The sequence below is a fragment of the Chryseobacterium viscerum genome, assembly GCF_025949665.1.
In the GTDB taxonomy this organism is placed as follows: domain Bacteria; phylum Bacteroidota; class Bacteroidia; order Flavobacteriales; family Weeksellaceae; genus Chryseobacterium; species Chryseobacterium viscerum_A.
The window spans coordinates 172,756-230,426 of sequence record NZ_JAPDFT010000002.1; the positions used below are offsets into that span (position 1 = coordinate 172,756).

Annotated in this window: 48 protein-coding genes and 1 riboswitch (2 of these 49 only partly in view); of the genes, 28 read left to right on the top strand and 20 right to left on the bottom strand. The window is 35.4% G+C overall.

All coding sequences use genetic code 11. The annotated features are described in order from the left end of the window. Positions 1–523: the 3' portion of a hypothetical protein gene (locus tag OL225_RS14960; protein WP_156118384.1), read on the top strand. The gene continues 38 nt to the left of window position 1, outside the view; 523 of the gene's 561 nt are visible here — the last part of the coding sequence; its start codon lies beyond the left edge, outside the window; it ends in the stop codon at positions 521–523. Positions 524–756: 233 nt separating this feature from the next. On the opposite strand, the gene OL225_RS14965 is transcribed toward OL225_RS14960, so the two are convergent. Beyond that, positions 757–2,250: a RagB/SusD family nutrient uptake outer membrane protein gene (locus tag OL225_RS14965; RefSeq protein WP_264518784.1), complete on the bottom strand. Its 1,494-nt coding sequence runs from the start codon at positions 2,248–2,250 to the stop codon at positions 757–759. A gap of 17 nt (positions 2,251–2,267) precedes the next feature. Next, positions 2,268–5,183 (bottom strand): SusC/RagA family TonB-linked outer membrane protein, encoded by a 2,916-nt coding sequence (locus tag OL225_RS14970; protein ID WP_047376519.1) that lies wholly within the window; start codon positions 5,181–5,183, stop codon positions 2,268–2,270. A gap of 83 nt (positions 5,184–5,266) precedes the next feature. After that, positions 5,267–5,365, bottom strand: a riboswitch (SAM riboswitch). 245 nt (positions 5,366–5,610) lie between these two features. Here OL225_RS14970 and OL225_RS14975 point away from each other — a divergent pair. Beyond that, positions 5,611–6,018: a type II 3-dehydroquinate dehydratase gene (locus tag OL225_RS14975; RefSeq protein WP_047376518.1), complete on the top strand. Its 408-nt coding sequence runs from the start codon at positions 5,611–5,613 to the stop codon at positions 6,016–6,018. A gap of 174 nt (positions 6,019–6,192) precedes the next feature. Here the strand turns inward: OL225_RS14975 and pckA are convergent, their stop codons facing one another. The 9 genes from pckA to OL225_RS15020 form a co-directional block, all read right to left on the bottom strand. After that, positions 6,193–7,809: a phosphoenolpyruvate carboxykinase (ATP) gene (pckA, locus tag OL225_RS14980; RefSeq protein WP_047376517.1), complete on the bottom strand. Its 1,617-nt coding sequence runs from the start codon at positions 7,807–7,809 to the stop codon at positions 6,193–6,195. 127 nt (positions 7,810–7,936) lie between these two features. Further along, complete coding sequence (locus OL225_RS14985) at positions 7,937–8,842, bottom strand: GYDIA family GHMP kinase (RefSeq protein WP_264518785.1); 906 nt, start codon at positions 8,840–8,842, stop codon at positions 7,937–7,939. A gap of 10 nt (positions 8,843–8,852) precedes the next feature. Next, on the bottom strand, positions 8,853–9,728 hold the full coding sequence (gene fabD / locus OL225_RS14990; protein ID WP_047376515.1) for an ACP S-malonyltransferase: 876 nt from the start codon (positions 9,726–9,728) through the stop codon (positions 8,853–8,855). A 72-nt stretch (positions 9,729–9,800) separates the two neighbouring features. Next, positions 9,801–11,768 carry a LysM peptidoglycan-binding domain-containing protein gene (locus tag OL225_RS14995; protein ID WP_052184646.1) on the bottom strand — a complete coding sequence of 656 codons (1,968 nt, stop codon included), beginning with the start codon at positions 11,766–11,768 and terminating at the stop codon, positions 9,801–9,803. A 38-nt stretch (positions 11,769–11,806) separates the two neighbouring features. Beyond that, positions 11,807–13,393 (bottom strand): bacillithiol biosynthesis cysteine-adding enzyme BshC, encoded by a 1,587-nt coding sequence (bshC, locus tag OL225_RS15000; protein WP_264518786.1) that lies wholly within the window; start codon positions 13,391–13,393, stop codon positions 11,807–11,809. A 12-nt stretch (positions 13,394–13,405) separates the two neighbouring features. Further along, positions 13,406–15,343 carry a putative porin gene (locus tag OL225_RS15005; RefSeq protein WP_264518787.1) on the bottom strand — a complete coding sequence of 646 codons (1,938 nt, stop codon included), beginning with the start codon at positions 15,341–15,343 and terminating at the stop codon, positions 13,406–13,408. A 92-nt stretch (positions 15,344–15,435) separates the two neighbouring features. Beyond that, positions 15,436–16,239: a DUF4843 domain-containing protein gene (locus tag OL225_RS15010; protein ID WP_264518788.1), complete on the bottom strand. Its 804-nt coding sequence runs from the start codon at positions 16,237–16,239 to the stop codon at positions 15,436–15,438. 22 nt (positions 16,240–16,261) lie between these two features. Next, complete coding sequence (locus OL225_RS15015; protein WP_264518789.1) at positions 16,262–17,746, bottom strand: RagB/SusD family nutrient uptake outer membrane protein; 1,485 nt, start codon at positions 17,744–17,746, stop codon at positions 16,262–16,264. An 11-nt stretch (positions 17,747–17,757) separates the two neighbouring features. Further along, positions 17,758–20,631, bottom strand: coding sequence for a SusC/RagA family TonB-linked outer membrane protein (locus OL225_RS15020; protein WP_264518790.1), 2,874 nt, complete (start codon positions 20,629–20,631; stop codon positions 17,758–17,760). A gap of 851 nt (positions 20,632–21,482) precedes the next feature. Here OL225_RS15020 and OL225_RS15025 point away from each other — a divergent pair. After that, positions 21,483–22,154, top strand: coding sequence for a hypothetical protein (locus OL225_RS15025; RefSeq protein WP_264518791.1), 672 nt, complete (start codon positions 21,483–21,485; stop codon positions 22,152–22,154). A 319-nt stretch (positions 22,155–22,473) separates the two neighbouring features. On the opposite strand, the gene infB is transcribed toward OL225_RS15025, so the two are convergent. The 3 genes from infB to rimP all read right to left on the bottom strand — a co-directional run bounded on the left by infB (position 22,474) and on the right by rimP (position 27,260). Continuing rightward, entirely contained in the window at positions 22,474–25,464 is a 2,991-nt protein-coding gene (gene infB / locus OL225_RS15030; RefSeq protein ID WP_264518792.1) for a translation initiation factor IF-2, read from the bottom strand. Between the two features lie 76 nt (positions 25,465–25,540). Further along, positions 25,541–26,776 carry a transcription termination factor NusA gene (nusA, locus tag OL225_RS15035; RefSeq protein ID WP_047097519.1) on the bottom strand — a complete coding sequence of 412 codons (1,236 nt, stop codon included), beginning with the start codon at positions 26,774–26,776 and terminating at the stop codon, positions 25,541–25,543. A 16-nt stretch (positions 26,777–26,792) separates the two neighbouring features. After that, positions 26,793–27,260 carry a ribosome assembly cofactor RimP gene (gene rimP / locus OL225_RS15040; RefSeq protein ID WP_047376508.1) on the bottom strand — a complete coding sequence of 156 codons (468 nt, stop codon included), beginning with the start codon at positions 27,258–27,260 and terminating at the stop codon, positions 26,793–26,795. A 215-nt stretch (positions 27,261–27,475) separates the two neighbouring features. Here rimP and OL225_RS15045 point away from each other — a divergent pair, with 215 nt between their 5' ends. The 17 genes from OL225_RS15045 to OL225_RS15125 all read left to right on the top strand — a co-directional run bounded on the left by OL225_RS15045 (position 27,476) and on the right by OL225_RS15125 (position 45,007). Continuing rightward, positions 27,476–28,789, top strand: coding sequence for a UDP-glucose dehydrogenase family protein (locus OL225_RS15045; RefSeq protein WP_047376507.1), 1,314 nt, complete (start codon positions 27,476–27,478; stop codon positions 28,787–28,789). 4 nt (positions 28,790–28,793) lie between these two features. Further along, on the top strand, positions 28,794–29,873 hold the full coding sequence (gene rfbB / locus OL225_RS15050) for a dTDP-glucose 4,6-dehydratase (protein ID WP_264518793.1): 1,080 nt from the start codon (positions 28,794–28,796) through the stop codon (positions 29,871–29,873). A 123-nt stretch (positions 29,874–29,996) separates the two neighbouring features. Beyond that, positions 29,997–30,860, top strand: a complete 864-nt coding sequence (rfbA, locus tag OL225_RS15055) for a glucose-1-phosphate thymidylyltransferase RfbA (protein ID WP_264518794.1) — start codon at positions 29,997–29,999, stop codon at positions 30,858–30,860. 174 nt (positions 30,861–31,034) lie between these two features. Continuing rightward, positions 31,035–31,883, top strand: coding sequence for an ABC transporter permease (locus OL225_RS15060; RefSeq protein WP_264518795.1), 849 nt, complete (start codon positions 31,035–31,037; stop codon positions 31,881–31,883). A 33-nt stretch (positions 31,884–31,916) separates the two neighbouring features. Next, positions 31,917–33,176 carry an ABC transporter ATP-binding protein gene (locus OL225_RS15065; RefSeq protein ID WP_047376503.1) on the top strand — a complete coding sequence of 420 codons (1,260 nt, stop codon included), beginning with the start codon at positions 31,917–31,919 and terminating at the stop codon, positions 33,174–33,176. A gap of 67 nt (positions 33,177–33,243) precedes the next feature. Then, a complete protein-coding gene (locus OL225_RS15070) occupies positions 33,244–33,627 on the top strand; it encodes a sugar 3,4-ketoisomerase (protein ID WP_264518796.1) in 384 nt (127 codons plus the stop codon). Continuing rightward, positions 33,617–34,396: an acyltransferase gene (locus OL225_RS15075; RefSeq protein ID WP_264518797.1), complete on the top strand. Its 780-nt coding sequence runs from the start codon at positions 33,617–33,619 to the stop codon at positions 34,394–34,396. The genes OL225_RS15070 and OL225_RS15075 overlap by 11 nt, the downstream gene beginning before the upstream one ends. A 9-nt stretch (positions 34,397–34,405) precedes the next feature. Further along, positions 34,406–36,280, top strand: a complete 1,875-nt coding sequence (locus tag OL225_RS15080; protein ID WP_264518798.1) for an acyltransferase family protein — start codon at positions 34,406–34,408, stop codon at positions 36,278–36,280. 4 nt (positions 36,281–36,284) lie between these two features. Then, entirely contained in the window at positions 36,285–37,385 is a 1,101-nt protein-coding gene (locus OL225_RS15085) for a DegT/DnrJ/EryC1/StrS family aminotransferase (RefSeq protein WP_264518799.1), read from the top strand. A 46-nt stretch (positions 37,386–37,431) separates the two neighbouring features. Further along, positions 37,432–38,352, top strand: coding sequence for a glycosyltransferase (locus tag OL225_RS15090; protein ID WP_047376499.1), 921 nt, complete (start codon positions 37,432–37,434; stop codon positions 38,350–38,352). 18 nt (positions 38,353–38,370) lie between these two features. Beyond that, positions 38,371–39,495, top strand: a complete 1,125-nt coding sequence (locus OL225_RS15095; RefSeq protein WP_264518800.1) for a glycoside hydrolase family 99-like domain-containing protein — start codon at positions 38,371–38,373, stop codon at positions 39,493–39,495. Next, positions 39,488–40,333, top strand: a complete 846-nt coding sequence (locus OL225_RS15100) for a glycosyltransferase family 2 protein (protein ID WP_264518801.1) — start codon at positions 39,488–39,490, stop codon at positions 40,331–40,333. The genes OL225_RS15095 and OL225_RS15100 overlap by 8 nt, the downstream gene beginning before the upstream one ends. Positions 40,334–40,390: 57 nt before the next feature. Beyond that, a complete protein-coding gene (locus OL225_RS15105; protein ID WP_047376497.1) occupies positions 40,391–41,059 on the top strand; it encodes an NAD-dependent epimerase/dehydratase family protein in 669 nt (222 codons plus the stop codon). Positions 41,060–41,224: 165 nt separating this feature from the next. Further along, a complete protein-coding gene (locus tag OL225_RS15110; protein WP_081995466.1) occupies positions 41,225–42,091 on the top strand; it encodes a glycosyltransferase family 2 protein in 867 nt (288 codons plus the stop codon). Between the two features lie 127 nt (positions 42,092–42,218). Next, positions 42,219–43,046, top strand: a complete 828-nt coding sequence (locus OL225_RS15115) for a glycosyltransferase (RefSeq protein ID WP_081995458.1) — start codon at positions 42,219–42,221, stop codon at positions 43,044–43,046. 13 nt (positions 43,047–43,059) lie between these two features. Further along, the gene (locus OL225_RS15120) at positions 43,060–44,058 is read left to right on the top strand and encodes an acyltransferase family protein (protein WP_264518802.1); all 999 of its coding nucleotides are present in this window, start codon (positions 43,060–43,062) and stop codon (positions 44,056–44,058) included. 10 nt (positions 44,059–44,068) lie between these two features. Continuing rightward, the gene (locus OL225_RS15125; protein WP_264518803.1) at positions 44,069–45,007 is read left to right on the top strand and encodes a glycosyltransferase family 2 protein; all 939 of its coding nucleotides are present in this window, start codon (positions 44,069–44,071) and stop codon (positions 45,005–45,007) included. A gap of 46 nt (positions 45,008–45,053) precedes the next feature. On the opposite strand, the gene OL225_RS15130 is transcribed toward OL225_RS15125, so the two are convergent. Next, complete coding sequence (locus OL225_RS15130) at positions 45,054–46,088, bottom strand: acyltransferase family protein (protein WP_264518804.1); 1,035 nt, start codon at positions 46,086–46,088, stop codon at positions 45,054–45,056. Between the two features lie 167 nt (positions 46,089–46,255). Here OL225_RS15130 and OL225_RS15135 point away from each other — a divergent pair, with 167 nt between their 5' ends. From OL225_RS15135 to OL225_RS15145, 3 genes are read left to right on the top strand one after another with little or no spacing between them, the layout of a single operon-like run. After that, a complete protein-coding gene (locus tag OL225_RS15135; protein WP_264518805.1) occupies positions 46,256–46,798 on the top strand; it encodes an acyltransferase in 543 nt (180 codons plus the stop codon). Next, positions 46,798–47,637 carry a glycosyltransferase family 2 protein gene (locus OL225_RS15140; RefSeq protein ID WP_264518806.1) on the top strand — a complete coding sequence of 280 codons (840 nt, stop codon included), beginning with the start codon at positions 46,798–46,800 and terminating at the stop codon, positions 47,635–47,637. The genes OL225_RS15135 and OL225_RS15140 overlap by 1 nt, the downstream gene beginning before the upstream one ends. Then, entirely contained in the window at positions 47,637–48,791 is a 1,155-nt protein-coding gene (locus tag OL225_RS15145) for a glycosyltransferase (RefSeq protein ID WP_264518807.1), read from the top strand. The genes OL225_RS15140 and OL225_RS15145 overlap by 1 nt, the downstream gene beginning before the upstream one ends. Before the next feature lies 1 nt (position 48,792). On the opposite strand, the gene OL225_RS15150 is transcribed toward OL225_RS15145, so the two are convergent. From OL225_RS15150 to OL225_RS15160, 3 genes are read right to left on the bottom strand one after another with little or no spacing between them, the layout of a single operon-like run. Then, on the bottom strand, positions 48,793–49,551 hold the full coding sequence (locus OL225_RS15150) for an SDR family NAD(P)-dependent oxidoreductase (RefSeq protein WP_264518808.1): 759 nt from the start codon (positions 49,549–49,551) through the stop codon (positions 48,793–48,795). Further along, on the bottom strand, positions 49,551–49,784 hold the full coding sequence (locus tag OL225_RS15155; RefSeq protein WP_047380387.1) for a phosphopantetheine-binding protein: 234 nt from the start codon (positions 49,782–49,784) through the stop codon (positions 49,551–49,553). The genes OL225_RS15150 and OL225_RS15155 overlap by 1 nt, the downstream gene beginning before the upstream one ends. A gap of 27 nt (positions 49,785–49,811) precedes the next feature. After that, positions 49,812–50,783, bottom strand: coding sequence for a 3-oxoacyl-ACP synthase III family protein (locus OL225_RS15160; RefSeq protein WP_264518809.1), 972 nt, complete (start codon positions 50,781–50,783; stop codon positions 49,812–49,814). A gap of 146 nt (positions 50,784–50,929) precedes the next feature. On the opposite strand from OL225_RS15160, the gene OL225_RS15165 reads away from it, so the two are divergent. From OL225_RS15165 to OL225_RS15180, 4 genes are all read left to right on the top strand, one after another. Beyond that, complete coding sequence (locus OL225_RS15165; RefSeq protein ID WP_227941083.1) at positions 50,930–51,406, top strand: acyltransferase; 477 nt, start codon at positions 50,930–50,932, stop codon at positions 51,404–51,406. A gap of 32 nt (positions 51,407–51,438) precedes the next feature. Further along, positions 51,439–52,587, top strand: coding sequence for a glycosyltransferase (locus OL225_RS15170; RefSeq protein WP_264518810.1), 1,149 nt, complete (start codon positions 51,439–51,441; stop codon positions 52,585–52,587). Positions 52,588–52,598: 11 nt separating this feature from the next. Beyond that, the gene (locus OL225_RS15175; protein ID WP_264518811.1) at positions 52,599–53,156 is read left to right on the top strand and encodes a serine O-acetyltransferase; all 558 of its coding nucleotides are present in this window, start codon (positions 52,599–52,601) and stop codon (positions 53,154–53,156) included. Between the two features lie 626 nt (positions 53,157–53,782). Beyond that, on the top strand, positions 53,783–55,174 hold the full coding sequence (locus OL225_RS15180) for a phosphoethanolamine transferase (RefSeq protein ID WP_264518812.1): 1,392 nt from the start codon (positions 53,783–53,785) through the stop codon (positions 55,172–55,174). Between the two features lie 24 nt (positions 55,175–55,198). On the opposite strand, the gene OL225_RS15185 is transcribed toward OL225_RS15180, so the two are convergent. Next, complete coding sequence (locus tag OL225_RS15185; protein ID WP_264518813.1) at positions 55,199–55,804, bottom strand: DUF2306 domain-containing protein; 606 nt, start codon at positions 55,802–55,804, stop codon at positions 55,199–55,201. A gap of 136 nt (positions 55,805–55,940) precedes the next feature. Next, positions 55,941–57,068 (bottom strand): helix-turn-helix domain-containing protein, encoded by a 1,128-nt coding sequence (locus tag OL225_RS15190; protein WP_264518814.1) that lies wholly within the window; start codon positions 57,066–57,068, stop codon positions 55,941–55,943. 385 nt (positions 57,069–57,453) lie between these two features. Here OL225_RS15190 and OL225_RS15195 point away from each other — a divergent pair, with 385 nt between their 5' ends. Then, positions 57,454–57,671 carry the 5' portion of a carbonic anhydrase gene (locus tag OL225_RS15195; protein WP_047376472.1) on the top strand. It continues 451 nt past the right edge of the window, so only the first 218 of its 669 coding nucleotides appear in the window; the start codon lies at positions 57,454–57,456; its stop codon lies beyond the right edge, outside the window.

Below are 57,671 nucleotides of genomic sequence, written 5' to 3' on the forward strand. Positions count from 1 at the left end.
TCAGTTTATCGTTATTTTTTCTCAGAAAAACTGTATACAGATGACTCTTCATCAGGATAAAAATGATAGTCTTAACGTAAGATTTACAAGTAAGTGCAAAGAAAAAGTTGTATTGTACCAATACAGTAAAATGATGAATACAACGCTTAATAACGGTTATGATCTTGAAGATATTACCCTATTAAAACAGGATCGATATAAAATAGAAAATATTAAATCAGATCAAAATCATAATTACCCGGTAGATTATGAAAAAGTAAAAAATAATTTTTTCATCCTCAACCCGAATGAATCCTATGACTTTGCTTTCCCTTTGCTCATATTTTTAGAAAAAAATAAATCTGTTTATGAGAAATATCAAAACTATTATTTGATTAACAATAAACATAAAGGGAAAACTGTACAGTTTAAATTAACGTATAATGCTCAATTTATCAATGAAGGTATTATAAATTTAAAAGATAATGTTTCATTGTATCCTATCTCGGTTGAATCCAATTACCTTAAAATAATTTTAAAATAATTGTTAACTTAATTTAGAAAAGCCGGCTCAAGCATTAGTTTTGAGCCGGCTTTTCAATGTTATAAATTACCCCGGGACATTTATCCTTCCCTTTTCCTGACAAGAAATCTGAATTTCGGTACAACGAAAATAGTATACACACTATATTGTTTCAAAACTAATAATGAAGCCAATCAAAAAAGCCACCGCAAAAGCAGTGGCTAAAAATCAAATCTAATTATAAGTATGTCCCCTTATAAGTTCGGGTTGTTTTCAGATTCTCTTTGTGGAATACTGAATAAATAATAATTGCTGTTGGGTGTGAAGGCTGTTTTATCCGGGAAATCAAGAACAGAGTGCCCTTTACCGTCTACTGTTTTCACGGTACCTTCCGGTGTAGTGATCTGAACTTTTATTGGTTTTCCATCTGCATCTACAAAAGGTTTTCTTACCACAGTCCCCTGCGTCCTGATAATATCTGAAAGGGAGAAACCTTCTCCGAACAATTCTTTTCTTCTTTCAATCAGAACTGCTGCTACTACTTCATTCTGTGATAGTGATCCAGTATAAATATTAGCATTTCTGGCAGATTTTAATTGGTTCAAAACCGCAACTGCCTTAGAAATATTTCCGTTTCTGGCTTCAGCTTCAGCTTCAATCAGATACATTTCTGCAGCTCTCATGTAGACAATATCTGCAATAAGGGCTGGCTTAAACTTAAACTTTGCATACCTCAGCAAACCTTCTCTTCCTTTCTGCCCATCCCATGAAAATAACTGAGATCTGATATCATTGGCATCAAAAAGGTCTTTAAAATAAGGATCTGCCATAAAGTTGTAATAATAGCTTCCTGATGAAGATACATCCAAAAAATGGAATGCATAACTCGCACCCGACTGTTCCTGTGTCTGCCCATGTCCCCAGATCCATTCTGCATTATTGATATCATTAAAGCCCTCTTTATATTTTTCCGGAGCCATCAAAGGGAAGCCTTCTCTTGCAATTTTCGCAGCTGCAGCTGCTTTGCTCCAATCACCAATATTCAGATAGGTTCTTGCTAAAAGTCCGTTCACTACAGAACGGTCGATTTTATCTTTATTATTTCTGGTATAACTTTTCAGCAGATTGTCCGCATCGATAAGATCACTTTTAATCAAAGTATAAATTTCTTCAAGGCTTGCTCTTTTCTTCCCTACCGTACTTGTTGTGGTAGGTTCAGTATAAACAGGAGCCGTTAAAGCTGATTTATCTTTAAAATAACTGAACTGATAAAAGCTAGCCAGGTTCAGATAACAGAAAGCACGTAAAGCTTTTGCCTGTCCTTTCACCTGATTCTTTTTCTCCTGACTTCCTCCTGTTCCATCAATTCTTGCAATAACATTATTCATATTATTGATAGTGGAATACAACATATTCCATATAAACGACGGTCGCCCCGCTGTACTGTTTACCATTTCTGTGAAGGCATAGGTGGGACCGAAACCATATTTATTAGTCAATACGGCAACATCACTTCCCATTGCATCACTGGTTCTCAATACTGTTGAATATCCGATGTTGGCATAATTTGTCCCCTCGTCATTAAAGTTAGCCCAGGTTCCGTTAATTACTGTTTCCGCGCTTTCTGCCGTTTTAAAAACTTCTTCCTCATTTGCCTGATTGGTAGGAGCCGTTTCCAAATCACTTTCACAGCTTATTAAAGACAACACTGTGATTAAGGCAAAAGACAAATATTTTAATTTTTTCATTATTTTCATTTTAAATGTTAAAGAGTTGCCTGTAAACCGAAAGTAATCGTTCTCATCGCAGGATATCTGTAATATGTTGTTCCGTCTAATGTCTGTTCCGGATCCATTCCTTTATGTTTGTAGAACGTTAAAAGATTTTCTGCCTGAACATAGACTCTGAACTTCTTTAATCCTATTTTTTCAAAGTAATCCGTCGGCAGTGTGTATCCCAAGCTTACATTTTTTACTCTCGCATACGTCCCTGAGTATAAAAACCTTGATGAAGTTGAAGTCCAGTTATTAGTTGTGGTACTCAATGCAGGAACATCCGTGTAAGGGTTTTCAGGAGTCCATCGGTTTAGCATTTCTGAGCTCCAGGAACGGCCTGCAGAGCTTCCGTTATGCATAATCATCGTATAATCATTATCCAGAATTTTCCCTCCGATACTGAATGTTATCAATGTTGAAAAATCAAAGTTTTTATACGTCAAACTTGTCGTTAATCCTCCCATTACTTTCGGAAGCGATGAACCCTGCAATGTTTTTGTTGCTTTTGCATATTCTGAAGTTGTTCCTTCTAGCGTATTTCCGTTTGCATCTGTTGTTATTGTTTTCCAAAGTGGTTTTCCGTTAGTTGGATCTACTCCGGCCCATTCCGGGATGAAGAAATCATAAATGGATCCACCTACCTGCAATAATTTTGTTCCACTTACAATGGAACCTTTCGGAAGCTTTGTAATTTCATTTTTCAACGTGCTTACATTAAGATCAACATTCCATTCAAAATCTTTCGTTTTAACCGGCGTAGTGAATAATGAAAACTCAAAACCTGTATTTTTCAATTCCCCAATATTGGCCTGAAATCCAGTAAAACCAAGTGAAGGAGCCAAAGGCATATTAAATAAAAGATCTTTGCTCTGACGCTGGAAATATTCTACATTCCCTCTAATTCTGTTTTTGAGAATCGCAAATTCTAATCCAACATTTAAGTTTAAATTCGTTTCCCATTTCAAATCCGGGGTTGGTAATTTACTGGCAACCGTTCCGCCTTCTCCTAAATTATTGTAAAAAGCATACAAACTCTGGTAAGCATAATAATTACTTAGCTTGTCATTTCCCTGACCTCCATAACTTGCACGAAGTGTCAACTGGTTAAAGAAATTTAACTCTTTAATAAAATCTTCATTGGATGCTTTCCATGAACCACCTACTGACCAGAAAGTTCCCCACCTGTTTTCAGGAGAGAATCTGGAAGAACCATCTGCTCTCACCGATCCGGAAACAAAATATTTATTCTGATAATCATATTCCGCTTTTCCTAAAAAGCTCAACAAACCTAATTTGTCACTGTTTCCGCTAAAACCGCCTAACAAAGCTGCAGCATCCGGTTCATAATAATAAGGCAATGAAAACTGACTTCTGTTTCCTGAAATTGTCTGATATTCATAATGATAAAATTCCTGCCCTCCCAAAAGATTGATATGGTGCTGGCCAAATTTTTTATCGTAGGTTAAAATATTACTCGTCGTATAGGAAAGTGTTCTGGAATTTGTTTTCGTCACAGAACCACCAATTTCTGTACCTTGCCCTAACAAAGGATTGGTATAATAATGACCGTTATAATTCACCAGATCAACAGAGAAGCTTGTTTTGAATTTCAGCTCAGGCAAAAATGTAAATTCAGCAAAACCTTTCCCCGAAAAGTTATCTTCCCGGTTTTCATTTTTATCTAAAGGTAAGGTTGCAGCGGCATTTTCATTTTGCAAAGCATTTGTTGGTCTGTATTTTCCAAAATCATAGATGTAATTTCCACTTGCATCCAGCTTGTAACTTCCGTCAGCATTTCTTTCATAATAAGGATAAAAAGACGGGATCACTCTCGCTGCATTAATGATATTATCCGTTCTGGAATCTGATGAAGGAGGTGCTTCCTGAAGACTGTTTGTATACGCTAGGTTTGCTCCTACATTTAACCATTTTTTAACTTCAGAATTGATTTTTAATCTTGTACTGTACTTCTTAAAACCAGATCCGATGGCAATTCCTTTATCATCCAGATAGCCCAAAGAGAAAAAGTAATTGCTTTTTTCACTTCCTCCGCTGAAATCCAGATCTATCTGATTTCTCGAAGCTACTCTTTGCAGAATATCTTTCCAGTTGTCATTCCATAAAGCAGTTGCCCCCGGCAAAAGCTTCCCATCTGTTCCTACTGGTTTTGCATAATTTGATCCATAAGGATTAATTCCCAATGAATTTATCAAATTGTCAGTTGCCATTTGTGCAGCCTGCTGAGACGAAATCTGGCTGGATTTATATCCGTTTCTCAATGCTTCCCAATATAACTGAAAATATTGATCTGTATTTACCTGTTCATAATCTTTTACCGCTCTGCTTGAGAAACCCTGGCTTATATTAAAGTTTACTCTTGCATCACCTTTTTTACCAGATTTTGTGGTAACAATGATCACACCGTTTGCTCCTCTGGAACCGTATAATGAACTTGCCGTAGCATCTTTCAGAACACTGATCGATTCAATATCGTTTGGACTTATAGAATTGATGTTTCCATCAAAAGGCATTCCGTCAACTACAAATAATGGACTACTCGAAGCACTTACAGAACCAATTCCACGAATTCTGATTGATGCTGTATCCCCCGGCTGTCCTGAAGAGCTTACCGCCTGAAGTCCGGGAACCTGTCCTTCCAGTGCTTTTGTTATATTTGTAACAGGTCTGTTATTAATCTTATCACTTGAAATTGTAGCTACAGAACCGGTATAGCTATTTCTTTTAGCTTTTCCGTACGCTACCACTACTACTTCATCAATCTCTTTTTCATGAAGACTATCTTTTTCCGGTCTGGAATTTTGTGCACTTATACTGGTCACTCCCAGAAAAAATGCAGCAACCGGAGGTATCCAGGCTTTAGAAGTGAATAAATTATTACTAATCATAATCAATTTTATTTATCATATATTAAAATTTTGCCCTTTGCAGAAAAGTCAGCAAAGGGCATCGATAAATACGATAAACCAAATGCTTATTTTTCCTAAAAAGGCTGAACGTAACACCTTGCCCATTGGGTAGGTTGTCAAGATATCATTGGGTCAGTTCCCTCCATCTTTCTTTATAAGCCGATCGAAATATGGTTGCAAATCTAAAAACTTTTAGTCTACAAAACAAGTAGACTTATATTTTTTTCATGATAAATTTTCAAAATTTAACATAAGATTATAATAAAACCCATTACTATAAGGAGTTGCAGCCGTTATCATTTTATCAAACATGACAAATATCATTATTAATAATATAATTAAACGAACGTTAATCTATACTGAAATTTTTGATCATTTAATTCAAAAAAGTTTTTAATTTTATAGTATGAAAATTTTAATTATAAACGGACCTAACCTCAACCTGTTAGGCACCAGAGAACCTGAAATCTATGGAACTGTTTCTATGGAAAGCTATATGGAAATTTTAAAATCCGAGTTTCAGTCTCATGAATTAAAATATTACCAGTCGAATATTGAAGGAGAGCTTATCAACAGACTTCAGGAAGATGATTTTGATGCTGTAGTGATTAATCCGGGAGCTTTTACCCATTATTCTTATGCCATTGCTGACTGTTTGAAAAACATCAGAAAACCAAAAGTAGAAGTTCACATCAGCAATATTTATAAAAGAGAGGAATTCAGACAGAAGTCTGTGACGGCAGCTAATACGGATGCAGTTTTATCCGGCTTTGGAATGGATGGATATAGGCTGGCCATACTGAGTTTGAAGTAATTATAGTTTATCCTTTTCCCACAGATCGCACAGATTTTCATAGATAATTATAGATACAAGAAAATAATTCACTCAATTCTTATCCATTTAACGCGTTAATATTTGAGAAATAAAAAACCAAAATAAAAAAGCCTCATCAATGATGAGGCTTTTCTGTATGGTATTGATAAACTATTAGATAGTTTGTTCCTGTAACTGAGGTCCTGAAGCCACTAACTTCTTACCTTCTTCAGTATCACAGTACTGCTCAAAGTTTTTGATATATCTTGCAGCAAGATCTTTTGCTTTTTCTTCCCATTCTGAAGCACTTTCGTAAGTCTCTCTAGGATCTAAAATACCTGTAGAAACGTTTGGTAATTCAGTAGGAATCTCAAGGTTCATGATTGGAACCTGAGTTTTAGGAGCATTATCGATAGAACCATCAATGATGGCATCAATGATTGCTCTTGTATCTTTCAGAGAAATTCTCTTTCCTGTACCATTCCAACCTGTATTCACCAAATAAGCTTTAGCTCCGTGCTCCTGCATTTTACCGATCAATGTTTTAGAATACATTGTTGGGTGTAATGTAAGGAATGCTTCACCAAATGCTGGTGAGAAAGATGGCTGAGGTTCTGTAATTCCTCTTTCTGTTCCGGCTAATTTAGATGTATAACCGCAAAGGAAGTGATACTGAGCCTGGTCTTCATTCAAGATGGAAACCGGAGGAAGTACCCCGAACGCATCTGCTGAAAGATAAACAATCTTCTTAGCATGACCTGCTTTAGAAGGCAAAACAATTTTGTTGATATGATAGATTGGATAAGAAACCCTTGTATTTTCTGTAATAGATCCGTCTGTATAATCTGCTACTCCATTGTTCACAACAACGTTTTCAAGAAGAGCATCTCTCTTGATTGCAGCGAAGATATCCGGTTCTTTTTCTTCAGATAAGTCGATAACTTTAGCATAGCATCCACCTTCATAGTTGAATACTCCGTTGTTATCCCAACCATGTTCATCATCACCGATAAGGTATCTTTTCGGATCTGCAGACAAAGTAGTTTTTCCTGTTCCTGAAAGACCAAAGAATAAAGCAACGTCGCCTTTTTCTCCTACGTTAGCGGAACAGTGCATTGAAGCCATACCTTTTAATGGAAGGTAATAATTCATCATGGCAAACATTCCTTTTTTCATTTCACCTCCGTACCATGTACCTCCGATGATCTGTAGTTTTTCAGTAAGGTTGAACATGATAAAGTTTTCAGAATTCAGTCCTTGAGCTTCCCAGTTCGGGTTTATTGTTTTAGAACCGTTGATTACTGTGAAATCAGGCTCTCCAAAGTTTTCAAGCTCATAGTGAGAAGGACGAATGAACATATTAGTAACAAAATGCGCCTGCCATGCTACTTCAACAATAAATCTTACTTTAAGTCTCGTATCTGCATTCGTTCCGCAGAATGTATCTACTACATAAATCTTTTTAGATTCAGCAAGCTGGTTCAGCACTAGTTCTTTACAAGAACCGAAAATTTCTGCGGTAGTAGGTAAGTTTACTTTACCATCCCAGAAAATTGTATCTCTTGTAACATCATCCTGAACAATATATCTGTCTTTAGGTGAACGACCTGTGAAAATTCCTGTTTTTACTGATACCGCGCCAGATTCTGTAAGTTCAGCTTTCTCAAATCCCTGATTTTCAGAAGAAACTTCAGCCTGGTATAATTCTTCATAAGAAGGATTATACACTACTTCATAGTTTCCTTTAATCCCCAATTTCTCTAAATCCTGGATGATTTTAGTGTTTTTCATTTTACTTATATTTTCTATTTCTTTATTGACTTCAACAAAAATAATATTAATTATTTGTTAAAGGTGGTTTAAATATACTGATATAAGTCAGAATGACAAATAAAAAAACGGAATCGTAAGGCTTTGATTATAAATTGATTATATTTTCCCACTCAAAAACAGTAGGAAAACCTTTCTCCCAAAAATAGTTCTTATAGTCCCCAAATTTGGCACTCATTACAAAATCTCCTCCCCATGCACCTAAACTTTTGACAAAGGAAGGGCAATCTGAGAATATTTTTTCTTTAACTGTGGAAATTTCAAGGAAATCAGCAATTTTATGCTCATGAATCATCATTAATTCAGAAAAACATTCCAATTCATTGCATAACATTATTTTCTTTGTGATATCTGAAAATTCATCAACCAATTCCGGAGACTTCTTTTTTGATTTATAAAAGTTGATTCCTTCTCTGCTATCCTGCTTCTGATTTAAGTGAATAAAAATCAGTTCATTTTTAAACGAAGGATTGAAATCTACCTTCTCATATTTAATCTCAGGTTTACTCTGGAAAAGAACTGCGGATTTTTCTTTTGCTACCGCTATATCATATCCACTTCCTCCTAAACTAATCGTATTCAGATGAAAAGGATCAATCTCGGCCCATTCTGCAAGATTATTCATCAAAGTAGAACTGCTCCCAAGACCATAGTCTGCAGGAAACTGAAGGTTAGTCTTTAACTGATAGGTAAGGTTGGTCTTGAATTTAGTAATAGAAAGCTGCTGAACATTCTTTAATGTTTTGACAATAAACTCAGCGTTTGATGGAATGTTGGTTTCTAAGATCTGCCAATTTTTATAATCAATAACAGCTTTCAACCATAATTTGTTTTGATGATAAGCTTCCCAATAAATAAGTGACTTTCCATCTTCTTTTTCTTCAAAGAAAAACTCTTGTCCCAGCTTGGTAGGTACCGCTAAGACAAGAGCTCCATCGATTGCGAAATATTCTGAAGTAAGCATAAGCTTGCCCGGTGAAAATATCGCGTTCATATATTTTTAATTAGATTGCAGAAGCAGCATCTACTGATCCGTCAATTTTTTTGATCAATCCCTGAAGGGTTTTTCCTGGTCCTACTTCTACGAAGTTGGATGCACCATCTTTAATCATATTCTGAACAGACTGTGTCCATTTTACAGGACCGGTAAGCTGAGCGATCAGGTTTTGTTTGATCTCGTCAGGATTCGTTACTGCTGTTGTAGTGATATTCTGGTATACTGGAATAGTTGCTTTTCTGAATTTTGTTTTTTCGATTGCTGCTGCCAGTCTTTCTTGTGCAGGCTGCATCAATGGTGAATGGAAGGCTCCGTTTACCGGTAATAACAATGCTCTTTTAGCACCCGCTTCTTTCAGTTTTGCACAAGCTTCTTCTACTGCAGGTGTTTCTCCTGAGATCACCAATTGTCCTGGACAGTTATAATTTGCAGGAACAACAATTCCGCTGATCTGTGCACAGATTTCTTCAACCTTAGCATCATCTAATCCTAAGATAGCTGCCATAGAGCTTGGATTGGCATCACAAGCGTCCTGCATAGCTTTTGCTCTTTCGGAAACTAATTTCAAACCGTCATCAAAGGACAGAACTCCATTGGCAACCAAAGCTGAAAACTCTCCTAAAGAGTGTCCTGCAACCATTTCAGCACCAAGACCGTTTACGGCTTTTAATGCTGCTACTGAATGTATAAATATTGAAGGCTGGGTAACCTCTGTTTTTTTAAGATCCGCGTCCGTTCCGTTAAACATAATGGAAAGAATGTCGAAACCTAAAATTTCATTGGCAGATTCCATCAGATCTTTAATATCTTTTCTAGAATCATACAATTCTTTTCCCATTCCTACGAACTGAGAACCCTGCCCTGGAAATACAAGTGCTTTCATGTATTGAATTAAATATTATGCAAATATAACTATAATGTTAACAATATTCTTTTTAAAGAGCTATAAATCATGTTAAGGTACCAGCCTGATTACTCTGTAACCAGTGTTTACATAAGCACCGTTAGCTTTAGATTTTACAAACTCAAATTTTGTAGCAAGCTGAGTCTGAACTTTATTCATCTGCTTGAAGATCTCGCCTTTTTTATTTTCTCTGGTTAACATGTCGTTTACTACATCAAAACCTACGATAGCATATTTTGGAGGAGTTTTACAGTATTTGCTTTTGTAAGCAGCCAGAATTTCTTTTTCAAAGCTGCCATCTGTATTGATCTTTCTATCCATCAGATATACCAGGCTGGCCTGGCTCAGCTCGTCAACTTTTTTCTCAAAAGTTGGAGAATAAAACATACTGAATGCTTTTACTCCCTGTACTTCTTTAGAAATAGCTATGATTCTGTTGGCAAAAGCATCTCCTGCTGCATTATCATCATTCGCCAAAATGGCAATAACCGGTGCAGACTGACCTGTCATCATATTCTGATCTGGCTGAATATCTGCTGGTGAGTTGACAATAATAATATTAGGGTTTTTCACAGCTTTTTCAAGCCCTGCTTTAATGTAATTGGCATTTTCTTTCTTAGCATCTGCCACTACATATATTTTTTGGTCAGAATAAATTCCTTTTACTTCTTCTACAATCTTATCCGCATATGTCTGATTATTCGTTTCAACGATAATCAGATTACTGTAGTTATATAGTTCCGGAGTGTTGGCAAATGGTGCTACAATCGGGATTTTCTGATTTTTGGTAAAATCAAGAACATCAATTACATTAGATTTAAAGAATGGACCAATAATAAGATCTGTATTATCAGGATTAATCTGTGTCAAAGAGTTTTTGAATGATGCTTCGTTTCCTGAATCTACTATTTTGATATCCAGTTTCTGTCCACCTCTGGCATTCCTTTCAATAGCAAGTTTAGCCCCTGTTAAAAAGTCAAGTGCCATTGCTCTGTACTGGGTTTCGTTTGTACTGTACCCAAATGGAAGCATTAGGATCACACTAAGGGCGTCACCGTTTTTCTTAATGTATGCTGCATCCTGTTTTTTGATCTTTAAAACCATTCCGGTTTTCAACCCATGAGAAAGGTCCGGGTTAAGAGCAATAAGTTCATCTATCGAAACACCGAATTTATTAACGATGGAAAATACAGTATCTCCCTGCTGAACGGTATAGGTTACATAATCGTCTCCTGCAGCAACATTGGAAGAGATCGTCGATTTCTCGTTCCCTGAATCCATTTTTGCTTTTGGATTTGTGGTCTCAGCAGCGTTATCCGTATTTGTATTAGTATTGGATGTTTTTATTTTAATGGTTTCACCAGGTTTAAGTCCTTTTTCTTCCAGTCCTGGATTTAAAGCAAAAAGGTCCTGCTGGCTGATTCCAAACTGTTTTGTAATTCTGTAATAATTATCTTTAGCCTGGATCACATAAGATTCTCCTTCTACAGCAGTGGTAACTGTTGTAGGTGTAATTGTCGTTATGTTTTTTTCTACAGCGGGTTCAGCATGTTTTTCTGCTGTTACAGTCTGTTGAGTGCCTCCATATTTTTTGATGCTGGCAAGAGGCAAAGTAATTTCATCTCCGATTTTCATATGAGAATCCAGTTCAGGATTCAGTTTTCTCAAATCGGTTTCAGAAATTCTGTATTGTTTTGTGATGCCATAAATCGTTTGCTTTGGCTGCAAAACAATTTTACCTGTTGAAGAAGTACTTGTACTTGAAGTTACTTTTTCTACCGGAGCTGTTTTTGTGACAACCGGAGTGGCTGTTTTATCAGATTTTATGGTTAAAACATCTCCGATAGCCAGTTTGCCATCTTTATGTTTTGGGTTTAGCTTCAGCAATTCATCTACAGTCATTCCATACTTTCTTGCAATGTTGTAAGGATTATCACCTTGCACAACCGTATGTGATTTTTGGGCTGAAACTCCCAAAACCATACATAAACTGGATAGAATAAAAAACCTCTTTATCATATTCGATAATTATAATTTACAAAAATACTTCTTTAAAATTAAATGGCAACAATTATTAATTTGGAATCTTGAACCACCATTTCTTCCAAACAATTTTCAAGCCACGAATAGCCATAATCTGAAAAGAATACACTAAAATTATAAACTCTCTCCTGCCATGTTTTGGCGGGATGAACATCTAAAAACAGATTTTCAAGTCTTTCCAGCAATTCATTTTGTTTTATTTTTTCAGCATGGAGCAGACGTTTTTTCATTCTTTTGAAAGACTTCAATTGTCTTACTTCTTCTGCCTTCACCATATTTCCAAAAGATTTCTCAGTGGTTTCTGCTGAAGTCCTCAACGCTGAAAAACTGTTGATCAGCAACTCTTCTTTCTCGTCGAGCAATTGTAAAATCGGATTATCTTTTAAAATCTTCTGATTGGTAAGTACTGTGAAGTTCTGGAAAAAATCTTCTATTTTAAGATTCAGTTTCTCAATTTTCCCTAATGTTTTCTCTTTCAGGAAAAGCATTGAGTTTCTTGGAATAAGAATAGGAAAAGGAGTAGCAATTTTTGAGAAATAATCTTTCAGCTCCAGCCAGTACATGATTTCGGCATTTCCTCCGATATAAGCCAGATTCGGAAGTACATTTTCCTGATACACGGGACGCATTAAAGCATTGGGACTGAATTTTTCCGGATGATTTTCCAATTCAGCCAGTATTTCTTCTTCTGTAAACTGAATGGGTTTATCTACGATGATATATTTCTGTCCGTTAAATTCTATTCTATCTCTGGTTTCAGAAAGGTAGAAAAGGTTAATTTCACGAGGATTTACCTGCACTTTTCCATATTTTCCCGTCAGAAAATCTACTTTCTTCTTAGAAGTTTTCTGTAAACTGAAATGAAGAAGTTCATCTTTAAATACCTCCTTCATCTGATTTTTAAGCTCTTTAGAATCTCCATCCAGAATCAAAAGTCCGAATTCTGAAAAAAGACGATTAACTAGAATCTTAATAGCCTCCGTTAAAGTGTTTCCTGTTTTATAAGCTTCCTTCATCATTAAGATCAGCTCGGTTCCAAAAATGGAATCTTTGAATTCTTTTTCAAATTCAGAAATAAAATAGGTATCACTGATCTCAATTCTTCCTACCGGACCGCCGGACTTCTCATTAGTCTCGTAATAATTATTTTCGGTTTTAAAATGATTGATCTCGGCAAAATCATGATCTTCTGAAGCCATCCAATATACCGGAACAAAATTAAAATCCGGGAAATTTTCTTTCAGATAGGTACATGTCTTTATGGTCTGAAGAATTTTATAGACAAAGAAAACAGGTCCCGAAAACAGGTTCAGCTGATGTCCTGTTGTAATGGTAAATGTATTTGGCTGTTTAAGATTCTCAAGATTTTCTTTCTGTTTTGAAGAAAGTGAGAGGCTCGAAAGCTGGCCTTCTAATACTTCAGATAAAATTTCTCTCTTCCCTGATGAGAAAGAGTCTTTTTTCAAATGAATCTGTTGTTTAAAATGATCTAAAGAAAATGTATTATTTTCAAAACCCTCAATTTTCTGATTTAAAAAATCTTTTACCAATTGAGGAATGCTTTCTATATCGTTGAATGATATTTTATTTATTGTTTTCAACCTGTACAGTTTTTAGTTGAACAAATACCACACGATCCCGATGTTCAGTCTGAAATCATATACCGGATAATGTGGAAATGCATATGCTTTGTTATTGGAAATAACAGTTCCTATCTGCTGACCTTCTATGAAAAAGAACATCTTTTTCACCTTCATATTGATATAGATATCGGCAATAGGCTGCCCTCCAATTGAAAATGAATCTGCTCTTGGAAGGATATATTCATTAAGAACAGGAAAATAATCTCTTGACGCAAATTTAGAGAAGTAATATACTTTAATACCTGCCTGAATTTCTGCTGCTTTTTTGAATGCCTGTGTCTGATAGAAGAAATTGGCTCTCCCAATAAAGCCTGGCATAGGAAGCAATTCTTTATTCGTTAAAGTATTTTGGAAATGCACCCTCGTATTCAGATGGAATTTATTGAAGCTGAATGTAGCATCGCCCCCTATTTGAGAGATATTCACAGAATTATCACTTTGCTTCGGGCTTCCGTTACTGTCAAAATAAGTATAGTTATCTATTCTGAAATAGTTGGCGAAAATCTCTGTTTTAAACCATTTCAGATTGATGCTTCCTCCCACTTCCATTACAGACTGATTCTTTGCATTTTCAAGATAATAATTGAAATTGTTGTAAACAGAAGTGTTCAATAAGTAATTAAATGAAGGATAAGCACTTTGGAAATTCACTTTAGCATTAACGAAATAATCTTTAATAGGCTCGAACTTCAGATTGTTGGTTGTTTTCAGGTAGCTTTTAAACTGGCTTCCGTTTGAAAATTCCAGGAATGAGTTCAATTGAATTTTGTCCCAAAGTTTTACCTGCAGATTTCCTACAGCTCCGATTCTGTTTTCTTTAAGCTCACCAGGAAAAGGAACGCCATTAAGGGCAACAACATCTCTTATTCCCAATTTGATCATCTGATAACGTACACCAGCATCCAATTTGAATTTTTCATTATTAAAAATCAAGCTTACCGTATTGCTGAAGTTTTCAGAATATTTTTTTGTGGTCAATGGGAAACCATCAACCAGTTCAGTAGGAGCATCATACCAATAAGATTCCAGCGCTGTCTGATTATAGTAATATTTATTCCCTTGATGAGAAATAATATGTTTTATACTGAATGGAAATTTCCCGGAATTGAATGGCGTAAACTGGTGGCTCAGGTAGTATCTTCTGTAAGAAAACTGTGAGCTGCTGGATGCCAGGTTTACCTGAGCATTTTGCCTGTTACTATAATTACTGTCACCATTCATGAACAGATTATCCTCGGTAATACCTCCACTTTCCTGATTGTTTACATTCTGGTGAAGATAGTGTGCGAAGATTTCATAGTTTCCGCTTTTTGAAATATAGTGCCCTGAAAATAGAGTATTATTATTCGCAGCTAATGAATTTCTGTAAAGTCCCTGAGAACGAAGTCCCATATATTCAAGAGCAAAATTGAATCTTTTCCCAATATTTTGAGTGTAAGTAGAGGTTAAAGCCGCACCGTTTCGCATTGCATTATGATATACAAATGAAGCGGTAGGAGTTTTTACGTCATAGTATTTCACATCATTTGCCCCAATGATCATATAAGATTTATTGGATGGCAGTAAGGAAAGATTCTGTTCGTCATTTACCTCAAATACCAACGGATTGAATCCAGATCCTATATTGGCAGTCTGTACTCTTCCAAAGTTATCCTTATTATTTTGTTGTGAAAAGATATAGGTTTTATCAAAAGTCATTACGGTATCAAAAACTTTCTTTTCAGAAAACTGGGTCTGATACTGATAATCATTAATAGTAGGCTTGAAAATTTTCAGGGAATCTTTTTTCCCGGAATCTATCACAAGAGTATCTTCTTTTTTAGGTTGAGGCTTTGTATCAGCTTTATTAACGACCTGCGCTTTGGCTACAAAACTTAAAGAGAAGAGTATGAAAAGGATGTACTTCATTATTCATTATTGTACAGCAAAAATAAGAAATAAAAGGACATAAAAAACCCCACAATAAATGTGGGGTTTGAGATATTTTTATTAGAAAAATTTTAGTTTTTCACTAAGACAAATTTATTACCACTAGAAGTACCTGCATTACCTGAGAAAGTAAGAGCAGAAATATTTATACCACTAGTACAAAAGTTAACTGTCCCTGTACCAGATATATTCATATTACCCGTAGATCCTCCATAACTAAAAGCTTGATTGGAAGCTACTGTGATACTACCATTATTCTGAACAGTAACAAGCATGTAAGATGTAGTCGGGTTGCTAATATAAGGATTGTTGGTTGACAATATCTTAAATTGGTTAGCGGCAGGACCTGGCTGTATAGTAATTAGATCTCCTGGTGAATAATCTTCCCAAGTATCTGTTACAACCTTATACGTTCCAGTGAAACCTGACATATTAAATGGACATTCTAATGAATATTTCAATGTGTGAGTTTGATTGAACGTAGCATTAGGCACTGACGAAGAAATCTTAAAAGTAATCACTTTTTGTGTTTCCAAAGCACCACTTTCTAATAATTGTACTTTAAAGCTTCCAACCTTTTGTCCAGCAGGAAGATTATCCGTTTTATTTAGAATCTTAAAATCAACACCTTCTACTGCTGTAGAATTAGCGGCATCAACAGCAATTTTTACTTCTGTATTTTGCCTTGCTTCACTTAAAGTGGTATATACTACTGCAACCTCTCTAGATGTTGTTCCTTTTACTACTGTTGCCTCAGAGCTTTCAGCACCAAAACTCACAAAATTATCACCGTCATATACTGCATCGTCTCTCTCTGAACAAGCAGAGATCATTAATGCAAAAAGGGGAATACTTAAATATTTTAAAATTTTCATAGCTAAAATTCGCTTTTAATTATTAATAACCAGGGTTTTGTTGCACTTGAGGATTTAAATTAATCTCCTGAACCGGGATAGGCAATGTATACTTATGGCTATTGTTCGGAAGGTTGGTAACCGTAACAACATCATCTGTTTGGTTTCTATCCATAGTAACACCTGCTGCAGTAGCCAATCTTTTTAAATCTATATATCTGTGTCCTTCTAACGCAAGATCTACTCTTCTCTCCTTTAAAATATCAGCATATGCAGCTGTAGATGACGCATATACAGGAAGAGGAGCTATTCCACTGCTGTATCTTTTCGCTCTTACTTGTTGAATTAATGTTGCTGCACCTGTAAAATTATTAGCAGCTGTTTCACATTCCGCTAAGATGAAATACATTTCTGATAATCTAAATACCTTTAAATCATTTCTTGTAGCAGCACTTGTTTTACCTGGGTATTTATCTACTACCAGTTGATCAGTATCTCTAGGAGAAGTACTTGTTAAATAATTAGGATCAATTATAGATGAAGGATCAACATATACTGATCTTCTAACATCACCTGGAGTTGTATCAATGATATTATATAGATTTCTTCCTAAAGCCCACATTGGATTTCCTGTAATACTAGAACTGTTGGTATTCCATCTTGTTCCAATTGAACTTCCGTTTCCTGTAGCTAATCTGTTTAATGCAAAAATAATTTCTCCTCTTGCTGTGTCATTCCACATTGTTGGATATGCTGAAGCAGCAGTTAATGACAATCCAGCATTAGATATTACATCCTGTGCATATTGCTTAGCTAGAGTTGTATTACCTCTGTAAAGGTTAAACCTTGCAGAGACCGCATTTACAAATCCCTTATCTACATAAAATCTACCTGCTGGAGCATTATAAGCTAATATACCTCTTGCATAGTCTAAATCTGCATTAATAAAATCATAAACATCTTGATTTTTGCTTCTTGGAAGCTTTACATCAATTACTGGAACATCTTTTAGAAGCAAAACACCTAAACCGTTTGCATCTTTCATATCCGGAGCGAAAAAAGTCTCTAATTGAAGATAGCAGAAAGCTCTTATCGCTCTCGCTTGCGCAATTATTGAGTTATATTGAGCTACTTCAGTAGGAGCTGGAGTAACTTTTGCTGCACCAGCAAGCAATCTGTTCACACGGTTAATTACCAAATAATGCTGAGCCCAGATTCCGGTAGTTAATCCCGTAGTAGGATCTATAAAATAACGGTGAATTTCATATTCCTGACCACCACTACCTGCTCCTGGCTTTACCTCGTCAGTAAATACTGCAGAGAAATAAATATCATTATTAGTATCCATGTTGGCATACACAGATCCAACTAAATAATCATTCAGATTTGATACACTTGTAAATAAAGTGGCGTCATCCAGTAATCCCGGCTGCTCTATATCAATAGCATCCTTACAACTGTTTAAAGTAAAACCAACTGACGATAGACATACTGCTATCACTAATGCTTTTTTATATATTTTATTCATTGTTTCTTTTTTTAAAAATCTACATTAACCCCTACAGAATATGTTTTGGGATTTGGATATACGTTAAGTGAATACGTTGTAATCGGCTCCACATCAAAACCTTTCCATCCTGTGAAAGTATAAATGTTTTCAGCTTGTGCAAAAACCTTAATAGAATTAATTGGTAAATTACCTAATGCTTTTTTGTCGAAAGTATATCCAACGCTTACATTCTTCAATCTAACAAAATCAGACTTGAAAAGGAATCTGTCAGAAGAACCTTCTAATGTTGAATTTACAGCTGATAAACTTGGTACTGTAGCATTCGTATTATTTGGAGTCCAAGCATTCAATAGATCAGCTGAAACGTTAAGTCCAGATGCAGCATAAGAAGGATTCATTACCCAAGAATATAGGTTATCATAGATATATCCTCCTTTCTGATAAGAAAATAAAGCGTCTACGAAGAAACCATCATGTTGGAAATTAAATCCAAATCCACCTGTATACTTAGGCATAGGGCTTTTTCCTGTAAGTCTTCTATCACCTGCAGTTGGCGTTTGAGTTACATTTCCGTTGATATCTAAAAATAGCTGTTCTCCGTTAGCTGGGTTAACACCTAAATAAGGATAAAGCTGCCATTGATCTGCTGGTCCTCCAACACCATCAACAAAATCACCTGTAAGATCAGGAGCTTCCATGCTGATAATCTTGTTAGAGTTATACCCCACATTTCCAAATACAGATAGTTTTGTATTCGCTTTTCTTAGTAGGTGAATTCTTAGTGATCCTTCAACCCCTTTATTATCCATAACACCATTATTTCCTCTTAATGAACCTTGACCTGTAACATAAGTTACCGGAATAGAGTTAAATAGTCTTGATGTTCTTTTTTGATAATAGTCAAAAGTACCTTCTACCAACCCTTTATAGTTGAAATCTACTCCTAAATCGAGTTGTTTTACCTCTTCCCATTTTAGATTCTGGTTTCCAAGGTTTGCCAAATAATATCCAGGTAAGCTTTGGTAAGCCGGAGCTGTAGTAGGGTTCGGTCCATTATAATCTAAATATGAAGAAGGACCTACTGTTAATACATTGGTATTGTTAGCAACTGTAAATAAGTTTTGGTTACCTGTTGTTCCTAGTGAAGCTCTTAGTTTCAATAAATTGAACCCAGATCCTTCCATAAAGCTTTCTTTATCAATATTCCATCTTCCTGCTACTGACCAGAAAGTTTCCCATCTGTTATCTTTAGGGAATCTATATGATCCATCTCTTCTTATCACCCCAGACACACCATATTTTCCTTGGTAGTCATAATCTACAGTTCCAAAATAAGCCAGCGTTCCTGCAGTAACTTTCAATGCACTTGCAGAAGGACGGTAGATATTTGGTGTAGCAGGGTTAAAAGGAACATATCCGGTTCCTGCACCGAATTCCCAAACTAAAGGATCAAGACCGTTCTGCTGTTGAGTATAACTTTGCCAGTTTACTTTAATATAATCTAGATAAGCAGCAGCAGTAATAGTATGATCACCAAATGAATGGTTATACGTAATATTTGTAGTGGTATTGAAAGTTAAATCGTTTACTGTATTAAATTGCTCAAATCCACCATATTTTGCCCCTTGTCCTGCAGCTACTACTAAAGATAAGTAACCGTTTGCTGCTCTTGCAAATTGTCTTTGATAATTTTTATAGTCAACACCTGTTCTATTTCCAATACTTAAATCTGACGTAAGTTTGTAATTACCACTTACGTTAGCTGTTAAGCTGGTTTCCGTAAACTGGTTTCTAATACCCCCCATGATATTATCATAAAGAATATATGCTCCGTTTCCGTTACCACTAGCCTGTCCAATCTGATTGAATAATCCCAATCCATTGCTAAATGTTGGCGCTGCTAAGTAAGGTGCAGAAAGCACTGTTCCAAATAATGGATTCTGTACAGTGTTTGCATTAATAGCAGTATTGGTTTCGTCGTCCAACTGATTTCTTTTAGAAAATCCTAAACCAATGATTGCACCGAAGGTTAATTTTCCATCGCTGCTTTTTCCATTAAGGTTATTTCTCAGAGTAAATCTTTTGAAATCTGTCCCACGAATGTTACCTTCGCTATCAACATAACCTAATGAAACAAAGTTACTTATATTTTCTCCACCTGCACTTACCGATAATGTATGTTGCTGGCTCATACCAACTCTGGAAAACAGATCTCTCCAGTCTGTATTGGTAGTGAAATTATTTATATCATTTTGAGACATTGTAGCTCCTTTTCCACCTCCCGCATTCTTCTGAACCTGTAATAATTCTCTTCCGGAAGACATGTTATAATCCGTTTTTGGCAAAACAGAAAAAGAAGTTAATGCATCATAGGAAATTCTAAGCTTTGAGTTAAACTTACCACCTTTAGTAGTGATCACAACAACCCCGTTAGCAGCTCTGTTTCCATAAATTGCAGTAGCCTGTGCATCTTTTAGAATACTAAACGTATCAATATCATTAGGGTTTAAGTTTCTAAACTGTGATCCAGATGTAATGATCCCGTCTATAACATATAAAGGATCCGTAGAACCATTTAGGGAACTAAGTCCTCTGATGATAATATTAAACTTACCAGAACCCGGAGATCCAGATGCTGAGTTCGCTACTATACCAGGTGCTGTACCCTGTATAGAGTTAAGAACAGAAATATTTGGTCTGTTCTCTAATGTTTCAGAACCAATGGTTACTGAAGAAGCACTAGATTTAGCCTTAGTAGATGTCTTGCTATAACCTAACACAACAATTTCATCAATTTTCTGTTCTTTGTCCTTTTTAGAACCTGTTGTGTCTTTTTGAGCAAATACTACCTGCCCTGTGAAAAATAACACACCGGCTGTCAGTACACGTAATTTAACATTCATATTAACAAATTTTAATATATTTAATGGGCAAATATGTTAATAAATATTAACATCTACAAATTAAACCTTCGTTTAAACTACGCTTTTTTTAAATATTTCATTTAAATCCTACATAAATCAAATAAGATTCCATAATAATAGATAGTTTTTATTATGTGAAAATTATTTTTTTTACGCATTTAGTTCGTTTTAACAAATTATTAATAACTTAAAAATTATTATTTAGAATTATTATAAATTAAGCAAGTCTAGAAAATAAAAATACCCCTTATAAAAAAGTGGTTTTCACCTATTTAGGATATAATTATTTAAATTTTATATTGGACCCTTTTTTCGTAGACTACAACTATAGTCCCAATTATGGTGTTACAGTAATATTTCAGAAAACATCATCTTTGAAGCACATACTCCACATTCCATCTAATTTAATGATATTGCTCCCTTACTATTATTTTTGAAATAATAAATACAATTCCTCAAAAGAATAATCTATTAGAGTTTTATGAATTTAGAGATTTCAGTCCTGTTAAGATCTGTGCAAATTTAACTTTCTTTATTAATACCATAATAAAAATAGTAAGAATGTAATAATCAAAGACAAATTATAAAGAGAAGTCTAAAGTACTAAAAAGTTAAACTTAGCTAAAAATGCGTATAAATTTCACCATTATAATTTGAACATTTTCAAGTGGTTCAAATTATGTATTTTTTTCCTGACAGATATCCAAAAGGTCATTTGCACAAAATAAGTTAACAAATCCTAAAAGTACATTATAGCATTCATCATTTTTTACTAACTTTACCAAACAATAACCAGCTAATTATATAAATAATTAGAAATAACTTAAAAAATGAAAAAAATCTTATCCATCGCTTTATTTTTACCGTTTGTATTTGTAGATGCTCAACAGTCTTTAAATATAAACAACATAACCGGTAGCCAATCTGTCTTTGAAAGTGTAGTAGCTTCAGGAACCGGAGCTCCAATAAAATATGAAGATATACAAGGATCTCCTTATCAATCACCACTTTTTCAAAAAGCTTCTGTGGGAGAAAAATATGGAAATATCGATGTGAGGTATAATGCTTACACTGATGATATAGAGTTTTTAAACAATGGAAAAATTGAAGTTTTACCTAAACAGGACGATTTCTCCAGAATTGAAGTTCTTTCGTCTAAACAAGCTTTTGTTTATTTTAAGAACTCTACAGAACCGAAAGGTTACCTTACCGAGATTGCAAAAGGAAAAAATTCCGTTTATAAAAAGGAAAAAACTATTTTTAAGGATGCAGCTGCAGCTGCTAACACCTATCAGACAGGGAAACCCGCTATGTTTGTAAAACAAGATCCTGTTTACTATATAAAAACAGCTTCAGGAAGCACAAGTAAGGTATCATCATTAAAAAAAATAACAGATCTTTTTCCAGAAAAAGAGAAAGAGTACAACACATATATTAAGTCTAATAATTTAAAATTTAATGATTCTGATATAGCTAAACTAGTAGATTTTATCAATCAATAATTAATAGATATTTAATTATTCTGAAACTTTATAAAAATCCGAGTATAACTTATTTATACTCGGATTTTATATATATATATATCACATTTAGTTTACTACAAACATCATAGGATCTCTTCAGCTTTTTGTATGTAATTTTTTCTTACAAAAGCATTTCCTTATTTTAATTTTTAAAAGCATTTTGACATTACCAACTATATTTTAATCCCCACAACCACAAATCTTTAAGAACACGGATAATAATAAAAAATCCACCTCACAAGTGAGGTGGATTTTTTATTATTTATTGTAACTATTAGTTTCAGACTAATATCATCTATTATTTCAGTTTTTTCTTAACTGCTACTTCTTCGTAAACCTCAAGAATATCTCCGATTTCGATGTCATTATACCCTTTCAGGTTCAGACCACATTCGTAGCCTTTTGTGACTTCTTTAACATCGTCTTTGAAACGCTTCAAGCTTTCAAGTTCACCGTCAAATTTAACAATACCATCTCTTAATAGACGTACTTTCGATTGTCTTGTAACCTTCCCGGTAAGAACCATACATCCGGCAATTGAACCAACTTTAGAAATCTTGAATACCTCACGGATTTCAACATTACCAATTACCTGCTCCTGAATTTCCGGAGAAAGCATTCCTTCCATTGCTTCTTTCACCTCATCAATTGCTTTATAGATAACAGAATATGTTCTGATTTCAATTTCTTCACGGTCTGCAAGTTCTTTTGCATTAGCACCTGCTCTCACATTGAATCCAATGATAATTGCATCTGATGCTGCTGCTAAGTTGATATCAGATTCCGTAATCTGTCCTACACCTGAGTGAAGAATTTTTACACTGATTTCCTCTGTTGACAATCTTTGCAACTGATCAGAAAGTGCTTCTACAGAACCATCCACGTCACCTTTAAGAATAATGTTCAATTCTTTGAATTCTCCTAAAGCAATACGTCTTCCTAATTCTTCAAGTGTTGTATGTTTTTTCGTTCTGATAGAAAGTTCTCTCTGAAGCTGTTCTCTCTTGTTAGCAATGGCCTTACCTTCACTTTCGTCAGCATATACACGGAATTTATCACCAGCAGTAGGTGCTCCGTCTAAACCTAAGATTGTTGCAGGAATTGAAGGACCTGCTTCAGCAAGATTTTTCCCTCTTTCATCAAGCAAAGCTTTTACTTTACCGTGATTTTTACCAGCCACTACATAGTCTCCTACTCTTAAGGTTCCGGTTTGTACTAGCATTGTAGCAACATAACCTCTTCCTTTATCTAAAGATGCTTCAATAACAACACCGTTTGCAGAACGATCAGGATTCGCTTTCAGTTCAAGCATTTCAGCTTGTAATAAAACTTTCTCCAATAATACATCTACGTTATTACCAAACTTGGCTGATATCTCCTGCGCCTGAACATTTCCTCCCCATTCTTCAACTAAAACCGGAGGGTTTAATCCTGAAAGTTGTTGACGAATGTTATCAGGGTTTGCATTTGGTTTATCAACTTTATTGATTGCAATAATCATTGGTACCTGTGCAGCCTGGGCGTGAGCAATTGCTTCTTTCGTTTGCGGCATTACATCATCATCGGCAGCAATTACAATAATAGCGATATCTGTGATTTGTGCACCTCTCGCTCTCATTGCTGTAAAGGCTTCGTGACCAGGAGTATCTAAGAATGTAATTCTCTGACCATTTTCCAGTTTCACGTTATAAGCACCAATATGCTGAGTAATACCTCCGGACTCACCTGCGATTACATTAGTTTTTCTAACGTAATCCAATAATGAAGTTTTACCGTGGTCAACGTGTCCCATTACGGTAACTACCGGTGCTCTTGATACTAAACTCTCTTCGCTGTCGATTTCATCTTCGCTATCGCTTTCTTCAAGATCAGCATCCGAGAATTCAATTTTATAACCAAACTCATCTGCTACCAATAATAAAGTATCAGCTTCAAGTCTTTGGTTCATGGTAACCATTACACCTAATGAGAAACAAGCAGAGATTACTTCAGTTGGAGAAACATTCATTAAACTTGCCAATTCACCTACAGTGATGAATTCTGTTACTTTAAGAGTTCTGTCTTGTGCTTCAAGCTCCTGCTGACGCTCATCCTGCTCTCTACGGAAAGTTCTTTTATCTTTTCTGTGTTTTGCAGATTTAGATTTACCTCCTTTATTAGTAAGTTTTTCTAATGTTTCTTTGATCTGGTTCTTAACCTGCTCGTCAGTCAGCTCAACTGGCATAACTCTTTGTCCAGGTCTGTTGTTGTTTTGTCCGCCTTTTTTGAAGCCGCCACCTTGACCTTGTGGACGATTTCCGCCACCTTGGTTATTTCCAAAACGGTTTCCACCCTGGCCTTGGCCGCCCTGACCTTGAGGACGATTTCCTTGTCCTCCCTGACCTTGACGGTTTCCACCTTGTCCACCATTATTGTTATGCGGACGGTTACCTCCTTGACCTTGGCCTTGTCCGCCTTGGTTATTATTATTTCCTGAGTTTTGATTATTCCCCTGACCTTGTTGGTTATTCTGGCCACCAGGTTTTTCAATTCTCTTTCTTTTCTTTTTTGCTCCAGAACCTGGTTTTGGTGCAAATTGAGTCAAGTCAATCTTTTCTCCAACAATCTTAGGACCGTCAAGTTTTTGATACACTGTCTCAATTTTCTGAGGCTCCTGAGATTCAGGCTCAGCCTCTACTTTTGGAGTTTCCACTTTTTTCTCCTCTACAACAGCAGGTTTTGGAGTTTCTTTTACGGGTTCCACAGGTTTCACTTCTTCTTTTTTCTCCTCCATTTTTGGCTTGTCTTTTTTCACAGGTCTGTTTCTAGATTCTATTTGAGACAAATCAATTTTATCCAAAACTTTGAATTCCTGTTTTTCAGGAGCTGCTTTTACTTCCGGCTGTTCTTCTTTCACAATTTCTTCTTTCTTTTCTTCAACCGGTGTTGCAACAGGAGCCACAGGAACTGCAGGAGCTTCCTCAACTTCAGGCTTCTTAGGTTCTAGATCAATTTTACCTAAAATTCTAGTTTCTGGTTTATTTGCTTTAGCTCTTATCACTTCAGGGGTTTTCTTTTCTTCAATTTCCAGTTTTTCTTCCGGAACTTTAGTGATCACCACCTCATGGGAAGCCTTTCTTTGTTCGCCGTCTTTAGCAAACTCAGCCTCCAATGCAGAATATGCCGATTCTTCCAATTGAGCGTTAGGATTGCCTTCAACCTCGAAACCCCTTGACTGTAAAAATTCTACTAATCTGGACATCGAAATGTTGAATTCCTTAACCGCTTTATTTAATCTAATTTTTGGCATCTATATTATTTACTGTTTTTTAATTTTTAAAATTAAAGTATTTCCTTTTTACTGTTTATTAAAATTTATTTAAATCTTAATCTTCAAATTCTTCTCTCAAAATACGTTTTACCTCTTCGATTGTTTCTTCTTCAAGGTCTACCATATTTAAAAGACTTTCAGTTTCTTTATCCAATACTGATTTTGCAGTTGTAAGTCCTACTTTCTTAAACTCATCCAAAATCCACTGCTCGATATCGTCATTAAATTCTCTCAATTCAACATCGTCATCCTCGCTGGACTCTCTGTATACATCAATTTCATATCCTGACAACCAAGAAGCCAGTCTAATATTCTGTCCTTGTTTTCCAATCACTTTAGAAATCTCTTCAACAGGAGTATATACTAGTGCATAGTTTTGATCCTCATTGATGTCAATTTTATTGACAGTAACGTTTCCTAAAGCTCTCTTCACCAAAATCTCAGGGTTTTTAGACCACTGAATAACATCGATGTTCTCATTTCTCAACTCTCTTACAACCCCATGAATTCTGGATCCCTTAACACCCACACAGGCACCTACCGGATCAATTCTGTCATCATAAGCATCTACTGCAATTTTCGCCTTTTCACCAGGAATTCTCACTACCTTTTTCAGCATAATTGTTCCGTCCTGGATCTCAGGAATTTCCAGCTCTAATAATTTCTCAAGGAATTTAGGTGCAGTTCTGGAAATAATAATCTGCGGTTTAGAACCTTTAAAGTCTACTGTTTCAACAATAGCTCTGATATTCTCACCCTTTTTAAAGAAGTCGGATGGGATCTGGTTTTCTTTTGGTAAAATAAATTCATTTCCTTCATCATCCAGCAAAATCACATGCTTGTGACGAATATGGTGGATTTCCCCAACAACAATTTCCCCAATTTTATCTCTAAACTGCTCGTACAGCATTGCATTATTGTGCTCCTGAAGTTTTGTAGCCAGAATCTGCTTAAGGGTAAGAATATTTCTTCTTCCCAACTGTGCAACAGGAATTTCCATTGTAAAGTCCTCACCCACTTCGAAGGTAGGGTCAATCTTCTTTGCTTCAGAAATTTCAATTTCCAAATCATCATCTTCAGACATTTCGTCCTCTACAATTGTTTTATTTAAAAATATCTGAAAATCTCCTTTATCCGGGTTTACAATCACATCAAAATGATCATCTGAGTCAAATCTTTTTCTCAAAAGAGTCTTCAGTGAATCTTCAATAATTGCCATAAGATCAATTTTACTGATCCCCTTTTCGTCTTTAAAATCACCAAAGGATTCAATCAACGCTATATTATCCATCTATTCTTTTTTCTTTTTAAAATTTAATTACTACTAATGCTTTCTTGATTTCGGAGTAAGCAATTTCTTTCTCCTCTTCTACATCTACTTTTCCTTTTCCGATATCTTTCGGCTTACGGTAACGCAAAGTAAGTGTGATCTTTTCATCATCTACTTTTGACAATTCTCCTTCTATTTTAGAAGAATCCTCCAGCATCACCTCAATCTCTCTTCCAATGTTTTTACCGAACTGTCTTGGTGTGGATAATGGCTCGCTTAATCCGGCAGACATCACCTGAAGACTGAAGTCATGCTCTTCACGATCCATATTGAATTCTATTGCACGGCTTGCATCAAGGCAGTCCTGCAGTGAAACTCCGTTATCACCATCTAAAATCACTGTAATATCATCCCCTGCAGAAATTTTAAGATCAATAAGAAACAGATCTTTTCTGGTCTCAAGGAATTCATTTAACAATTCGTCAATTCTTTTTCTAAACTCCATATAATTTTATCTTGATTTACAGTACGAAAAAAGGCTTTCTTCCGAAGCCTTCCCATTTTTTCCCGTAAATCCATTGCAAATATAAGCATTTTTTCCAAAAACACAAAATTATCTTAAGTATCAAGCAAATAGCGCCAGATTCATTTACAATAAATTAAAGGAATATGTCACAGGATTTTTATTACTTTTGTCTTTAGAATTTTAAAACAAACATTTTGAATATAACGATTGTAGGAACAGGTTATGTAGGACTAGTTACAGGAACTACTCTGGCAGAACTTGGCAATTCAGTATACTGTGTTGATATTGATGAAAAAAAAGTAGAAGGTTTGAAAAACGGCATTGTTCCCATCTATGAGCCGAACCTAGAAGAGATGTTTTTAAGAAACATTCAGTCTGAAAGATTATTTTTCACTACTGATCTTAAAGAAGCCTTAGACAAAAGCGAGGTAATATACCTGGCATTACCAACTCCTCCGGGAGAAGACGGCTCTGCAGATTTATCTTATGTACTTCAAGTAGCCAACAACATTGGCGAGATGATGACAGAATACAAAGTTGTTGTCAACAAAAGTACGGTTCCTGTAGGAACTGCAGACAGAGTAAGAGAAACAATCTCTTCCAAAACAAACCTCCCTTTTGATGTAGTTTCAAACCCTGAATTTTTAAGAGAAGGTTTTGCCGTTGAAGACTCTATGAATCCTTCAAGAGTAGTGGTAGGTGCCAGCTCAGAAAGAGCAAAAGACATCATGTCTAAAATTTATCAGCCTTTTACCAATACGGGAATTCCAATTATCTTTATGGATGAGAAATCATCGGAGCTTACAAAATATGCTGCGAACTCATTTTTAGCAGTAAAGATTACCTTTATGAACGAAATTGCAAACTACTGCGAAAAAGTGGGCGCAGATGTAGATAAGGTAAGACTGGGAATGGGTAGCGATGACAGAATCGGGCATAGATTCTTATTCCCTGGAATCGGATATGGGGGAAGCTGCTTCCCTAAAGATGTAAAAGCACTTATAAAATCCGGAAAGCAGGAAGATTTTAATTTCCAGATTCTTGAAGCTACTGAAAATGTAAACACCACCCAAAAAGTAATTCTGGTGTCTGAAATTGAGAAATATTTCGGGGGTAATATAGAAGGAAAGAAAATTGCTATGTGGGGACTTGCCTTCAAAGCAAATACGGATGACATCAGAGAAGCTTCATCTCTGGACAATATTGCTCTTCTTCTGGAAAAAGGCGCAGAAATTGTAGCATATGATGCAGTTGCAGAAAGCAATGTTCAGAAACTCCTTGGCAGCAAAATACAATATGCCAAAGGAATGTATGATGCACTGGAAGATGTTGATGCATTATTTATTGCCACAGAATGGCCGGAGTTTAAAAATCCTAATTTTGAGCTTATGGCTAAAAAAATGAAAAACAAAGTCATTTTTGACGGCAGAAATATGTACCCATTGGAAATCCCTGAACAAAACGGGTTTCATTATAAAAGTATAGGAAGAAAGACCATCTCAAAATAAATCAATGAAAAACATTATCATTACAGGAGGTGCCGGCTTCATTGGCTCCCATGTTGTAAGAGAATTTGTAAAAAACAATCCGGATACTACGATCATCAATCTTGATGCTCTCACCTACGCCGGAAATCTTGAAAACTTAAAGGACATTGAAAATGAACCTAATTACGTTTTCGAAAAAGCAGATATCACAAGCCCGGAAGAACTTAGAAGGGTTTTTGAAAAATACAACCCGGATGCTGTAGTACATCTGGCAGCAGAAAGCCATGTAGACAGAAGTATTACTGATCCTATGGCATTTATTAACACCAATGTAAACGGAACAGCTAATCTTCTGAATCTTTGTAAAGAGTTCTGGACATTAAACTCTGACCATACTCATGGCAGATTCCCGGATGAAAAAAGAACCAATCTTTTCTACCATATTTCTACCGACGAAGTATATGGAAGTTTGGGTGAAACAGGATTCTTTTTAGAAACAACTTCATACGACCCGCAATCTCCATATTCTGCTTCAAAAGCAGCTTCCGATCATTTGGTAAGAGCTTACGGAAATACATACGGAATGCCGTTCATCGTATCCAACTGTTCTAATAATTACGGACCGAATCATTTCCCGGAAAAACTGATTCCTCTTTGCATTTCAAATATTATCAACGAAAGACCGCTTCCTATTTATGGTGATGGAAAATACACCAGAGACTGGTTATTTGTAATTGATCATGCCAAAGCAATTCATCAAATCTTTAAGGAAGCAAAAACCGGCGAGACTTATAACATCGGAGGATTCAATGAGTGGCAAAATATTGATCTTGTAAAAGAACTGATCAAACAAATGGATGCCAAACTGGAAAGACCGGAGGGCTATTCTGAAAAACTGATCACTTTTGTCAAAGACAGACCAGGCCATGATAAACGTTATGCTATTGATGCCACAAAACTGAATAAAGATTTAGGCTGGAAACCATCGGTAACCTTTGAAGAAGGACTGGGAAAAACAATTGACTGGTATCTTGAAAACAAAGAATGGCTTGAAAATGTAACTTCAGGAAATTATCAGGATTACTATAACAAGCAATACAGCTAAAGATCCGGCTATTGAGAAAATAAAGAATGAACTGAAATAATTCTCATTCTTTATCATACCCCTGAATAGCAAAAGAAATTCAACTTATAACACAAAAGAAATAAGCGTAATACGCACCACCAAATGAAAGGAATAATATTAGCCGGAGGATCCGGAACAAGACTTTACCCTCTTACCATTGCAGTGAGCAAGCAGCTAATGCCTGTTTACGACAAACCAATGATCTATTATCCACTTTCCACACTACTTTTAGCAGGAATCAAGGATATTCTGATTATCACCACACCACACGACCAGGAAGGTTTTATTAAGCTTCTGGGTGATGGTTCTCAAATTGGCTGTAATATAGAATACGTTGTACAGCCAAGCCCCGATGGCTTAGCACAGGCATTTATTTTGGGAGACCAGTTTATCGGCGATGATTCTGCTGCGCTGGTATTAGGTGATAATATTTTCTACGGTTCCGAAATGGGAACTTTACTGAAAAATAAAACCAATCCCAATGGAGGTGTTGTTTTTGCCTATCACGTTGCTGACCCCGAAAGATATGGTGTTGTAGAATTTGATAAAGATTTAAAGGCTGTTTCAATTGAAGAAAAACCTCTCAACCCTAAGTCAAATTATGCGGTACCCGGTCTTTACTTTTATGATAACGATGTGGTAGAAATTGCTAAAAACATCAAGCCTTCTGCAAGAGGTGAACTGGAGATCACCGATATCAACAATGTCTATTTAAAAAACGAAAAACTTGAGGTTGCTGTTCTTGACAGAGGTACTGCATGGTTGGACACCGGAACTTTTGACTCTCTTCATGACGCTTCAGAATTTGTAAGCGTTATAGAAAAAAGGCAGGGATTTAAAATCGGCTGTATTGAAGAAATCGCGTTCAGGAACAAATTCATCAATGAAGAAAAACTGCTTGAAACTGCGGTAAAATACGGCAAAAGCGGCTATGGTGAATATCTGAAACAACTTATCGGCAAATAACAAAAACAATTTATAAAAATCATAGACTATTGGCTTTATGGCCAATAGTTTTTGTTCATACCGCCAATTATCAATATATTAGTTGTTGATTTTTAGTTTTATTTATCATGAAAATTTACAAACTAAGAGATACGGTAAGAATTAATTATTATAAATTTGCAAAAACTTACACAGATGAATGAACCACAACAGAAGTGGACTGAAACGATTGATGCTGATCATTCGTTGTTTGACTTGAAGCTGAAAGAAGTCTGGAAATACAAAGATCTTGTTTATATGTTTGTAAAGAGAGATTTTATATCCAGTTTTAAGCAGACTATTTTAGGACCTATATGGTTTTTTATTAATCCCATTCTAACAACCATCGTATACCTGGTTATTTTTGGAAGAATTGCCAAGCTACCAACAGATGGGGCACCACCTCTTCTTTTTTATCTGGCTGGCGTTACTCTTTGGAATTATTTTTCTTCCTCTTTACTGGCTACATCCTCTACTTTTACAGGGAATGCCGGCATTTTCGGAAAAGTGTATTTTCCAAGACTGGTTACCCCACTTTCTATTGTCATTTCTAACCTTATGCGATTTGGAGTACAGTTTGTTCTATTTATCCTTGCATGGGCTTATTATTACAATAAAGGAGAGGCTCACCCTAACATCTGGATTCTGGCAACCCCTTTTCTTATATTCCTGATGGCCCTTTTTGCATTAGGAGTTGGAATGATATTTTCTGCCCTTACTACGAAATATAAAGATTTGGCAATGCTACTCGGTTTTGGGGTAAGCTTATATATGTATGCAACTCCAGTAATTTATCCTGTCTCTTCATTACCGGGATTCTTTAAAAAACTAGCATATTATAATCCTTTAACAGGTATTTTTGAATGTTTTAAATATGCATGGATCGGTGTGGGAGATTTCTCCCCTACTATGCTTGGGATCAGTACAGGTATTATTCTTGTCCTTTTAATGATTGGAATTGTTATATTCAATAAGGTTGAAAAAACCTTTATGGATACCGTGTAATTATTTTCTTTTTAAAATTTAAATTAAAAAAACATGCTGGCTTTAAAAGCAGAAAACATATCTAAACAATACCGTCTGGGACAAGTCGGGACAGGAACTCTTTCTCATGACCTTAACAGATTCTGGCATAAAGTAAGAGGAAAAGAAGATCCTTATCTTAAAATTGGAGAGACAAACGATAGAACTACAAAAGGTGATTCTGAATATGTATGGTCTCTTCGCAATATTGATTTTGAAATCGAAAAAGGAGATGCTGTAGGAATTATCGGAAGAAACGGTGCAGGAAAATCTACATTATTAAAAGTTTTAAGTAAAGTTACAAAACCTACAACAGGGCAGATTTATACCAACGGAAGAATTGCCTCTCTATTGGAAGTCGGAACAGGATTCCACCCTGAAATGACGGGAAGGGAAAATGTCTTTCTTAATGGAGCTATCCTGGGAATGACAAGAAAGGAGATCAAGAGAAAATTTGATGAAATTGTAGATTTCTCGGGTGTTGAAAGATATATAGATACTCCTGTTAAAAGATATTCTTCGGGAATGTATGTCCGTCTTGCTTTTGCCGTAGCTGCTCACTTAGAATCTGAAATTCTTATTGTAGATGAAGTATTGGCAGTTGGTGATGCTGAATTTCAGAAAAAATGCCTTGGAAAAATGAATGATGTAACAAGAGGAGAAGGCAGAACCATTCTTTTTGTAAGTCATAATATGACGGCCGTTAAAGAATTATGTACAAAAGGAATTCTTTTAAACCATGGACAAATTGATTATCAAGGTGATATCCTCAGCACAATTATAGAATATCAAAAAAGCAGCGCAAGAGAAAGCTCTTATATTTATAACGGAAATCTTGATGAAGCTATAGGTAATGAAAATATCAGGGTAAAAGAATTTTCAGTATCTCCTATAAACGGGGACTTGTTAGATATTGATTCCGGAGTGCATGTAAAACTTGTTTTTCATAATTACTGTCCTGATATTACACTTGATACAACCTTTGAATTGAAAAACTACGATGAGTTGGTGATTTTCCATGTTGGGAAATTTGTTTCGGCAAAAGGAGATGCAAAAGTAGGTGAATATACTGTAGAATTTGATATTCCGACAGGGCTTCTGAATGCAGGAAATTATTATTTTAGACTTTACTTTGGAAAAGATCAGAAAACACTTCTGTATGGAATTGACAATTTTATTGGATTTGAAGTAGAAAATGTAAAAGTAGGAGACATCATGTATGTTTACCCTGGAGTGACCAGACCTCAATTTGAATATAAAGTACAAACACCATAACTGCCTATAACATTCGTTTTATAGTCTTATCAAAAACAACTTTATGACAGGCCCTCATATAATAAATTTGAACAAAATAGGTTCTCCCGAACTCGGATATATTACTATTTCTGAAGCACAGAAAGATGTACCTTTTGATATTAAAAGGGTATACTGGACTTATTACACCCCACAGGATGTAAGCCGTGGAGGACATGCCCATAAAAACCTTCAACAGCTAATTGTTGCCGTAGCAGGAACAATTACGTTCAATACAGAAGATAAAGATGGGAAAAAAGAGGTTTTCGTATTAGACAGCCCCAATACCGGTTTATATATTCCTAAATTAGTATGGAGAGACATAAAGTTCAGCCACAGTGCCGTATTATTATGTCTGGCATCTGAGCTATACGACGAGGATGACTATTTCAGAAATTATCAGGATTTTAAAAATTACCCAAATGAAATTTAACAATAAGAATGTTTCTATAAGCGATAAAGCCAGAATTGGCAAAAATGTAAAAATAGGTGACAATACTGTAATCTATGACAATGTTGTTATTGGAGATAATTCCATTATTGCTAATGATTGTGTTATCGGAGAGCCTCTTAATGATTATTATTTTAAAGATGATTATGTAAATCCTGAAACTATAATTGGCGAAAATGCATTAATAAGAAGTCATACGATCTTATATGCAGGTTCCCGTTTCGGAAATAATTTTTCTACCGGACACAGGGTTACGATAAGAGAAAACTCTGTTTTCGGAAATAACTGCAGACTGGGAACGGTCACAGATATACAGGGGTACGTTACTTTTGGTAATAACTGCTGGCTTCACAGCAATGTACATATTGGTCAAAAATCTACCATCGGAAATTTTGTTTTCATCTATCCGTATGTAGTCCTTACCAATGATCCCACTCCTCCTTCTGATGTATGTATAGGTGCCACCATCGGAGATTTTTCTCAGATAGCAGTAGGTACTGTTCTACTACCCGGAACGGTAATTGGAAAGCATTGTTTGGTGGGTGCACAATCTCTGGTTGGGGGTAATTATGAAGATTATTCTTTAGTTCTTGGGAATCCCGGAAAAAAAATTAAGGATGTCCGAGAAATGAAATCAAGAGAAACAGGAAAATCCCATTATCCGTGGCCATATAATTTTTCAAGAGGTTTACCTTGGGAACAAGAAGGCTTTGATGAATGGAAAAAAGAAAACGGTTACGAAAACGATTAAGAAAAACAATTGAAAAACAATAGTTTCAGATACGATATTTCTTTTCTGCGGGCATTTTCTGTACTCGCAGTTCTTTTCTATCATTATAAATTTCAATGGTTTAAGTCCGGATTTATCGGTGTCGACATATTTTTTGTTATTTCAGGGTTTTTAATGACCAAAATTATTTTGTCTTCTTTTGATAAAGGAAGCTTTAATCTCTGGGATTTTTACAGAAGAAGAATAATCAGGATTATTCCTGCACTTTTAGGATTAGTTGTTACTTTTTCATTGGTCATATTCTTTTTTCTTCAGCCGCAGATTGTCAACTTTTTCAGAAGTGCTTTTTCCAGCGTCCTGTTTTTTTCTAATATTTATTATTACTTAAACAACGGATACTTCGACTCATCGTCCCAATACAACTTTCTATTACATTCATGGTCGCTTTCCGTAGAATGGCAGTTTTATTTAATTTATCCGCTCATATTACTTCTCTTAAAGAAATTATATACCACAAAAAAGAACAGCTTTACTGCAGTCTTTTTAGCATTAGCCTTTATTTCATTTGGTGCTATGCTCATTCATAGCAATTATGACTCTGATTTCTCTTTTTACATTTTTTATCCCAGAGCATGGGAGATGATGTTGGGTGGACTTGCATTTTTGCTGGAAGATAAAATGCAGCATATTCCGAAAAAAGTTAAGCTAGTCCTGGCTTTAACTTCTCTTTCAGCGATAATATCTTTTATTTTTCTCTTTCATGCATCTTCATGGCCATCGTTGTACACCATCATTCCGGTATTCTTTACAGCATTGCTTATCAGCCTGAATTATGAATTCACAGCATACAAAAATAAAATAGTTACCTACCTTGGAAATATATCTTATTCCCTGTATCTGTATCACTGGCCATTGTATGTATTGATCCTGTTTTTTGAAGTAGATACCAGTTTAAAATATCGTGTTCTAGCCATATTTGTTTCAGTTATTCTTGCCATACTTTCCTACGAGGGAATTGAAAAAAGAAACTATTCTAATAAGGCTAAATCAGTTCTGACAGTGAGTCTGATTATATTCATTTTTTCATTTTCAATTACAAAAGTAGATGCTGAGAATTATACGGATGAAAATAAAAATCTGATCAATACTACCTCTAACTATAAGTATAGTAAAAAAGCTGAAGATCAGTATAAAATTGACACCAAACATCTCACTCATAAAAAGGATTATAAAACAATTATACAGAATTTAGATGTTCCTGTTTCTGATAAAAAAAATGTCGTTCTTTTAGGAGACAGCCATGCAGGAATGTTTTCAGAAACAGTTAATAATATCTTTGCAGATAAAAAAGATATTAATCTTATCCAGATCACTGCAGATGCTACCTATCCTATGGAAAATTCCAAAGGTATTTATCCTAATCCTGTACAATATTTCAATTATATATTCACGGAATATTTTCCAAAATACTATAAAAATATAGACCTTATCATTATTAATGCTAATTATTCGGGATATCCTGAAAAAGAGATAAAAAATAATCTCAAAATAACCGAACAGTATTTTTCAAAATACAAAGTGCCTACTCTTTACATAGGCATGACTGATTTCTACGTAATAGATTTTCCAACATACTATTACATCAAGAAAAAGTATAGTGCAAATATGTACACAGAGGAAAAGAAAATCAAAGAGACTGAAAAATTCAATGCTTTTTTAAAAAACTATCTGGGTGATCAATATATTGATCTGCTCAATGTAAAGATTAACAAAGTATCTCCGGACAACTATCCGTATATATATGACACCAATCATTTAACACTGTTTGGTACAGAACAATACAAAAATATTTTATCACAAAGAATATACAAAACACTGAATATCAACACAAATAAAGATAATTAAAGAGATGATTAAATTTTTAGACTTACAAAAAATCAATTTAAAGCATCAGGAAGAAATAGAAGCAAAACTTTCTCAGGTATTCCGTTCCGGATGGTTTCTTATGGGACAGGAGCTTTCATCTTTTGAAAGTAATCTTTCTCAATATATAGGAGCTAAACATGCTATTGGTGTAGCCAATGGGTTAGATGCTCTACGCCTTATTCTGCGTGGATATATTGAAATGGGAATTATGAATCGTGGAGATGAAATCCTTGTACCATCCAATACTTATATTGCCTCCATTCTTGCTATTTCAGACAATGGCCTGATTCCTGTTCTTGTAGAGCCTGATATTAATAATTATAATATTGACATCACAAAAATTGAAGAAAAAATCACTTCAAAAACAAAAGGAATTCTAATTGTTCATCTCTATGGGCGCACTGTTTTCTCGAATCAGCTTAAAGATTTAGCAGAAAAACATCAGTTAAAATTAATAGAAGATAATGCTCAGGCAATCGGTGCAATATGGAATGGACAAAAAACAGGGAACTTAGGAGATGCAGCAGGCTTTAGTTTTTATCCTGGAAAAAATTTGGGAGCTATAGGGGATGCAGGAGCTATTACAACCAATGATGAGGATTTAGCTAAAGTAATCAGAGCATTGGCCAACTATGGATCTAATCAGAAGTATGTCAATATTTATCAGGGATTAAATTCAAGATTGGATGAAATTCAGGCTGCCGTTCTGGACGTTAAGTTAAAATATATTGATGAGGAAAATACAGTAAGAAAAAATATTGCGAAAAAGTATATTGCAGAAATATCAAACCCCAAAATAATTCTTCCGGAAAACCCGGCAGATGTAAATGAGCATGTTTGGCATTTATTTGTCATCAGAACAGAAAACCGTGATGAACTTCAAAAGTATTTAACTGAAAATGGTATTCAAACACTGATCCACTATCCTATCCCTCCCCATAAGCAGCAAGCTTATAAAGAATGGAATGATCAGTCTTTCCCCATCAGTGAAAAAATCCATGAAGAAGTATTAAGTTTACCTATCTCTCCTGTAATGACAGAGGAAGAAATTAAAAAAGTAATAGAAATTGTAAATAGATTTTAAGTTTTTAACGCTTATAAAAAGCTTGAAATCAATAAAGTAAAATATCATGACAGAATTGCCTCTGGTTTCAATTTTATGCCTTAGCTACAACCAGGAACGGTTTGTAACAGAATCTTTAGAAAGTTTCAAATCTCAGAAATACAGTAATATTGAGATTCTGATTTGTGACGACTGTTCTAAAGACAATTCTGTAGAAGTCATCAATAACTGGATTAAAAATAATCCCCAGCTGGATATCCGGTTTATTCCTCATTCTCAAAATAAAGGAATCTGTAAATCATTAAATGAACTATTGAATATATCAAAAGGTAAGTATATTATTACCATAGCTCTTGATGATCTTATGGAGCCAGATAAAATAGAAAGACATGTGGCTATTCTTGAAAATTCGTCTCCTAATGAAGCATTGGTATTTTCCAATGCTCACATAATAGATGATAATTCAGTACGCTTCCAAAATACTTTTATCCCTTATTTCCACAGATATCTAAGTATTGAATCAGGAAATTTTTACAAAAGATTACTTGAAGACAATTTTCTTCCTGCAATGTCATGTGTCACAAAATCGTCTATCATAAAGGAGATTGGAGGATGGGATGAAACCTTAACTTTTGAAGATTGGGATATGTGGTTGAGACTGAGTCAGAAATATGACTTCATCTATGATGACACCAAATCATGCAGCTATAGAATGCATGCTACAAATTCTCATAAAAAGAAAAACTTTTTAGATGTCTCATTTTTTGATATCTACCTGAAACACAAAGAACAGCCTGAAATGAAAAAGAGAATCCTAAAACTTATTCATGAGGCCTATAAAGAAAACAGACTGACTGAAGGTCATAAAAAATACCTTAGAGAACTTGATAATAAAACACTAACCGAGAAATTGATTTTAAGAAATGTAGGAAAGTTTACTTTCAACACACTACATTATCTTCAAAAAGTTTATTATAAAAGTTGGTAACATTATTCTTAATCAATTATGAAAAAAATAAAACCCCTTGCATTCTACCTCCCTCAATACCACCCTGTCCCCGAAAATGACGAATGGTGGGGAAAAGGGTTTACAGAATGGACGAATGTAGGAAAAGCCCAACCTTTGTTTGAAGGACACGAACAGCCTATACATCCCGGGGAACTGGGATATTATGATCTGCGTGTTCCTGAAGTAAGAGAACAGCAGGCTCAGATGGCTAAAGACTATGGAGTACACGGATTTATCTATTATCATTACTGGTTTGGTAATGGCAAACAGTTGTTGGAACGTGTTGCCAATGATGTTCTGAAATCAGGGAAACCGGATTTCCCATTTTGCTTCTGCTGGGCCAATGAAACATGGTCTGGCATATGGCACGGATTATCAGAAAAAATTCTGGCGCAGCAGGTTTACCCAACCGAACAGGACTTAATTGCCCATTTTGAATATCTTCTTCCTTTCTTCAAGGATGACAGGTATATAAAAGTGGATAACAAACCTCTTCTCATTATCTATGATCCCAACCATTTGAATGAAGGAGATCCTCATTATATTTCAAAATTCAGAGAGCTTGCAAAAGAAAACGGATTTGATGGCTTATATGTCATGGCATCCAATAAACTTCGTGATGATTTTGATTTTAAATCTATGGGGTACGACAGTAAGATTTCCAATGCTTTTCAGAAAGCATGGCTTCCTCATATTGACAAAAAAGAATACATCTCCCACTCTCAATATTATAAAAACAGAATCAAGGGATTAATCGGAATTAAGAAAAAAGAACAGCCCAAAGTCAGAATTCAGGATGCCCAGGCGGTAGTGAATGACTTAAAGTTTGAAGAAAGCAACGTTCCTACCTATCCATGTATCCTGCCTAATTGGGACAATACTCCAAGAAGCGGTTACAGAGGCATCATACTTGCTAATAATTCCCCGGAAATATTTGAACAGCAGGTTGAAAAAGCCGCAAAATATCTTGAAGAGAAAAAAGACTACCCTGAACAGTTTTTAATTGTTAAATCCTGGAATGAATGGGCAGAAGGAAATATTCTGGAACCGGATAGAAAAAATGGTTTCGGATACCTGAATGCATTAAAGAAAATCTTGAATAAACACAGTCGAAATGAGTAAATTCAGTATACTTATTGCCAATTATAACAATGGCCATTTTTTTGAAAAATGCTGTCAAAGCTTAGTTGCGCAGACTGAAACGGATTGGGAAGCAGTAATTCTGGATGACGGCTCTACTGATGACTCTCTTGAAGTTATAAAAAAAATCATTGGTGATGATTCCCGGTTTAAAATACATCAGAATGACCAAAACAGAGGAATCGGATATACAAAAAGGAGATTAATAGAACTTGCACAGTCAGAAATATGCGGTTTTTTAGATCCTGATGATGCTTTGGCTCCTCATGCTTTGGAAATTGTTTTAAAAACACATACTGAATATCCGGAAGCAGGGTTGGTTTACTCCAATTTTGTACGTTGTGATGAGAATCTTACTCCTCTGTCTGTACACAAAGCAAAACAAATCACAGCGCTGGATCAGGCTTATTATAATTTCAATGCTGAGATTTCACATTTTGTCACTTTTAAAAAGAAAATTTATGAGAAAACCGCCGGTATTGATCCTTTCTTAAAAATTGCTGAAGATAAAGACTGGTACATGAAAATGTGCGAGGTTGCTCCTGTAAAATATATTGATGAAGATTTATATTTATACAGAATCCATGACAGTGGGATCTCTACTACGAAAAATTCAGAAAAAGCATTGTTCTGGCACTGGGTTGCCCTGATCAAAATGGCAGAAAGAAGAAACATCAGTGTGGAGGACCTTTTTCTTCAGAGCTATGTCCCGAAAAAGAAATATGAGCAGGCACTCAACCAATTGAATCATGTAAAAAATTCAAGATGGGCAAAACTGGGAAATACACTTGGACTTTTTAAAATCTTTAAAAAACTTTAAATCTGTTGAAGCACGTAAAAGATTTAAAAACTAACATCTTAATGAGAAAAGAAGCATATGATAATTGGTAGTGGAATTCTGGCAAACGCCGTAAGACTTTATGATAAGGAGGATGTTATTTTTTTTGCATCAGGAGTTTCCAATTCGCTGGAAAAGAATCCTGCGGAATTTGAAAGAGAAATATCCCTGCTGAAATCAGTTATCAGCCAGCATCCCGATAAAAAGCTGATCTATTTTTCAACATGCAGTATTTATGATCCCACCAAAACCGACAGCCCATATGTCCTTCATAAAATGACGATCGAAAAAATAATTGTTGAGCATTGTTCAAGCTTTATTATTTTCAGAGTAGGAAATGCTGTAGGCCGTGGAGGAAACCCCAATACACTGATCAACTTTCTTAAAAACTCAATATTATCTGAAAATAAGCTCACAATTCACAGCAATGCAAGAAGAATCCTGATTGGTACAGATGATATTGCATCATTTGTTGGAAAGTATATGCAAAACCTCAACAACGAGATTGTAAATCTGGCTTATCCTTATCAGTATTCATTATCGGAAATCTTATCTCAGCTGGAGAATCATCTTGCCAAAAATGCAGATTATGAAACAGTGAACGAAGGTTCTTTTTATAATATAGAATTCAACAGTCTTACAGAAGATTTTTTTGCGGGTCTGTCTCCTGATGAATACCTGAAGAAGCTCTATTCATCATATCTATAAAGGACAAAACATGACAGCTCCCGAAAGATACCCTTCTGTACCGGAAAAAATAATTTTGTACCTTCGGCCAGAAAACTTCAGAGATTTAAGGTCGAGAAAAAGTAATGCCTTTATGATCCACTGAAGAATAAAAAACACATTAAACCTATTGAATAAAAAATGAAAATGAATCCCAAAATATCCGTAATTGTCCCCTGCTACAAACAGGCTCAGTTTTTAGATGAATGTCTGCAGTCTATACTGGATCAGACCTATGAAAACTGGGAATGTATCATTGTCAATGACGGATCACCCGATAATACAGATGAAGTAGCTGATAAATGGGTAAAAAAAGACAGCCGTTTTAAATATCTTTATAAAGAAAATGGTGGTCTGTCTTCTGCAAGAAATGCAGCACTGGAAATCGTTACCGGAGATTATATACAGTTTTTGGATTCCGATGATCTGATACACCGTGAAAAGTTTTCAAAAAGCCTTTCCGGAGACAAAGAATATCCGTTGATTGTAAGCCAGTATACCATCTACAGAAATCAAACCCATCTTCCGGGCTATAAAAATGTTGAGCAAAATTTCGTAACCTTTGAAGGAATTGTATACGATTGGGATCTTAAATTTTCCATCCCGATACACTGCGCTTTAATCCATAAAAAACTTCTGGAAGGTTTTCTTTTTGACACTACCCTTACCAGCTGTGAAGACTGGGTAATGTGGATTTATATCACCAAAGATCATCCTGATGCCCTTTTGATTAATGAAGCTCTTGCCCATTACCGGAAAGACGTCAACGATAATATGTCTGCTGATCCGATCAAAATCATGAAGCAGCGTCTTAAAATTTTACCAACCTTAAAAAAACTTTACGGGGAAGAGGTACATGACAAACTGGCCTACCATATCATAGACGTTCGTACCACCCAGCTTATCCAGCAAAGACGCGAATTTCAGAAAATGATTCCCCTGGCCGTAGTTGCAAAATATCTTTCTTTCAAAAGGTTTTATTACAAGCTTTTTAGAAAAAAAGTAGACGGCTAAACTTAAAGTTTAATGTACTTCAGACAACTATATTTCCATAAAAACTACACAAATGAGTTGGGTACTGCCAGACAGATATACAGCAGAAACCCTGTAAATTATATAACTTAAAAATAAATTTATTTAGATGAGTCAATTTGTACACGTAATCATGACAAGATTCAATGTTCCTACAAAAGGCTGGAACGAAACACGTTCAGGATATAAACCGCTTACTGAAGAATGGCTGGATGACCGGTTCAAGCTATTCAGAACTTACGTGCTTCCTTCTTATAAAAATCAGACCAACCAAAACTACGTCTGGCTTACTTTTTTCGATACCAATACATCTGATAAGTTTAGAAAAATCATCAAAGAAATTGAAACAGAATACCCAACTTTCAAAGCGGTATTTGTGGAAGATTTTGATGTTATGAAAACGAAAGCTGTGGAAATAATCCCTCAATATTTTACCCCTGACACAAAATTTGTGATCACCAGTGAGCTGGATAATGATGATATGCTTCATCAGGACTATATAAAAACCGTTCAGGAGCATTTCAAACCGGTTCATGACCTGGTCATAGATTTAAGAAGAGGATACCAGCTTACCATGCTTCCGGACCGTAAAGCGGTAGTGAATGTGTATAACGCTGTAGTAAACCCGTTTGTAAGCTTAGCGGAAAGTGTAGACAACTTCAAAACAATGCTGAAGGAAAGAGCGCACAACAGCTATCGTCATTACCCGAATTTTTCTGTGGAAGACAGTAAGGAGATGTACATCCAGGTGATCCATCAGTACAACTTAATGAACGTTACCTTTAAACATAAAGCCGTTCCTGAAGTAGATTTTTCTGAATACGGAATGACAGAAGACACCAAATTTACAATAGACGGGTTCAAGACACTTCAGCATAATATTGCCAGAGTACCGTTTGTAATGGGTCTTATTTTGAAAAAGATATTTAAGAAATAAGATTCCTCCAGTCATGAAGCTTAACAACCTCCAGATATTAAGAGGGATTTCAGCCTTATTGGTATGTTGCTTTCATTTCCGTGAAACAATAAATCTGCCTGGGCTGAATCTTGGCGATATTCTCTTTAAAAAAGGGAGTATCGGAGTTCCCGTATTTTTTATTATCAGTGGGTTTATCATGGCTTTCACCACTCAAAAAATAAATTTCAGTAAAGATTCTTTTCAGCAGATCACTTTGTTTTACAAAAGAAGGGTGATCAGAATTGTTCCGCTGTATTATCTTCTGACTTTCGCTGCGATGATACCCGGAGGGAGTTTTTTACTCTATTTTCATGGTGCAGGGCTTTATGAGCTTATCCATTCATTATTATTCCTTCCCACCAAAAAAGAATTTCCGGTCCTTTTCTTAGGCTGGTCCTTAAATTTTGAGATGTTCTTTTATCTCATATTCGGTCTCTCATTATTTTTTAAAGAAAAAAGGTATTACTTCATTGCAGGTTTTTTCATCCTAACATCAATCCTGGGATATTTTATCCATTTTGAAAATCCGTATCTAAGGATGGTAAGTCATTCTCTTAACCTCTATTTTGTTGTGGGAATTCTTTTTTCACTTTTACTGAACAGATTTACAATTCCAAAGATCTGGGCGGGATTGCTTTCTGTAACAGGAATTGTATTATTTACATTGGTACTGCTTAGCATTATCCCTATAGATAATGATCTGATAAAGCTGGCTATCATCTCTCTGTTTGTGTTTTCTTTCTTAACCTTTGATTATGTATTTCAGTTTAAAGGAAACAAAGCCTTAATTTTTCTGGGAGATATTTCCTATTCGCTTTACCTGTCACATCCTTTTGTAGAAATTGCTTTAAAAAGATTTAAAGTTGAAGGCTATCTCAGCTTTCCCTTTTTCCTGTTTAAGATTGCTATGGTCATTATAGTGGCATCACTTCTGTATTATTTTGTTGAGAAAAGAGTAACCAATTATTTAAAAATTAAATTAAAAGCATAATCCGATACAAATGAAAATTTCAGTAATTATTCCCGTTTACAATGCCGAAAAATATGTTTCGCAGGCCGTAGATTCAGCTCTTCAGTTTGAAGAAGTGTATGAAGTGGTATTGATAGAGGACAAGTCTCCGGACAATGCATTGCAAGTCTGTAAGGAACTTGCTGAAAAATATGATAGAGTAAAGCTTTTCCAGCATCCTGATAAAGGCAATCACGGAGCAGGTGCCAGCAGAAATTTAGGGCTGGAAAAAGCGGAAGGAGATTTTATTGCTTTCCTGGATGCAGATGATTACTACCTTCCCAACCGTTTTGATGCAGAAAAAGAACTGTTTGTCAATAAAGATGTAGAAGGAGTTTATGGTGCCATCGGGGTTCATTATTATTCGGAGAAAGCAAAAGAACAATATTATAAGGTCTTCGGAGACCGCCTGACTACAGTTTACAAGAAACACCCTCCCAAAGATGTATTTCCGGGACAGCTTAACATGATAGGAACTTTCGGACTTTTCAGCATTGATGCTTTGACTATCCGTAAAAGTTCTTTGAAAAACATGGAATATTTCTTTAAAACACATTTAAAGCTTCATCAGGACACTGAATTTCTATTCAGACTCTCCTACTATCTGAATTTATATCCGGGAATTCTTGATAAGGCAGTAGCCGTAAGAGGAGTTCACGAGAACAACAGAATTACTAAAATAGATTCCAGAGAAGTTAAGCCGGCTTCAACAAGAGTTGTTTTGTGGAAAGAAGTCAATCATTGGGCAGAGACTGAAAATACCATCCCCGATGATGTTAAGCTTCATATCAAAAGAGTATACAGAAGTTTCCAGATCGCCAATGCTCCTCTGCTCAAAAAATGGGGAATGATTACAAAGTATTTGTTTACAGACTATAAAAGTATACGTTCGGGACTGTATAATATTAATTTCAGAAACGATTTGTTCTGATTGCAGAATTAAACTAAGTATTTAGTTTTGAAGTAATACTTTAATTTTATTGTTTGGTAAAATGTATCTTCCTTAAAAGATCACGCATTGGCTTTTCAATAAATTGATAAAAAACTGCTGAGCTGAGCAGCATAACAATAATGTAAATCACAAATACAATATCAATACTGAACGTGTATTCCTGCCATTTTAAAAACTCTCGTACCAGGTAAAGAACAGGGATATGAGTGATGTATATCCCATAACTTATTTCTCCAAGATATTCCAGCGGTTTCAATGAAAAGAGCTTACTTACTTTTCCGTTATTAGCCGAAATCAAAAGAATTGCAGGGACAAAAAGTAAAGCCATCAATCCGTTGTGGTAAAAAAGCGGAACAAACATCAGAGATACAAGGATCAGTAAAAAGACTGCGATCACCTGACGGTCATAGTTTTTTTGCTTGTAATTTCTTACAAAAAATATTCCTGCCAGATTTCCGATCAGAAATTCATTAAGATGCCAGAAAGGGAAATAATAAAGAAACTCATGGCTTTTCGTGTGTGGCCCTTCATACGCTCCATATACAGGATACAGATTAGAAAACACCTGAGTAATCAACCAGAGTCCAATGGCAAATACCCAGATCATTTTATTTTTCTTTGCGTAAAAATAATTATATAAAAACGGAAAAAGCAGGTAAAAGAAAAACTCTACAGAGATAGACCATCCCGGAAAGTTCAGAATCATGGCTTCTCCCGGTATCCAGCTCTGAATGCCCAATCCGTATAAAACCAGCTTATACCAGTCAAACATTTCGTATCTCGTCATGAAATACAGCAGAAGCCCAAGCATATAAAGCGGATAAATTCTGGCAAACCTGTTTTTATAAAACTCCAGATAATCAATCTTATCCTTCTTATGGTAAGCAATGATCATGATAAACCCTGAGAGAATAAAGAAATAGCTTACCCCTACATTCGCTCTCAGAAAAAGATTGGAAATATAATCTATCTTATATAAAAACAGATCTTTATTGAAATGGGAAATCACGATTGCCATAGCGGCAACAAACCTGGTAAATGTAATCTGACTTATCTTCACAGAATAGCAAAATGCTTTACTTTATCAAAACACGGCAGACTCTACGCTGAGAGCTGTATTTATTTAATATAAAGTATTAATTTTAAGGCACAAAAATAAGATTTATTATTATAATTATGTAAAACAAATTATATTTGTAGGCTACAAATGTGAAAATAAATTCAGGTATGCTTTATGAAATTTTAGCAAAACTTCAACGGAAAAGCCAGATTTCGCTTCTCAAAAAACACCCTCATGTTTCTTTCAAGGGGATAAAACTTGGGATCAGTGATCATTTTATTCTGCATGAAAATGTAAAGAAAGTGACGATTGGCCACGCGGTCAGTTTCAGAAATTATGTACACGTTCTTGTGCAGCAGAATGCCACTTTAGAAATCGGAAACAACTTTTTCATGAATAACTTCTGTTCCATCAACTGTCTGGACAGTATTTCAATAGGTGATAATACATTATTCGGAGAAAATGTAAAGCTGTATGACCACAATCATGCCTATCAGACTCATCCGGATTTTAAACTGTCTCACGCCGAGTTTACCACAGCTCCCATCAGAATCGGAAGCAATTGCTGGCTCGGAAGTAATGTTACCGTTTTAAAAGGTGTTACTATCGGAGATAACTGTATTATCGGAGCAGGATGCACCATTTACAAAGATGTTCCTTCCAATACAACTGTCATCAATCATCAGGAATTAATATTTAAGGACCATTAATGAAGTTTTCTATCCTTATTGCCCATTATAACAATGCGCATTTTTTCAAAGACTGTTTTGAAAGTATCCTTCAGCAGACGTATACAAACTGGGAAGCGGTTATTCTGGATGATGCCTCCGCTGAAAGCGAAAAGACAATGATCCGGGAAATGATTTCAAATGATAAAAGGTTCAGGTTTTTTGAAAATGAAAAAAATTCCGGTGTAGGAGTAACGAAAAGTAAACTTATTGAACTGGCAGAAGGGGAAATCTGTGGATTTTTGGATCCTGATGATGCTATAAACCCAACAGCTATTCAAAAGTGTATGGAGATCTTTCAGGCTAAAAAAAACACGGTCCTTACCTATTCAAGGTTTATGACGTGTGACCAGAACCTGAAACCTATTTCTCCGTTCAGATCTGCCATGCAGGTACCGAATGGTGATCCTTATTTTTTTAATTTCCCGATTCAGATTGCTCATTTTGTAACCTTCAGAAAGGCAGTCTATGAGCAGACAGAAAAAATGAATCCGGATTTGAAAATCGGTGAAGATCAGGATCTCTACCTTAAAATGTATGAAAAAGGAAAAGTTCAGTTCATTAATGATACAAACTACCTTTATAGAACCCATCAAGGTGGAATTTCCCAGAATGACAATAAAAAGAAATCCCATGAGTATTTTGCGCAGGTGATTTTCAATACCATGAAACGCAGAGGACTTACCATTATCAACGGCCAAAAGATCCCTGATCACTATACAGGTGCGGATGAAATATTTGGCCTGTTACAATATCAGCATAAGCTTCCTTTCCGTATCAAGAAAAAAATAAAAATTACTTTACAATCAATCTTCGGATAATGTTAGAAAAAAAAATAAAAATTTTGTTCAGACACCGCTCCATGGAAATGGGAGGGGTAGAAAAAGTACTGTTGGGACTTCTCAACAACCTGGATACTGACAAATTTGAAATGACGGTATGTCTTACCCTAAATCAGGGCAAGCTGCGTGATGAACTTCCGAAACATATCAGAAAAATATATCTTACTGATGGAAAAGAAGACTTTTCCGACAATGCTCTGCTTCAAAAACTTCAGCTTGTCAAGAGAAGGATAAAGCTTCGTAAACTGAAAAACAACCCAGCCATTGCAGACCGGCTTATCAATGATACTTTTGATATAGAAATCGGGATGGATTATAGGGATTATGATGCTATTCTTAGCTCTACCCATAAGAATTCAAAAAAAATCGGATGGTTTCACTCTGAAATCAATGTCCCTAAATTTCAGCCTTTGGTTCCGGATATTTTAAAGAGTTTTCCTCAGTTTGATCATATGGTGTATTGTTCTCACAAAATAAAGGATATGATGCATCAGTATTATCCGGATCTCAATTATCCCGCTGAGAGCGTTATTATCAATCCTATTCCTATTGAAGAAATCAAGCGAAAGGCAGAAGAAAAGCTCGACAATTTTCCTGAAGGACCTGTTTTTGCGTCTATAGGAAGACTTCATTCAAGAAAAGGATACCATAAGCTTATTGAAGCACATACAAGGCTTATCAACGAAGGATTTCAGCACAGCATCATTGTCATTGGTGATGGTGACGAAATGAAGAACCTTAAGGCTCAGGTCGCAAAAAATAATGTTGAAAATACGTTTATTTTAGCTGGAAATCAGATGAACCCTTATCCATACATCAAAAAGGCCGATTATTTCATCCTTCCCTCAGAATCTGAAGCATGGCCATTGGTAATTGCTGAAGCATTAATTCTTCAGAAACCTATTATTGCCACCAATGTAGGTGACGTAGGTCTGATGATCAAAGACCGGGAAACGGGATACCTCATCAGTTATGAGATTGATGAAATGTATTCAGCAATGAAGACATTCTTTACCGATCCCAGCCTTGTTCTCCATATCAGAGAAAATCTTAAAAATATTGAAAGTCAGTTCGACAATAAGGAAATATTTGACAGTGTAGAAAATATTATAGAAACGCTGTACAAAAAATAAGTTACTGTGCGGAGTATCCTCCGTCAATGACAAGATTGGTTCCTGTGACCCATCTTGAAGCATCAGACAATAGAAAAATACAAGCATTCGCTACATCTTTAGGATCACCTATTCCCAGCGGATGCTTTTTTATGATTTCTGAGGAAGCTTCTTCACCAATATCTTCAAACATTTTTTCCAGAATCGGGGTATTCACCATCGCAGGGCTTACGCTATTGACACGGATATTACTTCTGGAAAGTTCCATTGCCAATGAACGGGCACCTGAAATGACTGCTCCTTTGCTGGCAGAATAAGCCGCTTTTCCAGCCTCTCCCACCATTCCCGCAACGGAAGAAATAAATACAAAACTGGATGTCTCGTCTTTATATTTTTTCAAAGACAGGATTTTGGCAATTTCAAGTCCGGCAATCACATTCACTGCAAATATATCCTGGTACAGCTGAGGATTATGTTTTTTTAACGGTAATGTTTTTTCGATACCGGCACAGTGTATAAATCCTGAAATCTTGCCTAATGCTGAAACTTTATCTGCAATCATTCCTTCAAGGTTGTCAGATTGGGTAATATCTTCGGCAATAATCTCAACTTTTGTTTCAGGATTCAGCAGAGAAACGGTTTTCATCAGTTCTTCCTGGTTTCTTCCCACAAGAATCAGATCTGCACCGCTTTTGCTGCATTCTACAGAGCAGCTTCTCCCGATCCCGGAAGAAGCGCCTGTAATGAGAATAATTTTATTTTTTAATGAGAAAGCATCCATTAATCTTCAAAATTTTCTTTTCCTATAACATTCATCAGATCTGAAACGGTTTCGATATCTTTAAAGTGTTTGGTATCAATTTTCTTGCTGAAATTTTCATCTACAAACGCAATAACAGAAAGCAAGCTGATAGAGTCGTAGCTTTCCAAAGATTTTAAATTCGTTTCAGTGGTCAATGTTTCATCTTCCTCTAATTCTTCCTGTAATTTTTCTAAAAAAACGGATGTTTTCATATTCTATAATTTTAAATGTTTATTATCTTAAATTTCCATAATGGTAGCTCCCCATGAATATCCTACTCCAAAGCCTGCCATTAAAACTTTATCTCCTTCCTTCAGCATTCCTTTTTCCATCATATTTTTAAGGGCTATAGGAATGGTTGCAGAAACGGTGTTTCCGGTATTTTCCATATCAATATAGAACTTTTCTGCCGGTATTTTTGTTTTCTTTCTTAAATAATTCAGCATAAAAGAATTGGCCTGGTGAAAAACAAAATGGTCAATATCATCCATCCTCATTCCGTTTACTTCAAGGGTTTCTTTTACCAATCCTGGGATATTTTCAATCGTAAAATTAAAAATCTCAGGACCATTCATATAAATATTTTCAGGGCTGAATTCATGTTCGGGGTTCAGTTCAAAGTCTTTTTTAAAAGCACCTTTCTTCACGATTAGGTTTTCTGCACCGCTTCCGTCTGTCCCCAGACAGAACTGGTAATCATTGTTTTCTGCTTTTTCAACAATTGCTGAAGCTGAAGCATCTCCGAATATACTTCGGTTTCCTTTATCATCAGCATGAATATGTTTGGTGTACGTTTCTGAAGTAACCAGAAGAATACTCTTTGCAATTCCTGCAGCAATCAATCCTTTCGCAAAAGCCAGTCCATACACAAATCCTGAACAGCCAAGATTGAAATCTATAGCTCCGATATTTTTTCTAAGCCCAAGTCTGTCCTGCAAAATACAGGCCGTTGTAGGCAAAAAATATTCCGGACTTTGGGTACAGAACAAAATAAAATCTACTTTATCCCGGTCATAGGTTTTGAAAATTTTTTCTGAAGATTGTACAGCCATATCCAGCACCGTTTCGTTGTCTGAAGAAATATGACGTTGAGAAATACCTACTTTCTCTTTGATGCGTTCGGAACTCCATTCGGGGAAGAGTTTTTCAAGATCTTCGTTAGTTAACACCTGCTGAGGCAGATAATATTCTATTTTTGAAATTTTTATCATATTAATAAATTCTCTTTCTTTGCAAAAGTAACGAAAACAAATTTACACTTGTGATGATTTTTATATTCAGAATCCTATTAAAAATAGATGCTCTCTATCATTCTTTTTTGAATAGAGGCAGTCTTGAAGTGGCTAAATATAGGGGTATGAAGGTAGGAAAAAACTTCAATATGCCTGATAAAGTGTATTTTGGAACAGAACCTTACCTTATCGAAATTGGTGACAATGTGAATATTGCCGGAGACGTAAGGTTTGTAAATCACGGCGGAACCACTACCCTGCTGAGAAAACTTCCCGGGTATGAAGATGCCAGAATTCTTGGAAGAATAAAGATTGGAAACAATTGTACAATTGGCCTCAATGCTGTAATCATGCAGGATGTACAGATTGGAAACAACTGCATTCTGGGAGCCAACTCTGTATTGTCACAATCTATGCCTGACAATACAGTCTTTATTGGAAACCCGGCTCAATTCTTGTGCACTATTGAAGATTATGGTGATATTGTCCTTAAAAACAATCCGGAATATCCCCGTGAACTGGAGAAAGACAGAAAAAAGCTGGATGCCTATATCAAAGAAAATCTTCCCCACAAGTATAAAAAAGCAAGAAAAATTAAATAAATTTAATCTTGTAAAATCATAAAATAAACAAATTGAAAAAGAAAAAACTCCTCATTCGTATAGGTTCATTACGTCATGGTGGTGCAGAAAAAGTATTAATCAACTTTTTGAAAAATCTTCCTTCTGATAAATATGAAGTAGACCTTCTGGTCAATCTATATTCAGGATTATACATTAAAGAGGTTCCGTCATGGGTAACTTTATACTATTTAACAAAAGGAGAAATGATAACGACCAACAGGCCGCAGGATATTCCTGTGAAAGCTTACAGGGTTCTTTATCAGAAAATGTTTCTCTGGTTCCCTTCTCTTCTTTATAAATTTGTTTTAAAAAATAAAAAATATGATGTAGAGATTGCAGCTATTCATGCAATGCATCAGGAAATACTGTCCAGCCCTCAAAAAGATTCCAAAAAGATTATCTGGGTACAGAATGATATTTTCAATTTAAAAGAATACACTCCGGAAGTCATCAGACAGTTTTTTAAGTTTGACAGAATTCTTGTGATCTCTAACAAACTTCAGGAGGGAATGCATAATTTAGCTAAAAATGAGGCTGAAAAGGCTTCTGTAATCAAGATTTTTAATCCAATAGACAAGAACGATACTTTAAGAAAGGCCGATATTGAAGTCAATGATTATCCTTTCAACAGTGACCTTCCTACTTTTGTAACGGTGGGAACGGTATATCCTCAGAAAGGGTATGACAGATTGCTGAATGTTCATAAAAAACTGATCGATGAAGGATTGAAGCATCAGCTTTTGATTATTGGTGACGGTTATGATTTTGACAAAACTCAGGATCAGCTCAATACACTGGGGCTTCAGAATACTGCAAAAATGCTGGGCTTCAGCAGTAACCCATATCCCTATATGAAAAAAGCGGATTTCTATATCATGTCTTCCCGACATGAGGGGTTTCCTACAATCATTGCCGAAGCGCTTATTCTCAATAAACCTATTTCTGCAACAGATATTTCCGGTATCAGAGATCTTCTGCAGGATGGAAAACTGGGCAATATCACCCCAAATTCCGAAGAGGGAATATATGAGGGAATGAAAAAGTTTCTTACCGATAAAAATATAACTGAAGAATATAAAAAACAGATCTCAGCAACAGAACTGCCGTTTGTGCTGGAAAAATCCGTGGAACACCTTCAGAAAATAATTGATGAAGTATAAAAACATTGACAATGGCTGATTATTCTATCATTCAAAAAGACTTTTACCGGGAAAGCGGAAAGTGGCTTTCAACATTTCAGATCTGGAAAAAATGTATTAATCCCAATCTCCATTTTGTGTACATTTTGAGAAAGGCTCAGAAATATCAGGAGAATCCTCTTTTGAATATTTTCTGGAGAATTGTATTAAGACATTATCAGATCAAATACGGATTTCAGATTTATCCTGAAACTCAGATCGGCGAAGGTTTTTATCTGGGCCACTGGGGAAGTCTTGTCATCAACCCGAAAACAGTCATTGGAAAAAACTGTAATATCGCACAGGGAGTCACCATAGGCCAACAGAACCGCGGAAAAAATGAAGGTTTCCCAATTATAGGTGATGAAGTATGGATAGGCACCAATGCCGTTATTGTAGGGGCTATTACTATTGGGAATAATGTGTTGATAGTTCCTAATTCTTATGTCAACTTTGATGTTCCTCCCAATTCTGTTGTTATAGGAAACCCTGCAAAAATCATCCCTACCCCTAATGCCACAATGGATTATATCAACCGTAAAGTGCAGTAATTCCAGCCACTTATAGTAAAAATTCTACTTGCATTTATCGGTAATTTCGTGTACATTTGTAAAAAAGGCATTGTTTAGTTATGAAATAACGATATGATTGTCCGGCTTTAAAATCCAGATGGAATCAATTCTTCAATGTTACTTGTTCTGAAAAAAATCGCTTAATATTAAAAACACAACCCTGGCTTATTACTAATTTAAAAAAATATTTTTTTGATGAAAGAAACACACCCTCATTATTCCCATTCTTTATCTGCAATATCAGCTCTATAGTTACATTTTCTACACTCATTGAAAATTTAAACGGAAAGAAATAACTCTCCATATGTAACTGTAGCAATTTATCTTTCAAAAGTTTCTTTTTTGAGTTGATACAATATCTGTAAACCGTAAGAATTATTATCTAACATTAATTCTTCTCATGCAACACATGACTCTGATATTCAGCAGACTCTCATCCGGAAGACCCTTAAGAAAGATTATTAAAAAATGATCTTAACAGCCCTGAAAACATATATACAACCATGCTCAAAAAAATAATTCCAATTCTTCTCATTATAATATACCTAACAGGTTTTTTGGTTTCATTCCCTTATATCTTTGATAATCTGTTTGGGGCCGAAAAATTGGATAGTATCCGAAATATTTTTGAGTATGGAATTATGTTTTGTTCGTTTCTTGTATTCAATGCACTTCTTTTTAAGAATAAGTATACGTCTGTAATTGCTATTATTCTCTGTTTACTATTAAGCATTAACTTTCTGATATCAGTATCCTGTTTTCTTATCTACCATTCCGGATTTAATGTAGGAATGGCTATCAGTATTCTTGAGTCTAATCCTGATGAGGCAATGAGTATGTCTTATATGTTTATTCTTCCGGGTATTTTGTTTTTCCTTTTTCTGGGAATGGTACTGTACTCTGTGAATTACCTAAAGAAAAATATAGTCAAGATTGATGCTAAATTTATCATCATTGCATTACTGTGGCTTATTTTACCATTCGGGTATCACCTTAAACATACCTATGTAAGCAATAAAGGAGGTGGTAAGATGATTAAGAATGTTTACTATCATTTATCCGATTTCAATACCGCTTTGAATATACAAAGAGACATTAACGCAATCAAAAAGAATGTTCCGGTTTTCAATATCAAAAAAATACAGCCCGGAATAGAAAACGTAATTCTTATCATTGGTGAGTCTGAAAGAAAGCAAAATATGTCATTATATGGCTACAACAAGAAAACTACTCCTTTTACAGATGAGCAGGCCGAAAATATGATGATTTTCGACAATGCTGTTTCTCCTGCAGGAATTACCAACCTAAGTGTTCCTTTAATGCTGTCCAGCATTCATCCGGATGAATTCAGATACCGCTATGACAAACTATCCTACAACATCATCAATCTGGCCAACCAAACCGGATATAATTCTTTCTGGCTCAGCACACAGGCGAGCGCAAGAGGAATAACAGCCATCGCTTCTATGTCTAAAAATAAAAAATGGGTAAACGGCTATGATGAAGTGATTGTTCCTGAACTGGAAAAGGTCATTCAGAAAAAAGAAAATAAATTTGTGGTTCTCCACATCATGGGAAGCCACCCCAATCCATGCAACAGACTTCCTCCCAACTGGAATTCTGAGAATCTAAACTGCTATGACAGCTCCATAAAATATACAGATTATGTTTTTAATAATATTTTCCGCACTTTGAAAAACACCAATTCTGTAGTCATCTACGCTTCAGATCATGGACTAAAAATACAGGGTGACAAATTACTGCATATAGACTCTAAAGAATCTACCCAGGTTCCGTTTTTTGTATGGTATGGTGATCAGGTTCCTGCAGCATATAGGATCACAGGACATGAAACCAAGCAGACCCAAACGACTTACATCTATCCTCTGATTATGAAATACATGGGCCTTGAGGTACCTCAGCATTATAAAAATGAAGGAAATAAATATTTAAATTTAGAGATGAAAAGTATGGAATATGGAGAACTGCCAGAGTAAATATTCCCTCTTGTGAAAGAAGAATTATCTTACAGCTATTCTTTTATTGATACAATAAGCAGTCAATAGATTAGGGACCCAGCACAACCATGCAACGGCAATATAAGAATTGTCAGGATCACCGATTATATTTGTCAGCAAAGGATACCAAAATCTCAGTGTCACCGCAGCAAAAGTACAGGCGTAACTGTAAATCATGAACTGTTGATGCATTACAACATTCCCTTTTCTTATCTGCCCAACCGCAGCAAGAGTTGTCATCAGCCAGATACATCCCAAACTAATAAAGCCCATTGCAGAAATCAGTCCGCCATTAGCATAAAAACCCATATAAACAGCGGATACAGAACTTATAACCACTGAAATCACGTAGATACTTCCGATTTTTCTATGAATCCTGATATATTTATTCCTGAATGAGCTACCAAACTGACGCCAACCTATAAAAAGAGCCACCCCCCCGAAAATAATATGGGCAAAAAAAGCTGTTTTCCAGATAATATTATAAAGTACTTCAGGAGATTTGGAACCTAAAAAGGTATGTTTGTGTTCCACAAAAGCATAAATAAGAGGATAAGCTCCAATTAGTAATGCCAGCACACACATGATTACAAACAGTAATTTTTTCATAGAGATCTGATTAAATTTTTTTGTAAAAATGAGGATTATCAAAGCTTCGAATGTTCCAAAATGAAAGGTGGAACCTATTTATAAAATACTCATAATGATCCACTTGACACGAAACCATCAAAATATTAGCAATAAGTTATTCCATATGGATACTTTGGCTTTTTAAAAACTCCGTTGGTGAACAATTCATATAATTTTTAAAATTTCTATTAAAAGAAGTTTTGGAATTGAACCCACAATCAAAAGCTAATGAAAGAATCGTGTATTTTTGGTTTACCGGAAGCACAACAGTACGCTTAAATTCTTCAATACGCTGTCTGTTGATATAATCATAAAAGTTTTTATGCTCCATAGAATTAATAACCTGAGACAAAAGATTGGGATGAACATCTAATAGTCTGGCAACAGCGTTCAGATTAAGTTCCGGGTCTTTGTATAGCTTTTCCTGTACCATTTTATGCACAAGTTTTTTATAAATAGATTGTATAACCTCATCTCCAGGAGAATTTTTCTGATATTTAACAACTTCATTATCAGTCTCTTTTTCATCCGGTATATTAGTAATAACCGGTATATCTAAAATCCCTACACGACTGATTCCAAAGTAAGCCGCCACTACAATAAAGAGAACAACTAAGGAAAAAATAAGAATATCATTTCTTATAATCACGGCTATCCATATCAGAGCTATCCCTGCAATAAGATAATACAGCCAGTTCAGATTGATTTTCTCAGTATTGGAATATTGGTTGGATATACCTTTTGTATATCTTCTGACAGCAAGAAGGCTTAAAGAAACATATATTATTCCTGATAAGATCATAAGATATTTGAGGATCCTGCTCAATAACTTATACCTGTTATTTCCGCTCTGATAAGCAGCAAGTCTATCCCATGGAGACAACATCAAAAGCTGGGATAGTAGCAGGCAGATCATCAGAACAGGAATACCATGCAGCAGCCATATCTTTACACCTGGATTTTTTCCTGTAACACACAGAACATACAAATACAGCATTGGCCCGTGAATAAAAGGAAAAATAACTTCATATCCCAGGAAATAAGGAAATTTCAAATAGTTACCAGAAAAAAACAGAATAAATAATATGAGATGTAGCCCTATAATCAGAAACCATGCACCCAATACATAATCTGCCATTATTTTTTTACGCTTTCCTATAATCAGAAGAGAAGAGAAACAAGCAGCAAAAACTCCTGCCAGATAAAATATTGATGGTAAAGATTGTAATCCAGAATCAGACATTCAGTGAATAGATTTATCAGACCTTTAAATTATTCATTTTTTGCACAATGTGACCGTTTTTTAACAACTCTTCTCAGGCAGATTAAAAATACAGATAAATAATTAAGAATATTTTAATTCACAAATCTCAAATTTTAATTTATACTTCGTAATTTTATCATGTTTTTTAAACGTTTGGATTACCCTTATAGAGCCTAATGGCCGTAAAGCAAAGTATATCGGAATATTAGATATGATTTTAAGCATATTTTAATATTAAACTTTGTTAAAAGTGATTGACTTTTTAACAAAAAGTATATTTTTGCACAATTATTGATTTAGTCTATTGATTTTGGAAATAATTTAAACGAAATAAATAATTATAAACTTTTAAAAATTTAAAATTATGTCACAATCGTATGAGGTTATTTTTGAAAACAACAAAAAATGGGTAGAATCCAAAGTAGCTGAAAATCCCAGCTTCTTTCAGGAACTTGCAAAAACTCAACATCCGGAATTCCTTTACATAGGATGTTCAGATAGTAGAGCTACTGCAGAAGAATTGATGGGAGCAAAACCAGGTGAGGTATTTGTTCACAGAAACATTGCTAATGTTGTCAATAC

Excerpts from the sequence above, each read along its gene's own strand:
- OL225_RS14965 (WP_264518784.1), bottom strand. The coding sequence starts at position 2,250 with ATGAAAAAATTAAAATATTTGTCTTTTGCCTTAATCACAGTGTTGTCT.
- OL225_RS14970 (WP_047376519.1), bottom strand. The coding sequence starts at position 5,183 with ATGATTAGTAATAATTTATTCACTTCTAAAGCCTGGATACCTCCGGTT.
- OL225_RS14975 (WP_047376518.1), top strand. The coding sequence starts at position 5,611 with ATGAAAATTTTAATTATAAACGGACCTAACCTCAACCTGTTAGGCACC.
- pckA (WP_047376517.1), bottom strand. The coding sequence starts at position 7,809 with ATGAAAAACACTAAAATCATCCAGGATTTAGAGAAATTGGGGATTAAA.
- OL225_RS14985 (WP_264518785.1), bottom strand. The coding sequence starts at position 8,842 with ATGAACGCGATATTTTCACCGGGCAAGCTTATGCTTACTTCAGAATAT.
- fabD (WP_047376515.1), bottom strand. The coding sequence starts at position 9,728 with ATGAAAGCACTTGTATTTCCAGGGCAGGGTTCTCAGTTCGTAGGAATG.
- OL225_RS14995 (WP_052184646.1), bottom strand. The coding sequence starts at position 11,768 with ATGATAAAGAGGTTTTTTATTCTATCCAGTTTATGTATGGTTTTGGGA.
- OL225_RS15005 (WP_264518787.1), bottom strand. The coding sequence starts at position 15,343 with ATGAAGTACATCCTTTTCATACTCTTCTCTTTAAGTTTTGTAGCCAAA.
- OL225_RS15010 (WP_264518788.1), bottom strand. The coding sequence starts at position 16,239 with ATGAAAATTTTAAAATATTTAAGTATTCCCCTTTTTGCATTAATGATC.
- OL225_RS15015 (WP_264518789.1), bottom strand. The coding sequence starts at position 17,746 with ATGAATAAAATATATAAAAAAGCATTAGTGATAGCAGTATGTCTATCG.
- OL225_RS15020 (WP_264518790.1), bottom strand. The coding sequence starts at position 20,631 with ATGAATGTTAAATTACGTGTACTGACAGCCGGTGTGTTATTTTTCACA.
- OL225_RS15025 (WP_264518791.1), top strand. The coding sequence starts at position 21,483 with ATGAAAAAAATCTTATCCATCGCTTTATTTTTACCGTTTGTATTTGTA.
- infB (WP_264518792.1), bottom strand. The coding sequence starts at position 25,464 with ATGCCAAAAATTAGATTAAATAAAGCGGTTAAGGAATTCAACATTTCG.
- nusA (WP_047097519.1), bottom strand. The coding sequence starts at position 26,776 with ATGGATAATATAGCGTTGATTGAATCCTTTGGTGATTTTAAAGACGAA.
- rimP (WP_047376508.1), bottom strand. The coding sequence starts at position 27,260 with ATGGAGTTTAGAAAAAGAATTGACGAATTGTTAAATGAATTCCTTGAG.
- rfbB (WP_264518793.1), top strand. The coding sequence starts at position 28,794 with ATGAAAAACATTATCATTACAGGAGGTGCCGGCTTCATTGGCTCCCAT.
- rfbA (WP_264518794.1), top strand. The coding sequence starts at position 29,997 with ATGAAAGGAATAATATTAGCCGGAGGATCCGGAACAAGACTTTACCCT.
- OL225_RS15060 (WP_264518795.1), top strand. The coding sequence starts at position 31,035 with ATGAATGAACCACAACAGAAGTGGACTGAAACGATTGATGCTGATCAT.
- OL225_RS15065 (WP_047376503.1), top strand. The coding sequence starts at position 31,917 with ATGCTGGCTTTAAAAGCAGAAAACATATCTAAACAATACCGTCTGGGA.
- OL225_RS15075 (WP_264518797.1), top strand. The coding sequence starts at position 33,617 with ATGAAATTTAACAATAAGAATGTTTCTATAAGCGATAAAGCCAGAATT.
- OL225_RS15085 (WP_264518799.1), top strand. The coding sequence starts at position 36,285 with ATGATTAAATTTTTAGACTTACAAAAAATCAATTTAAAGCATCAGGAA.
- OL225_RS15090 (WP_047376499.1), top strand. The coding sequence starts at position 37,432 with ATGACAGAATTGCCTCTGGTTTCAATTTTATGCCTTAGCTACAACCAG.
- OL225_RS15095 (WP_264518800.1), top strand. The coding sequence starts at position 38,371 with ATGAAAAAAATAAAACCCCTTGCATTCTACCTCCCTCAATACCACCCT.
- OL225_RS15100 (WP_264518801.1), top strand. The coding sequence starts at position 39,488 with ATGAGTAAATTCAGTATACTTATTGCCAATTATAACAATGGCCATTTT.
- OL225_RS15105 (WP_047376497.1), top strand. The coding sequence starts at position 40,391 with ATGATAATTGGTAGTGGAATTCTGGCAAACGCCGTAAGACTTTATGAT.
- OL225_RS15110 (WP_081995466.1), top strand. The coding sequence starts at position 41,225 with ATGAATCCCAAAATATCCGTAATTGTCCCCTGCTACAAACAGGCTCAG.
- OL225_RS15115 (WP_081995458.1), top strand. The coding sequence starts at position 42,219 with ATGAGTCAATTTGTACACGTAATCATGACAAGATTCAATGTTCCTACA.
- OL225_RS15120 (WP_264518802.1), top strand. The coding sequence starts at position 43,060 with ATGAAGCTTAACAACCTCCAGATATTAAGAGGGATTTCAGCCTTATTG.
- OL225_RS15125 (WP_264518803.1), top strand. The coding sequence starts at position 44,069 with ATGAAAATTTCAGTAATTATTCCCGTTTACAATGCCGAAAAATATGTT.
- OL225_RS15135 (WP_264518805.1), top strand. The coding sequence starts at position 46,256 with ATGCTTTATGAAATTTTAGCAAAACTTCAACGGAAAAGCCAGATTTCG.
- OL225_RS15140 (WP_264518806.1), top strand. The coding sequence starts at position 46,798 with ATGAAGTTTTCTATCCTTATTGCCCATTATAACAATGCGCATTTTTTC.
- OL225_RS15145 (WP_264518807.1), top strand. The coding sequence starts at position 47,637 with ATGTTAGAAAAAAAAATAAAAATTTTGTTCAGACACCGCTCCATGGAA.
- OL225_RS15150 (WP_264518808.1), bottom strand. The coding sequence starts at position 49,551 with ATGGATGCTTTCTCATTAAAAAATAAAATTATTCTCATTACAGGCGCT.
- OL225_RS15155 (WP_047380387.1), bottom strand. The coding sequence starts at position 49,784 with ATGAAAACATCCGTTTTTTTAGAAAAATTACAGGAAGAATTAGAGGAA.
- OL225_RS15160 (WP_264518809.1), bottom strand. The coding sequence starts at position 50,783 with ATGATAAAAATTTCAAAAATAGAATATTATCTGCCTCAGCAGGTGTTA.
- OL225_RS15165 (WP_227941083.1), top strand. The coding sequence starts at position 50,930 with ATGAAGGTAGGAAAAAACTTCAATATGCCTGATAAAGTGTATTTTGGA.
- OL225_RS15175 (WP_264518811.1), top strand. The coding sequence starts at position 52,599 with ATGGCTGATTATTCTATCATTCAAAAAGACTTTTACCGGGAAAGCGGA.
- OL225_RS15185 (WP_264518813.1), bottom strand. The coding sequence starts at position 55,804 with ATGAAAAAATTACTGTTTGTAATCATGTGTGTGCTGGCATTACTAATT.
- OL225_RS15190 (WP_264518814.1), bottom strand. The coding sequence starts at position 57,068 with ATGTCTGATTCTGGATTACAATCTTTACCATCAATATTTTATCTGGCA.